Raw genomic sequence first — 57,671 nt, 5'->3', positions numbered from 1 at the left:
AGGAGGAACTTCCTGAAATTGTCAGAATGTGGAGAAATTCAAATAAGAGAATAGTTGACCTGTGGTATGCCGTAGGAAATGCGGCCGCAGAAGTGGTGCTTAACGGAACAAGACAGGCAGTAAACGGAATACTTTTTTCAAGGGAAGGAGATCTTGCAAAAGGGCTCGACTTCCTGACGGTAACCCTTCCGAGTGGCCGTAAGCTCCACTATGTAAGCCCTGGAACAAGGGAGAACAGCTGGGGTGCAACGGTAATCACCTATAAGGCACCGAATCAGGTTTCAGGCAAATGGGAAACTGCCGAAACTTATGGGGGAAAGCTTGTGGAGAACATCGTGCAGGCAATAGCCCGTGACTGTCTCGCCGCAACAATTCTTAAACTGACCGATAAAGGCTATAAGATAGTAATGCACATACACGATGAAGTTGTGCTGGAAGCCCCGATGGACGTCACTGTAGAGGAAGTGTGCGACCTGATGGGAGAAGAACTCAGATGGGCTAAAGGGCTGATACTGAGAGCAGACGGATTTGAAACGGAATATTATAAAAAAGATTAGGAAGGAGGTAAAAATGTACAACAGGGAAATAGTGATAAGTACTGCAGGTAGCAGGAAGGAGACAAGATGGAAAACAGAAAAGCTTTTATGGAGCGAGTTCGTCAAGAGGCTTGAAACACCGACAAGGACTGCCGAAAAGTTTGAAGACTTCCTGAAACTGCCAAAGGCGAAACAGGATGAGCTTAAGGACGTCGGGGGCTTTGTTGCGGGAAAGCTCAAGGACGGTATAAGAAAAAACGTGAACCTGCTGTCAAGGGACTTAATAACATTAGACCTTGACAACATAGAACCAGGCAAGACCGAAGAAGTTATTAATAAAGTTGAAAGCCTTAACATGTCCTACGCCGTGTACAGCACGCGTAAGCACATGGAGAGCAGGCCAAGGTTAAGGGTTATTATCGTGACAGACAGGAGCATGTCCCCCGATGAATATGAGCCCGTGGCAAGGAAAGTGGCTCAGATGATAGGTATGGCCATGTGCGACCCTACCACCTTTGAACCTGCAAGGCTGATGTTCTGGGCAAGCTGTTCTGTGGACAGCAGGTATGTGTACAAGTTCAACCTTGAAAAGGCTCCTCTGTCAGTTGACGGAATCCTCGCAACGTATGATGACTGGAAGAACATGACGGAGTGGCCACAGGTTCCGGGAACGGAAAAAATGGCAGAAAAGATGCTTAAAAAACAGGAAAATCCTCTTGAAAAATCAGGAATAATAGGAGCTTTCTGTAAAACTTTCACCATAGCTGAAGCTGTGGAAAAGTTTATTCCGGAAGAGTACGACATATCTGATGATGGAAAAAGAATGACCTATACCCAGGGGAGCACTTATGGAGGAGCTGTAATTTATGACGACGTCTTCGTATACTCGCACCATGCCACTGACCCCGCGGGAGGTAAGCTGTGTAATGCATTCGACATGGTAAGACTCCACAAGTTCGCAGACATGGACGCGGATGTGAAGGAAGGTACTCCTGCGAACAGGTTCCCCTCATTCGTTGAAATGTCAAAGTTCGCGAGAAGTATTGAGGAGGTAGCGTCCATCGTTAACATGGAGAGATACACCGCATCTGATGACTTCGGTGTGCTTGAAGAAGGTAAAAGTGATATTGACCTGTCATGGATGAATGAACTTGCTCAGCATGAAAACGGTGCATTCGTAAAGTCGATAAACAACATGCTGATAGTGCTGGAAAATGATGTGAGCCTTAAAGGCAAATTCGCAATAGACGAATTTACGAACAGAGGAATGGTCACAGGAGCTGTTCCATGGAACAGAAAAGATGAAATGCGTCAGTACGAAGACCTTGACGACAGCGGGGTCAGAAACTACCTTGAGAAAAGGTTCGGGCTTACAGGAGAGAATAAAATATATGATGCCCTGTTACTTGCATCATATAAGAATAGGTTCAACAGCGTGGCCGAATACCTCGGGAACCTTAAATGGGACGGGAAAGAAAGAATTGAAAAGCTTCTGCCTGATTATTTAGGTGCGGAAGATAACATTTATACAAGGGAAGTCATGAAGGTGTCGCTTACGGCCGCCGTTGCAAGGGCGGTCGAAGGGAGCATTAAATATGATTACATGCCGATCTTTACAGGACCGCAGGGGATAGGGAAAAGCACATTCCTTGCCAAACTTGGAGGGAAGTGGTACTCGGACAGCCTGCAGACTTTTGCAGGGAAAGAAGCGGCGGAAATGATACAGGGTACATGGATTAATGAACTGGGAGAACTGACAGCGTTTACTAAGAATGAAACGGATTTAATCAAACAGTTTTTAAGTAAAACTGATGATATTTACAGGAAAGCATATGGGAGAAGAACGGAGAAATATCCGAGAAGATGTGTGTTCTTCGGAACATCGAACGACTATGAGTTTTTAAGGGACAGGACTGGGAACAGGAGATTCTGGCCTGTTGAAGTAGGAATTATGGAACCTAAGAAGAGTATATGGAAAGACCTTGATGCCGAAAGGGATCAGATATGGGCGGAGGCGTATTTTTACTATATCACGGGATGTGAACTGGACTTGAGCGGTGAAGCAAAAATCATCGCAGACGAAAAACAGGAAAATCACAGGGTGAAAGATGTCAAGGAAGGGGAAATAATGGAGTTTCTTGAAAAGGAAGTACCCGAAGACTGGCATAGCTGGAATCATCAGAAAAGAAAAAATTATTATTTTGAAGGCTTTGACAAATCAGGAATAAAAACAGTACCGAGGGACAGGGTGTGCGCCCTGGAAATACTGGTCGAATGTTTCGGAATGAGAAGGGAATACATTAAGAATTCTGACAGTGCAAACGTAAATTCCATAATGGGTTCCATGAAAGGATGGGAACGTTTAAAAACACCGCGTAAATTCGGTGATTTCGGCCAACAAAGAGGGTTCAAAAGGAGAACTACAAAATAATGTAGTTTTTAGAGAAAAGTCAAAACTTTGTAGTTCCTTAGAAAAATAGGGTTTTGTAGTTTGTTGTCGGGTTGTAGTTATACTTTGTAGTAACCGAAAATCCAGTAAAATTAATAATATATTATATAAATAACTACAAACTACAATCTTTATATATAAATATATAAAATAGGTATATTAGGCATATATATATAATACCTAATATACCTAATACGCCTATATAGATATATATATAGGATTTCGGATTGTTGTAGTTTTTAAAAAAGATGAAAAGAGGAAAAAAAAAAATGTTGGAAAGTATAATCGAGAAATATCTAGTATCTGAAGTGAAAAAACTGGGAGGTACTGCGTATAAATTTGTGAGTCCCGGGCATGCGGGAGTACCGGACCGGCTATGCCTTCTGCCGAATGGAACAGCATTTTTTGTGGAACTCAAGGCAACAGGGAAAACAACGAGACCTTTACAAGATAGGCAGATTGAGAAAATAAGGGCGTACGGACAGAGGGTGTATGTTGCAGATTCAAGGGAAAAAATAAAAGAGATACTGGAAATTGAAGGAGGAAGGGAAAGTGAAGTTCAAGCCACATAATTACCAGAAGTACTGCATTGATAAAGTTGTAAATACTGAAAAAGTCGGACTTCTGCTTGACATGGGGCTGGGAAAGACGATAATAACTCTTACGGCCATAGATGAACTTAAGCTTAACATGTTCGAGGTCAGCAGGGTACTTGTCGTAGCACCGAAAAAGGTTGCAGAAAGCACATGGTTCAGGGAGGCAGAAAAATGGGACCACCTGAAGCTCCTTAAATTCTCAGCAGTACTGGGTTCGGAAAAGAAAAGGATTAATGCACTGAACACCCCTGCCGATATATACGTGATCAACAGGGAGAACATACCATGGCTTGTGGACTATTACAGGAACGATTGGCCGTTTGACATGGTGGTCATAGACGAGTTCTCAAGTTTTAAGAATCAACAGGCCAAGAGGTTCAGGGCACTTAAGCTTGTGTTGGGTAAGATTAAGAGACTCGTAGGGCTTACTGGAACTCCCGCACCGAATGGTCTTAAGGATATATGGGCACAGATTTACCTGCTGGACCAGGGTGAGAGGCTCGGAAAAAACATAACGGTATTCAGGGATAGGTACTTCAATTTTTACAGGAGCAGGAGTGATCCGTACGGCAAATACGAACTCAAGCAGGGTTCAGACAAGTCAATCATGGACAGGATAGCTGACATATGTGTGTCCATGAAAGCGGAAGATTACATTGAACTGCCTGACGTGGTGGACAATATAGTCAGCGTGGAACTTGATGCGAAAGCAAGGAAACAGTATGAGAAACTTGAAAAGCAGATGATACTGGAGCTTAACAGTCTTGAAGAAATAACAGTCGCAAATGCGGCGGCACTGTCGAATAAACTCTTACAGTTAAGTAACGGAGCCGTGTATGACGAAAAAAAAGATGTGCATGAAATCCATAAGTGCAAGATTGAGAGGTTCATGGAACTGGTGGAGGAACTTAACGGGAAATCGGCACTGGTGTTCTACAGTTTCAAGCATGACCTTGACAGGATGAAAAGTACACTGGCCAAGACAGGTCTTAGAGTGAGAGAACTTAAGACAGTGCAGGATGAAAAGGACTGGAACAGCGGAAAAATTGATATCCTACTTGCACATCCCGCAAGTGCGGCTTATGGCCTGAACTTGCAGGACGGAGGGAACCATGTGATTTGGTTCGGACTTAACTGGAGCCTTGAGCTGTACCAGCAGGCCAACAAGAGACTTCACAGGCAGGGGCAGAAGGAAAAGGTTATAATCCATCACCTTGTCTGCAGTAACACACGTGACGAGGACGTCATGAAGGCTCTGCAGAGCAAGGGAGACATTCAGGAGGAATTACTGCAGAGCCTGAAGGCAAGAATAGAAAAATATACGGGAGGAAAGAAACAATGATAACAGTTCAGGAAGTGATTGAAATTAGAAAAATTAATAAGATACTTGATAAAATTGAATTCTGTAAGAAAAATACCACTAAAGTGGAAATAAAACTTTTCCTTATGTCGATAGAACAGCAGTTCATTCTGAAAAACTCACTTACGGAAAAACAGATGAGTGCACTGGAGGGAATCTACGACGCAATTATGGATTATAAAGACGCTTTGTGGAACGACGTGGGTGAAGCTCATCTGAGCACATGGGGATAGGAGTGAAAAGATAATGGCTAGAAAACTAAAGACGAAAAAACTAGATAGGAAGGAAGTTAAAAAAGAAATACTGGAGAACGGGGAAGTACATATGTTCCTGTTCTCGGTGTACAAAGCTTCGGGATACTTGCTGGACAGGTTCAGGCTTTTCAATCAGCTTGGACTTAACAGATACTGTCCGGAACCAAACAGGGAGCTTGATATGAAGAAAGTTAAAATTAAAAGCATGGGCAACTATCCGATGCTTGAAAATTATGAAGGGCTTAAAAGTCTGATAGAACAGACAGTCAGGATGACATTTCTTTTCCATAGCCCTGAAATGAAGAAAAAATATAATTTTGATAAGAAAATCTACCGTGACAGGGGAATGCATGCACTGTACGACGGACTTAGGGAGTTATTTGACAAGCACTACAGCGAGAAATGGAAGGACGACCTTCCATGTGAAGACCCTGAAGTTGCTGAAGCCCTCACAACTTTGAAAGACATCATAGTCAACTTTAAAGTGGTTCAGATGTTTACTGACAAAGACCTGGATATAGATTCAAGACTAAGAAAATATTCAAGGACATTAATCACAAAATTTAATAAGCATTTTCTGCCGTACACGGCAGAAATACTTGAGAGTGGAAGTTAAAAATAAGGAGGATAGAAAAAGAATGAAAATAGTGCTAATAAATTTACTGAAGAAAAAGATAAACATCTGTACTAAGTCAAAAAAGAAATATGAACTAAGAGACCCAAGCTATCATATATTGAGTGGAAAAATAGAAGCGTATAACGAAATACTGGAATTGATGGAGGAGGAAAAGAATGGAAGCACTAAAGAAATTTGATATTGATGAACTGCTTAAAAGGCAGGCAGTACTTGACAAGAAATTCGATGAAAAGAAAACGTTGAGGGGAAGGTCACAGATAAGAACATACATAGCATATTTTACCGAGCTGGGGGAACTGGCACAGGAACTCAAGAGCGAATGGAACTACTGGAAAAATCACACTAAACCGGTCGACAGGAGAAAAACACTGGAGGAATTATCTGACTGCCTGCATTTTTATCTCAGCTATATTGACCAGAAGCCGTACAGGATAATCGGATGTACGGACATGTATCTGTGGTCCAGATTCTTTACGGACATAGAAAGTGCACTGTCACAGTTGACGAAAATACGGGAAGAAGCAGAAAATCTAATTTTCGGGGCAATGCTGTCCATAGTGAGATGTGTAGGTGCAACGGAAGAGGAATTTTTGAAAATACACCATGAAAAATGGCTTAAGAACATGAACGAAAGGACAAAGGGGGAATACTAATGGCAACGGCAAGAGCGATAGCGGAGGAAGTGGCAAAGATTCTGAAGGAGGACAAGGAATTTAAGATTCAGAAAAATCTGACTCCGTTCCAGCGGACAGAAAAATTACTGTATGAGCTGAAATATTTAAAAGGGGCCATAGAGGTTAAACGTGAGAGGCTCTCAGGCTTACATAATGCCCCCGTCCTGCTTTCCAAAAAGGAAACAGGTATAAATATTCAATCGACAAAAAAATATATCTCAGAAGTCGAAAAAATCGAAAATATGATAGAGAACTGCGAAAATGAGATAAAACGGCTTGAACATGTCGTAAATATGACAGAAAATGCACTAAAAAATATCGAGGACGATAGATATTATAAAATTATCGAATTAAAATATTTTGAAGAAATGACACTTGAATATGTTGCAGAGAAATTCAAGGTGGACGAAAGGACAATAAGACGTCAGAAAAACAGGCTTGTCAACAGGTTGAGGGTGTTAATTTTTTCAGATAGCGTGATACAGGATATCATGAATAATTAAAAAAAATTAATGAAAATGTCCGGTTCGTGTCCTTGTATAAAAATTTATACGTGTTATAATAGGATAGAATGGAAATTTAAGGTTTTAGGAAATCCGAGATATTTTTTTTGCTGAGGCGGGATTCATGAGCCATACGCCTGGCTAACAGAAGACAGTGTAAAAGCTGTCTTTTTTTTAAGTTTTGAGAAATGAGGTGAAACAAGTATGAAATTGACAGAAAAGCAGAAACGCTTTGCAGACCACTACATCGAAACGGGAAACGCAACAGAATCGGCAGTAAAAGCGGGATATAGCAAGAAGACAGCAGCAGTAATAGCAGCAGAAAACTTAATAAAACCTAATATAAAAACCTACATCGACGGGAAACTGAAGGCACTGGAGAGCGAAAGAACTGCATCTGCCAAGGAAGTACTTGAAATGTTGACTTCGTCGATGCGGGGAGAAATTAAAGAAGAAGTCGTCGTGGTTGAAGGCACTGGGGACGGATGCAGTGATGCAAGGATAATAGAAAAGCAGATAGGACTCAAGGACAGAATAAAGGCGGCCGAACTTCTTGGAAAACGGTACAGGCTATTTACTGACAAGGTCGAGGTCGAGGGAGTACTGCCTGTCATGATAGTGGGTGAGGACGATCTTGAAGAGTAAGAAGATCAGACTGCCTGACATAGTCGGAAAAGGGTATAAGGATTTTTGGAATTTCAAGGGCAGATATAAAGTTGTGAAAGGGTCAAGGGCAAGTAAGAAAAGCAAGACTATAGCACTTTGGATAATCTACAGCATGATGAAATACAGAGGTGCAAATACCCTTGTTGTGCGTAAGGTGTACAGGACACTTAAGGACAGCTGTTATTCAGATTTAAGATGGGCGATAAACAGGCTGAATGTACTTGAATATTGGGAATTTAAGGAAAGTCCACTTGAAATAACATATATACCCACGGGACAGAAAATTTTATTTAGAGGTTTTGACGATCCGCTTAAGATAACTTCAATATCCGTATCGGATGGAGTACTCTGCTGGTGCTGGTGTGAGGAGGCGTATGAGATAAACAGGGAACAGGATTTTAACATGCTTGACGAAAGTATCAGGGGTATTGTGGAACCGCCTCTATTCAAGCAGTTTATAATATCATTCAATCCCTGGAATGAGCGGCACTGGCTTAAGAAGAGATTTTTTGATGTCGAAGATGAAAACATAATGGCAAAGACAACGAACTACATGTGCAACGAATGGCTTGACGAAAGCGATAAGAAGCTGTTCGAGGACATGAAGAAGAACAACCCTAGACGTTATCAGGTCGCAGGGCTTGGAAACTGGGGGATAGTGGAAGGGCTGGTATACGAGAACTGGGAAGAGAAGGAATTTGATTACACAGAAGTGGCGAAAATGCACGGAGTCAAATCGGCATTTGGGCTTGACTTCGGGTATACCAACGACCCTACTGCGTTATTCTGTGGACTGATAGATGTAGCAAACAGGACAATATATGTATTTGATGAAATCTATCGGAATGCCATGAAGAACAGGGAAATAGCGGAGGAAATAATCCGCAAGGGATATGGAAAGGAAAAAATAACTGCCGACAGTCAGGAGCCGAAGTCAATAGACGAGCTTTATGACTTAGGGCTTAAGGGAATAAGGAACTCAAGGAAAGGTAAGGACAGTATCAATAACGGAATCCAGTACATTCAGGATTATAAAATCATAATACATCCGCGATGCGTTAATTTCATTACCGAGATATCAAACTATATGTGGGATAAGGACAAGTTCGATAATGCGGTCAATAAGCCCGTGGACGATTTCAACCATTTGATGGATGCAATGCGGTATGCACTGGAGGATTACACGAAAGGCCCTACATTTTCTTTTGATTAAGGAGCTGAAATGTTTGAGTTTATAAAAAGATTTTTTAGGAGAAAAGATAAAATGGAAAAGGACAATATAAGTTTATCGGAAGTTGAAAGCATTATAATGTGGCACTTTTCAAGTGACAGTTACAGAATGATGCTTGACGGTAACAGATATTATGCAGGGGAACATGATATACTGAAAAGAAACAGAACGGCGATAGGTGATGACGGAAAACTGATAACTGTTAACAACTTGCCGAATAATAAGATTGTTAACAATCAGTATAAAAAACTGGTAAAACAGAAAGTAAACTATATAGCATCTAAGACACCAAGCATAAGTACTGACAATGAAAAATACAACGAACTGCTTAATGATTTATTCGATAAAGGATTCCTCAAAACGATTAAAAGGATAGCCACTGATGTATATAATAACGGCATCGGCTGGCTATTTTTATATGTCGACGAAGAAGGAAATTTGAAATTTAAGAGGATTAATTCGGTCGAAGTTATCCCTGTGTGGACTGACAACGATCATACAGAACTTAAATATGCAATCAGAAAATATGCCAACCAGGTATACAGGAACGGAAGATATGAAAAGGAAACGCATATAGAGTTATACAAGGACTCAGGAGTTGAACATTACATACTGAACGATAATAAGCTTAACCTGGTTGAAAAAAAAGCATACCTGACAGTTGACGATACACCATATAACTGGCAAAGAATACCGCTTATAAGTTTCAGGGCTGATGAATTGGAACAGCCTCTGCTTAACAGGGTGAAATCACTGCAGGACGGACTTAACATGCTTATGAGTGACTTCATGAACAATATGCAGGAGGACAGCAGGAACACGATACTAGTTATAAAAAATTATGATGGTGAAAATTTAGGTGAGTTCAGGAGAAATCTGGCAACATACGGAGCCGTAAAGGTCAGAGAAGAAGGAGAAGTGTCAAGCTTACAGGTTGAAGTGAATGCAGGAAACTATGATGCGATAGTGAAACTTCTGAAACAGACAATAATTGAAAATGGAGCAGGATTTGACAGCAAGGCTGATACACTGGGAAACAATCCGAACCAGCTTAACATAAGATCCATGTACTCTGAAATCGATTTGGAGGCAAATGATTTTGAGACTGAATTTCAAGCAAGTTTTGAAGATCTGCTGTGGTTTGTTGCAAATCATTTAAAGAATACCGGACAAGGAGACTTTTTAAATGAAAAAGTTGAAGTAGTACTGAATAGGGATATTTTAGTTAATGAAAGTCAGGCAATATCGGACATCAAAAATTCTGTTGGAATAATATCTGAGGAAACAATACTTGCCCAGCATCCATGGGTTACAGATGTGCAGGCGGAACAGGAAAGGTTGAAAAAAGAACGTAGTGAAAACATAGAGGGCTATGGAGGATTTGGAGAACATAACCACTCTGATGATATAGATGAGTAAGAAATACTGGCAAGATAGATTTATTGAAGAGGAAGAAAGACTTAATAAAATAGCAGGAGACGAATTTCGTAGACAGCAGCTGGAATACGAGAGGGCTATATCGAGGCTGAACAAGGATATCGAAGTATGGTACAACAGAATCGCTAAAAACAATGATGTATCACTGGCCGAGGCTAAAAAGATGCTGAACGACAAAGAACTTAAGGAGTTCAAATGGACGCTTGACGAATACATCAAACATGGGGAAGAAAACGGAATCAAGAAAGACTGGAGCAGACAACTTGAGAACGCAAGTGCAAGAGTACACATTGAACGGCTTGAAGCTATGAAGTTACAGGTAAGAGGGGAAATAGAAAAGCTTTATAATGGCCGTGAAAGTGGATTTGAAAGCTATCTTAAAAATCTTTATAAAGACCAGTACAATCGTACGGCATTTCAGATAGCAAAAGGAACAGGGGTAGGAACTAACATATACAGCTTAAACGATAAGTTAGTAAATACAGTTATTAAAAAGCCATGGGCTCCTGATGGGAGAAACTTTAGCGACAGGATCTGGGAAGATAAGGACAAGCTTATAAATACTCTGCATACGGAAATGACGCAGGCATTTATCAGAGGCGACAGTTTAGAGAAACTGGCAGATAAAATAGCCGAGAAAATGAAAGTGTCGAAAGCAAATGCATCAAGGCTGGTATATACAGAAAGTGCGGCTTATTCAAGCAAGGCAAGGCTTAAGAGTTATCAGGATTTGGGTGTAGAAAAATACGAAATAGTGGCCACACTGGATAACAGAACATCTGACATATGCCAGGAAATGGACGGCAAGGTATTTGACCTGAAAGACTATGAAGTCGGAGTCACTGCGAATCCGTTTCATGTCAGATGTCGAACTACTACGGCTCCTTATTTCGATGACATGCAAGGCGAAAGAGCCGCAAGAAATGAGAAAACAGGAGAAACGGAGTATGTTCCAGCGGATATGAAATATGGTGAGTGGAAGGAAAAATATCTTGATAATAATTCAGAGCTAACAGATAAATCGAAAAAAACATCTAAAAAACAGAAGACACTTGATGACATTAATTCAATAGAGGAGATGGAGGAGTTTACAAAATCGCAGAACTGGTTTTATAAAAATGACAGTTTTAATTCAAATGAACTGCTTTCTTACGAGGGGATGGAACTCGAAGCTGCAAAATCTGTTCATAAGACTTATGAAAAAGTATTTGAAAGATACCCTCAGATGAAAGGCAGATTGGCCGCTTTTAACACGCATAAACTGAAAGATCCAAAGCATTTTGCAAACTGCAATATTGGAACAGGTCAGGGTGGAATAACTTTCAATAAAATTTACTACGGTAATTTGGAAAAATTTAAAAAACAAGTAGCTAAACTTGTAGAGAGAGGATATTTTCCAGAAGGAACAACCTGGGAAGGTATAACAATGCATGAAATAGGACATGCAGTCGATGACTTTCTCTCCTTTAATGCGAAAGTTTTTGGGGAGCCTCCTAACAAAAAAATAGCTTCGAATTTAGTATCAAGTAAAATAAGACCTAAAATATTTAGAAAATTAAAATTACAAATTGGGGATATAGCAGAAAAATTGAGTGATTACGCAACTACAGATGCTCAGGAAACATTTGCAGAAGCATTTTCGGAGTTTATGACAAGCCCTAAACCGAGGGAGCTTGCAAATGAGTATGGTAAAACAATTGATGAAATGTTCAGTAAAATAGAAGTAGAAGATAGTTTTAAAGGATTGAGTTCAGGAAATAAAACGGTTGTCCTGGAGAAAGACGTACGTTATAGGAAACTTGGCAATATAAAAAATACAGGGTATAATAATCCTGTAGAACTGTTAAGAAAATATGAGCAGAAAATAGTAAAAAATACTTATGAAAGCGCGATGGTAATAACCGAAAGTGGAGAGATTTATGTGGCAAAAGGTGATGCGAATTCGATATCTCTACATAAAATGAATATACCTTATAAAAATTCATACTTTACACATAATCATCCAGAAGGATTACATGAATGGGGGTTAAGTAATGATGATTTTACATTTTTTACTAATCACGAATTAAGATATATGGCGGCGATAGATGAAAAATACATACATGAATTATCTAGAAATTTGTTTGAAATGAAAGATATCGACTTAAATATGGATCCGCGAAAACTTGAGAATGTAAATTTTGAAAATGTTGCAGAAGTTTTACAGGTGCAAAAAGCTAAGGAAAAGAAACTGAAATATAGGAGAAAAAGACATGTTGTCAAAAAACCACAGGCTTTATAAAGCTTTCAAGGAAATGAAAAACAAAGAAAAAGAGATCCAGAAAAAGAAAAATGAGATATCCTGGAAAGGATTGGATAGTCCTTTTAGAGAAGATGAAATAAAGTTACACAGGGATTTTTTTGAATTTATGATGAAAGTTCTTGAAGAGGAGAAAGATTTAACGTTTAAAATTTCAGATTTAGAGAACTTGTACAAGAGTGATAAAGAACAGTAATAATTCAAGAGCGGTTTAATGACTGCTCTTTTTTATTTCGCCTTTTTAGAATTTGCAGGCGTAAAAGAACAAATCAGATATGATTCCGCTGACATACAGCGTAAAAAATGAAGGAGTGATTATTTTATGAACAAAGAGGATCTGTTAAAACTTGGGCTGACTGAAGAACAGGCTGAAAAAGTGCTGTCGGCAAATACTGAACAGCTGAAGGGATTTATCCCGAAAGCAAGGTTTGATGAAGTGAACAATGCTAAAAAACAGGCAGAAAAAGACTTGTCAGACAGGGATAAACAGCTTGAGACACTTAAGAACAGTACAGGAGATGTTGAAACTTTGAAACAGACAATTGAAACACTGCAGAATGAGAATAAGGCCGCAACGGATAAATATAATGCCGAACTTGCGGAAATAAAACTGGCAGGAGCAGTGGATACGGCCTTGCTTGGAGCGGATGCCTTAAATGTCAAGGCGGTAAAAGCATTATTGGACATGAGTAAAATCAAAATGGACGGTGATGTACTGCTTGGAATCAATGAACAGATTGAAAGTTTGAAAAAAGCGGAAGACAGCAAAATGCTGTTTAAAGCCGTTGAAACGGGAAAACAAAAAGGACCTAATTTCGCAGGGGTTAAACCTGGCGAAGGAAATACAGGGAATGGAGAAAGTAATGCTCCAAAATCTCTGACCGAAGCCATAATGGCAAGATTCACAACACAATCAGATTAAAAAATTAGGAGGTGGCTTATATGCCGATAACATTAGCAGAAGCTAAAAAGAATGTACAGGACGATTTGCAGATAGGAGTGATAGACGAATTTGCAAAAAGTAACTTTATTATGAACAACATACCGTTTGACAATGTGGTGTCCCCAACAGGAGGAGGAACTACAATGACTTACGGATATACAAGATTAAAAACACAACCAACCGCAGACTTTAGAGAAGTCAATCATGAATACACACCTGCTGAAGTTTCAAAAGAAAGACACAATGTTGACTTGAAAATCTTCGGGGGTTCATTCCAAATTGACAGAATTATAGCAGACATGGGCGGAATAGTATCAGAAGTGCAGTTACAGATGTCACAGAAAATAAAAGCCGCATCTGCCTTATTTAACAACACTGTGATAAATGGAGACAGTGCAGTAAACAGTAAGGCATTTGATGGACTCGAAAAAGCAATCACAGGAAGTTCAACAGAATTTATTCCGGGAGCCACAATAGATTTATCTACTTCGGCTGCAATAGACACTAATTATAAAGCTTTCCTTGACATGCTGGACGAATTCCTGATGGGACTTGACGGAACACCTTCCATGATAGCAGGGAACTTACAGCTTATTGCAAGAATAAGGGCGTGTGCAAGAAGAACTTCGATGTACACGACTTCTATGAATGACTTTGGCCAGCAGGTTGAAATGTATGCGGGAATCCCATTAATCAATCTTGGGGCCAAACCTGGAACAAATGACCCAGTTTCTGAAACAAAAACAGGAACAGGAGAAACATCACTGTATGCTGTAAGATTCGGAATGGACGGATTCCACGGAGTCGCTCCGACAGGAAACGGATTAATCAAATCATGGTTGCCTGATTACAAGACAGCAGGAGCAGTGAAAACAGGAGAAGTTGAAATGGTTGCGGCGGTTGCACTAAAAGCTACCAAAGCGGCAGGAATATTCAGAAAAATTAAAGTAAAATAGGAGGTGCTTTGAATGGCTGTAATAAAATCACCAAATCAGGAATACACAGGGGCAAGTGCCGGGGTATATTTTGTTAACGGAGTTGGAAATACTGACAACGAAAACTTAATCGAATGGTTCAGGGATCGTGGTTATGAAGTGGAGGAAGACTCGGAAGAAAAGGCTAAAAAACCAAAGAAGTAGGTGCGTGGCATGGATTATGTTGAAAATATCAAAGAAGACGTGATAAAAACATTAAAGTCGGTAGGCTATGAAGTCATAGATGCCGACTTATTTTTGTTGGAACAGAGTATTGAGAAGGTTAAGTCTTATATTAAAAACAAGACTAATCAGAACAAGGTTCCTGAAGGCTTGAAGCATATTTGGATTGACCGGAGTACAGGTGAGTTTTTATATTTTAAGAAATCACTTAACCAGCTTGAGCTGAAAGGCTTAGATTTTGACCGTGTAGCGAAAGAAATAAGCGAAGGCGATACTAAGGTAGTCTATGAGGACACAAAGAGCACAGGGGACAAATTTGAAGTTTATATAACGTATCTTATGACAAGAGGAGAGGATGAACTCTTGAGATATAGGAGGATAGTATGGTAGAAAATCAATTGAAAAAGGCAAAAAAGGCTATACAGTCACTATGGACTGGAGTTTGTAATATATTTGGTTTTAAAGATACTGAAGACAAATATGGAGCAACGATCCACACAGAAGTGACATTGTTTGAAAATCTGCCTTGCCGGTTAAGTTTTAAGAATATAAGTCAGACCAGTCAGACGGAGTCCTTTGCCGTAAGTTCGCAGGTCGTGAAACTGTTTATCGCTCCTGAAGTTTATGTTCCTCCGGGCAGTGTGATTGAAGTCACTCAGAACGGAGTTACAAGGAAATACAAGCACTCGGGAATATCGGCAGTTTACACGAACCATCAGGAAATAGTGCTTGAAGCATATAAAGGAAGTGCTTAAATGGGAACGAGTAAAGTTAAAGTGGATTTTTCGGAAATAAGAAAAGCTGCTGAAACATTAAGTCAAGCAAATACGGCACTACTACTTGAGAACATAACAAACGAACTGGGTGCAAGACTACTAGCCAAAGCAATCAAGAGAACGCCTGTCTATAAGCCTACTTTCGGGGAGGAAGTGAAATATAAAACCGGAAAAAGGAAAGGGCAGGCTAAACTGAATAAGGATGGAACTCCTGTGAGAGACGGGATTAAGAAAGTGTCATATAAGAAAAATGGTGAAACTGTGACCAAAGAATACTCGCACACAGGAGGAACACTGAGGCGTGGCTGGGACGCAAGTATAGGAGCGAAAGCGGTCAATACAGGCGGAGGATATACGGTGACAATAACGAACAGCGTTGAATACGCGTCATATGTCGAGTTCGGGCACAGGCAGACTCCAGGGAGATATGTTCCGGCAATAGGAAAATCATTGAAAAAATCATGGGTTACAGGACTGTTTTTTCTAACAAAAGCAGAACTGGAACTGGAAAAGGAATTACCGAAAATAATTGAAAAGAAACTTGAAGCATGGATAAAGGAGGTGCTTGGAGGATGATAAACGACATATTGAATGCACTGACTGGAAAACTGAAGGAAACATTCGGGGTAAAGATTTACATCAACCAGGTTCCTCAGAATTTCGAAGAGCCCTGTTTTTTCGTGCATGTCATAAGTACTGATAAAACTCAGATTGTTGATTTAAGGTATAAAGCTGTGACAGTGTTCGGGATTGATTATATAGCTGATGAAAATAAAAAGAATTCAAGGGAAATATATGATGTGATTGAAAAACTTAACAGTATCACTAACCTGATAACGCTCGAAAATGGAGACATCATGAGAGGCACTGAAAGAAAAACTGAGATACAGGACGGGAATATGCACAGCTTTATTCAATTTAGTTATTTTATCTGTGAGAAAAAGGAAAATGATAAGATGGAAAATCTTTCGATAGAAGGAGGCATTAAAAAGAATGGCTAAGAAAAATGAAACAAATACAAGCTTTACAAAGGAACAGCTGTACGGTTCTAAAAAATACGAAATGCAGAAGGATATTCTCGGAGTAATGCTTGAAGATAATAAGGAGTACACTTTTGACGAAGTGGATAACTTAATAAAAGAATTTTTAAAGAGAGAGGTGGAATAGATGGCATACGGAGGAGGTACATGGTTATTTCAGAATAAGGTTTTGCCGGGTACTTACATTAACTTTGTCAGTCTAGCAAGGGCTATCGTATCACTTGCCGACAGAGGTTATGCAGCGATGGCAATGGAGCTTGACTGGGGAGTAGACGGGGAAGTGTTCACTGTTGAAAATTCTGATTTTCAGAAAAACAGCCTGAAGATATTCGGATATAGCTATGACCATGAGAAAATGAAAGGTTTAAGGGATTTATTTTCCAATGCAAAGACAGTCTACTGCTATAAGCTGAATGAAGGGGCAAAGGCAAGTAATGACCTGGCCACTGCAAAATACGCAGGTGAAAGAGGGAACAGCATTAAAATAACGGTAGCGGCTAATGTTGACACTCCTGCAATGTTTGATGTTACTACTTTGCTTGACAATAAAAAAGTGGACGTTCAGACAGTAAAAACAGCAAAAGATTTAGTCAATAATGATTTTGTAGATTTTAAAACAGGTGCAACGTTAACGCCGACTGTGGCGAAACCGCTTGAAAACGGAACAAACGGAAGTGCAGTGACAGGAACGGAATATCAGAAGTTCCTCGACAAAATTGAAACTTATTATTTTAACACACTGGGATGTCTTGCAACTGACGAAACAATTAAAAAGCTTTACATACAGTTCACGAAAAGAATGCGGGATGAAGTTGGAGCTAAGTTCCAGACTGTAGTCTACAGAGGAGCTTATGCAGACCATGAAGGTGTCATTTCTGTTGAAAATAAGACTATTTCCAAGGATGACAAAGAATCGTCAGCAGTGTACTGGGTAACAGGAGCAGAAGCGGGATGCCCTGTCAACAAGTCAGTTTCGAACAAGGTTTACGATGGGGATTTCATGTTTGAATTTAAAGAAAATCAGACAGCACTGGAAAATGGAATAAAAGCAGGAAAATTCCTGTTCCACAAGGCTGATAACAGGCCAGTTGTTCTTACGGACATAAATACTTTTACATCAATCACAGTAGATAAGAATGATGACTTTGCATCTAATCAGGTGGTAAGAGTACTTGATCAGATTGCTGTGGACATTGCAAAACTGTTCAATAAGTCGTTTGTCGGAAAAGTGGACAATGACGAAGATGGGAGGGTATCACTTAAAGATAATATCGTTGACCATCATAAGGAACTGCAGAGAGTCAGGGCAATTGAGAATTTTGTTGCTGAGGATGTAACAGTTGAAAAAGGGAAGGATAAGAAATCGGTGCTTGTAACGGATAAGGTCACTCCTGTTGCGGCGATGGAAAAATTATACATGAGTATCATAGTGGCCTAGGCTAAATGAATAAGGAGGTAAGAAATGAGCACAACAATGAACGGTAGGGATGCCGTATCAGGAAGTATGGGAAGATGTTTTGTCACGATAGAAGGTAACAGATATCTTTTAATGCAGGTTATTTCTGTGAAAGCGGAAATGGAGAAGACAAAAACTAAAGTTCCCATCATGGGGCGTTCAGGAAAAGGGAACAAAGCTACGGGATGGGAAGGTTCAGGAAGTGCAAAGATGCATTACAACACTTCTCTTTTCAGGGAACTTTTACTTAAGTATCAGAATACTGGAGAAGATATATATTTTGATATGCAGCTTGTAAACGAAGACCCTACTTCAACAGTAGGAAGACAGACAGTCATACTGAAAGGATGTAACATAGACGGGGGAACTCTTGCAAGTATAGATGCGGATGCAGAATATTTGGAAGACGAATTCGACTTTACATTTGAATCCTTCGAAATTCCTGAAAAATTTAAGAATTTACCGGGAATGCAATAATGTTGGAAAATTTTTTCAGATGGGTATTAAATCCCGAAGAAGTGGCAGAATTTTTAGCAGATACAACCGTGTGTCTGCTTATTTTTTATATAATTCATTTAATAAGAAAGGTGTTGAAATTAATAATGGATAGTTTAAAAGGATTTTTTAAAGGGAATGCAAAACAGGTAGAAAATGAAAAAGTGGTAATTTCTGACAGATTTGTCGGAGAAGACGGAAAGCCACTGGAGTGGGAAATCAGGGCTATAGGAAATGAAACGGATGACGAACTAAGAAATCAGTGTACCTCACAGGTTAAAATTAAGAAAAACGTATACATGCCTAAGCTTGATTACACAGAGTATCTAAAAAAACTGCTTGTTACATGTGTAGTGTACCCTAACTTGAATAACAAGGAGCTACAGGACAGCTACACAGTGATGTCAGCAGAGGAGCTCCTATCTGCTATGCTTTTGCCGGGCGAATATAACGCTTTGGCGGAAAAGGTACAGGAAATATGCGGATTTGATAAAGATATTATGGAAGAAAAAATCGAAGAAGCAAAAAACTGATAGAGGAGGATGCAATGGCAGGGTACGCACATTACGCCCTCCACAAGCTTAAAATAATGCCGGGCGATTTTGCCGAGCTCGGTCTCGAAGAAAAAGCATTTATCATAGCAAGCATAAGATTGAAAATTGAAAATGAGAAGAAGGAAATGCAGAAAATGAAGTCCAAAGCAAGGAGGTGATGCTGATGGCAACAATAAGTTCATCAATACAAATGATGGACAGACTGACTGCTCCTGTTCTTAAGATGGCAAGTGCCATGAGCAGTCTTGTAACTACTATGGAAGCGGCGGACAATAAAAAGATAGACCCCAAAGGTCTTGGAACAATGAAGGATAACATAGCTAAAGCTAACGCAGAGCTTCAGAATTTACAGGCAGAACTTGCAGGAGCAGGGGTACAGACACAGCAGAACAATGCAAAACAGCAACAGTGGAACAGTTCGATACATAGTGGCGGTAAGGCAATGAACGGTTTGATAAACAAGCTGAAAGCCGCAGTCGGAATGTATGCTTTGATTAACGGTGCGAAGAAACTGGCGGGGATATCTGATGAAGTCATGACAATAGATGCGAGGCTTAATCTGATAACAGATACATCTGCCCAGAAAAGTAACTTAAAAAATGCAGCGTATCAAATGGCACAGGAGGCAAGAGTCCCGCTAAACAGTTTTACAAACGATGTGGCCAAGCTCGGAATCCTTGCCGGGAAAAGATTTTCAAATAATGCTGAGATAATACAGTTCATGGGTAACGCAACAAAAGCATTTAAAGTGGCGGGAACATCCGCAACTGAAACTGCGGGAGCGATGACGCAACTTAACCAGGCACTTGCATCAGGAGTACTGCAGGGAGACGAGTTCAGGAGTATCAGGGAAAACGCTCCGCTTATCACCCAGGCGATAGCGAAGGAAATGGGTGTGTCTCAAGACCATCTTAAAAAATTGGCGTCAGAAGGGAAAATAACCGCAGACGTAGTAAGAAGAGCAGTACTGGGGATGACGGATGACATCAACAGGGACTTTTCTAAACTACCCATGACCTGGGGTGAAGTTTGGGTAAAGGCAGGAAACTTTGCATTAAGGACATTTGACCCTCTGCTTAGAATGATTAACCAGGTAGCGAACAGTCAAAAATTTAAGTCGATGGCAACAAGCATGGCGAGTACGTTCGAAATGGTGGCCGGAGTAATGACAACAGTATTTGACAAAGCACTGGAATTGGCAGGTTGGGTATACGACAAGTGGGATTTAATCAGCCCAGTTGTCATAGGAGTTGCGGTCGCAATGGGGGTATATGCATTAGCCCAAGGCATAGCTACTCTTGCAATATGGGCTTATAACGCTGCAGCATGGCTCAAAGTCGCGGCTGATACAGCATTACAAATGGCAGCGGTATTAGCCACAATAGCACAGTATGGGTTGAATGCGGCTATATATGCTTTTCCAGGAACATGGATTGTCGCCGCAATAGTAGCGGTTATTGCAGTTGTGATAGGATTAGTTGTAGGTATGGTTTATCTTATCAAGTCTATGACAAAAACTGCCACGGTCACAGGAGTTGTCGTGGGAGCATTTGATTGGATGAAGGCTATGCTGTGGAATATATGGGCGAGTATAGTCAACGCAATAATATCTGCCATAAACGGAATTATAAGAGGGATAAACGGGCTTATAAGAAGTGCGGCGAAAGGACTGTCAAATTTTGCAAACATATTCATAGATGCATTTAACTGGATAATGCGTGAGGCAGATAAGTTCATCAACGGACTTTTAAAAACAATGAGCGGTGCGGCCCCTCTGCTGTCTGCAATTGGAATAAACCTGCCTACCTCGACTGGAGGTGCAATGCAACTTGCCAGGGCTAATTTCTCAGCACCGCAAATAGCTGAAATAAACTATAAGCTTGACAAAAAAGACGCAGGTGCGGCGTACAGGAAAGGTGCAGAGAGAGGGAATGCCAAGCAGAAAAAATGGGAAAATGACTTAAAAAATGGTTACAAAAATACAAAAGATATGCTGAAAGGTGAACTTGGCGACCTCGGAGGAGGAAAAGGACTTGATCCGGCCGGAACTGGAATGCCGGGTGGTGGAGGCGGTGGAGGAAAAGACCCTAACGGTGTAGGGAAAAATACAGGAAAAACCGCCGATAATACAGGAAAAATGGCCAACAGTCTCGAGGATACGGAAGAAGACTTGAAATATCTGAGAGAACTGGCGGAACAGGAACACATCAACCAGTTCACGACAGCTGAAATAAAAGTGGAAATGAATAACAATAATACAATAGAAAATGAAGCTGACATTGATAAAGTGATAAATAAACTGACTGAAAAGATAGAAGAGAAAATGAACATTGTAGCAGAGGGGGTGCATTAACATGTACGATATTTATATTGACAGAATGCTGATACCGGTGAATCCTGATAAAATAACATACAGCATGAAGAACAGGAATGAAACAGTGTCACTTATAAATGCGTCAGAAGTGAATCTGCTGAAGTCCGAAGGGCTTAAGGAAATATCATTCAAAATTGTCCTCCCTGCATTCAGATACCCCTACCTGAATACTTTACAGGGATTTAATAAACCAGGATACTATTTGGATAAACTTCAGCGACTGAAAAGGGACAGGAAAGTGTTCCAGTTCATTGTGTCACGTAGATATCCGAACAGGAAGGGGTATTTTAACACGAATATGAAAGTCACACTTGAAGAGTTCACATATTCTGACGATACAGATGAGTTTATGGATATCCCTGTTGAAATTAAGCTCAAGGAATATCGTGACCCGAGAGCTACTGCTCTGACTATTTTGGATGACAAGATTTCGGGGTTTATCACAAAACCTCGTGCGGTAACAGCCATACTGGACAGGATAGTCACAACCGAGGCGGGGGAAACTCTGTGGAACATATGCCGTCAGCATACAGGAGGGCTTGAGAAAATGGCGGAGGTCATGAAGCTTAATGCTTTTGATAAAATAACGGACTTTATCCCGGGGCAGAAAGTGAGGCTTAAGGAATGAGTATTATGCCGGACTTGAAAGGAATTAAGCTGATAGACCTTAACAGGGAAAGCTGGATTAATGCGGCAATAAAACAGTCAGTCGGAAAATTTGAGCTTGAAAAAGACATCGAACTGACTGTAACACTGGAAAATGGTCAGGTTTTAATTCCGCTTGTAACATCTCTTGAATGGACAACTGAAAGAAAAGGAAGTTGTGGGGTGCTTGAATTTGAAGTGCTGAAAGAGGGAATAGAATTTACCGAAGGGAACAGGGTATCCGTGAAATACAAGGACGCCCCTTTTTTTCTAGGCTATATCTTTAAGCGTAGCAGGACAAAATCAGGCAAGATAAAAGTTACCGCATATGATCAGCTGAGGTATTTAAAAAATAAGGATACATATATATTTAAAAATGTGACGGCAACGGAAATAATAAAAAGAATAGCGGAAGATTTTAAGCTTGAAATCGGGGAACTGGAAGACACGGAATTTAAAATTGAAAAGAGAATAGAAGATAACAAGACTTTATTTGACATGATACTGTATGCACTTACTGAAACCTTATATAACACGAAGAAACAGTTCATTTTTTATGACGATTACGGAAAGCTTACACTTAAGGAAGATGAAAAAATGAGGATATTCGACCTCATTCTTGACGACAAGAGTGCAACTGACTATAAATACGGTACAAGTATAGACGACAAGACATATAATCAGATAAAGCTTTTAAGGGTCAACAAGGAGGCAAAGACAAGGGAAATATACATGGTAAAAGACCCTTTTAACATAAAATCATGGGGTATTTTACAGTACTTTGAAAATGTCGACGAGAAAATGACTGAGGCAAAAATAAAGGAAAAAGTGGAAAGTCTTTTAAAATTATACAATCATAAGAGAAGAACTTTCGCGATGGAAAATGTCTTCGGCGACATAAGAGTCAGAGGTGGCTCAAGTATGCTCATAAAACTTAATGTCGGGGATATAGTTGTGCAGAACTACATGATAGTGGATAAAGTTAAGCATAAATTTGAACATCAGAAACACGTGATGTCTATTGATTTTATAGGACAGATGGGAATAAAGGAGAGTGATAAGAATGGCGGAACTGGTACAACTGTTGAAAGAACTGTCGAAAACAACGAATGATGCGGGAGAACCGTTCGAGCACAGAAAAGGTACAGTGGAATCCGTGAATCCTATCAGTGTCAGGGTAGATCAGAAACTGATACTGGAAGAGGACGATCTTATCCTCACCCATCTTGTCAGGGACTATGATGTTGACATATCCGTGAGCCACGAAACAGAAGATTTTGAACTTGTTGAAGGTGTTCTAACGGATATAAAAAGTCACAAGCACGGATATAAGGGCAGAAAACGGATAACTGTACATAACGGCTTGAAGGTCGGTGAGGACATCGTGCTTTTAAAGGTACAGGGAGGACAGACCTACATTGTACTGGACAGATATAAAGACCCCCATACGGAAGGAGAGTGGCTGTAATGATACCCCGTAATGACGGACTGACTTCGGACATTAGGATAATAGAACGCCCCACAAAAACTTATAAAATGGATTTATCGGGAAATGTCATAGAAGACTATACGGATGAGCTGAAAGCAATGGAACAGGCGATATATAAGATAATAAGGACAGAAAGATACAAACATATAATCTACTCGTGGAATTACGGAATAGAGCTTGAAGACCTGTTCGGAATGCCTGTAAGCTACTGTATTCCCGAAATCGAAAGAAGGGTAAAAGAAGCATTGGAACAGGATACTAGAATACTTGACGTGACAGATTTTGAATTTGAGACATTAAGAAGAGGGACAGTACATGTCAAATTTAAAGCAGTCACAATTTTTGGAAATCTGGAACTGGAAAAGGAGGTGCATATAGCTTAATGTTTGAAGTAATGACTTACGAAAAAATAATGGAACGGATGCTTGCGAGAGTTCCGAACAGCATGGATAAAAGGGAAGGCTCAGTCATATGGGATGCCCTTGCTCCTGCTGCAAAAGAACTGGAGGACATGTATTTTGCATTATCAATAATACTCCAGGAAACTTTCGGAGATACGGCCAGCAGACCTAATCTAATAAGAAGGGCAAGCGAAAGAGGGATAATACCTTACAGGGCAAGCAAGGCAATTCTGAAAGGTATTTTTGATATAGAAGTGCCCCTGGGTAGCAGATTTAATTTGGACGAGCTGAACTATACAGTCACAAAATTTATACAACATAATACAGGTACAAATCTGTATGAATATCAGGTTGAATGCGAAACTCCCGGAAGGGACGGAGGAAGGAAAACAGGAAATATAATCCCGATTGACTATATAAACGGGTTAGGCAGGGCTGAAATAACAGAACTTTTAATTCCTGGACAGGACGAAGAGGAGACAGAAAAGTTACGGCAACGGTACTTTGACAGTTTCAACATGAAGGCATATGGAGGGAACATATCTGACTATAAACTTAAAGTGCACGAAATTGAAGGTGTGGGAGCTGTTAAAGTAACTCCAGTATGGAATGGTGGTGGAACAGTTCTGCTGACCATACTTGACAGTGATTTTAATCAGGCAAGCCCTACTCTGATTAAAAAAGTGCAGGATACAATGGATCCGACAAAAGATGCAAGAGGTCTCGGGGTTGCACCGATAGGGCATATTGTTACAGTACAGGGTACAAGCAACGTTGCAATTAACATTAATACAAGCATTACGTTTGAGCCTAATTTTTCGTGGCCTCTTGTAAAATTAAAAGTTGAAGAAGTAGTAAAGAACTACTTACTGGAACTTAGAAAGTCATGGGCTCTTAAAAATGAAAAAGTGAGTAATAATCTAGTTGTAAGGGTATCACGTATAGAGGCGAAAATACTTGACATAAACGGAATTTTGGACATACAGAGCACAACAATTAACGGAAGTCCTAACAACTTACAATTGACGGAGTATCAGATTCCTGTATGGGGGGGTATCACAGTATGACGATTTTAGAAAATATTAATGTCAACCTGCTGTCATACCTCCCTCAGTTTATGCAGGAGTACATGGAAATAAGGAACATAATGGCGTCAGAAGAACCTGAACTGAGATTATTGTGGGAACTGCTTAGAAAGGTGTTTAATAATCAGTTTATACAGTACTGTGACGAGGATGGGATAAGCAAGTTTGAGGAAATGCTGGGACTGCACAGGTATGAAAATGATACACTGGAAATCAGAATTTTTAGGGTTTTAACTTATTGGAACGACCAGATACCATACACTTGGCGTGTACTTGTGAACAGAATGGATCAGCTATATGGTGCTGGAAACTACGAACTGAGGCCCAATTTTAACGTATATGAACTGGGAATTACAACTAAGTTTGACGATGCGAAAAAATACGACGAACTGAATAACATGCTCAAAACAATATTGCCCGCGAACTTAGGATTTAACAGTATTAATATTCTTACTCCGAAAGTAGTTAATACGCTGTATGTTTCTGTCGGAGCCGTGACAAACATAAACACATTAATTGAGATAGGAGGATAGAAATGGCGAGTATAAAAAGAACAGGAATAACTGACAAGGGAAAAGATTTAATAACTAGAGAAATCGCAGGAATAGCGGAGCTGACATTTACGAAGATATCTGCATCAAGCAATAAGCTGGCCGATACAGTAAACCTTGAAACACTTATTAATATTGATGGGGTAAAACAGACGGTGAATGTCAGTAAAGTTGAGAAAATAGGAACATCGCAGATTAAAGTGACAGCCACGTTCAACAACTCAGGACTTATGAACGGGTACAGTATGGAAACTTTGGGAATTTATGCAAAGGATACAGCAGGAACTGAAGTTCTTTTTGCAGTTACTGTCGCGGGTACTGCTGACTTCATGCCCGCAACAAACGGGATTAATTTGAGCACGGTAACTGTGGAGCTTATATTTAACTTAAGCAATACTGATAATGTTTCATTATCTGTTGATACTGAGGCACTTGTGACAGTAGGAATGCTTGATTCTTTTAAGTCTGAAGTTAATAAAGATTATGTAAAATACACAGATTTAGCAGAAGAAAATAAGGCAGGGATAATAACATATGCGAAAATTAAAGAAATAGCACCAAAAACAGATTTAACACCGTATATTCCGTTTTCAAAAGGGTACAGAAGTTCCAATAATGCTGATTGGGTTTTAAGGGCAAATAAAAGTGAGACATGGATGCCTTTGCAAGCACATATGTATGATGCTGCAGGGAATTATGTTGGATCATTTCACACGAACGGAGGACGTGCTTATTATAAAGTTCCAAATCGGAATGGAGGAAATTGGTGCGAAATTATGGATAATTTTGATATGGCATCAAGAGATAGCAACATCCAACATGCACATGGTAGAATAACTGAAACATGGAATTATGCAGTTAACGTGAATGGAAGATTTAACTGGTCGAATACTTACAACAGTAACAATTATATAGCTCCTGGCGGAAGTATTGCGGCTGTTCCCGCAAACTGGAATGAAATAGTTATCTACTACAGAGTTGGAAGTGACAGCATGAGGGGAACTGTTACTTTTGTAAAGGGCGGACATGCTTTTGTCCATAACAATGGCGGACTACATATTGAACTGCGTGGGACAGTTATCTATTCTGTAGGTGCAAATACAGGAACAGTAATGCAAGTATGGGTCAGAGTATAGGAGGTAGTATGAAAATTATATTGTGGATAGATAAGTTAACAGGGCAATTTTTTAAAATGGATGGAAAGCCCTCTTTAAAAGACGATGTCGAAAATTTTGATTGTATTGAAGTGAATGAAGAAGCTTTTAAGAAATATGAGGAAATGAAAGCTGAAGGGCATATATTAGTTTGTAAAGCAGGAAAAATTGAAATTCAGAAGGAGATCTTTGACAGAAAGCTGAAAATAGAAGAAATAAAAAAAGAACTATATGAGCTAAGACTGGAATATGATGCAGCTCCGTTTGAGTTTGAAGTAGGAGGGATTAAATATCTGCAGAACAACAGGAGTATAGACCAGTCAAATTTAACTAGAATAGTAGTAATGTGTCAGGCCATGAAAAAAACAGAATTCGAAAACTGGAAGTTCTACACGAAAGATAACAGTGAAAAATATGTTAATTTAACGTTACAGGACATGCTGAGAATGGCAAATATAATGCAGGCACATACAACCAAGGCGATGGCAACTGAGACACTACTGTCGCATAACTTAGAAAATTTAACAGATAAAGAGCTTAAAGAGTATGACGCTAAAGACAGATACGAAAAAGCTTATAAAAATATGTAGATTATTCGTGAGATTTTAACACGATTAATCTCACGATTGAAAAGGAGGTAGTATGCAACTCGAAAAAGATAAATTATATATAAGCTTTCACAGACCCCGCGGTGTAGTGGGGTTTTTGATTTCTGCTTGGACTTTCGGACAATACTCGCACTGTGAGTTTATCTATAATAATCAAGTTTTTCTTTCGAATCCGGGCGGAGTTAGGACTAAAAAATTTAACAATCAGAAAAACTTTGAAATTTTCGAAATGGACAGCAGTGTCAGAGCTGAGGACATAGTAGAGTTTTATAACACAGCACAGGGTAAAGGATACGACTATTTGGGCATATTAGGGCAGTTTTTTTATGCGAGTAAAGTACAAAATGACGACAGATATTTTTGTTCTGAATTCTGCCTGAATGCAATAGATTATGCGTTACAGTTCACGTTGACATATAAGCTTAAGTCATTAAAAGACAGGGTCGGGTATCAATTCAATCCAACTAAACTTTATAAATATTTAAAAAATATGGAATTAATAAAGGAAAAGGTGATGTAGATGAACATAGGAAATCTCGTAGGGACAGAGTTTCTGCATGAAGGAAGGGAGTTAAAAGTCACAGGATTCAGGGTAGAAGGAGGTGAAATCATATTGACTACCGAAACGATAGGAGGTGATAATGCTACAAAGAAAAAATACGTGCTCTCAGAAGCAAGTATTGAGAAAATGAAAGGGGTACATCCGAAGTTAATTGAGCTTATGAAAAAGGCAATAAGTAACAGCCCTTACGATTTTAAGATAGTGCAAGGCTTAAGAACAGCGGAGTATCAAAATGAACTATATCAGCAGGGGCGTACAAGGCCCGGTAAAATCGTTACAAAACTTGACGGTTACAACAGAAAATCGAACCATCAGGCAAAGGCCGATGGTTATGGCCATGCAGTAGACATAGCAGTTTGTGGGTATTATGACGGGAACGGTAGCTATGTAAAAAGCACTACTGATGCAGAAATGTTTGACAACAAAAAACTTGTTGAAATATCAAAGCATATCAAAGCAGTAGCAAAAGACATGGGACTGGAAATAGTATGGGGCGGAGACTGGAAAACTCTCTATGACACACCACATTATGAACTTGTTTAAAAAAAAAATAATTTTAAGGAGTGATCTAAAATGACTGAAACAATGGTAAAAATGTACGTTATCAACAAAGTGGGAGAGTTAGCAAAAACTGCAATATACAGAAGTGAGATAGTAAATGCAGGAAAAGCAGGATTTGAAAAATTTGAGGCTGTTGTAAACAATTTCTGGGATAGGGCAGAGGAATATGTTCTGAAAGAAAAAGAAATTGACAGAAAATGGATTCCTGATGTGGTTGAAAATTTAGGAGAAGAAGCAATACATAAAGCTATCAAAGTTCTAAGAGTGGAACTTGATCCGAAAAAATTAGTGCAGGATATTTTTAATATTGAAAAAAAGGAAAATCCTGCCGCACTTTAAAACGGAAGAAAGGAGTTATTTATGTTTTTTGGTTTGGATACTGAAACGGCGAAGGAGGTAGTTATGATCTCATACGGCGTACTGCTCGGATTCCTGGGAAACATCACATTCCGGGCAAATAATAAAATCGATATTAAGCCGTTCTGGGTACGGCTTTTGAACGGGGCATTGGCAGATGCCCTTTATATTTTCCTCATGGTCATGTTTCCAAAAATACTTAAGCTTGACGTCGCCATAATGTTCATAATATTTGGGATAGGGTTTCTGATTGAGCCTTTGTCCGAGTTAGCTATTGTCAAGATGCCTACCATATTAGATAGGCTGATAGACAGATATTTCCCTCCTCGAAATGATGGTGATAAAGATGGTGACTAAAAAAACACTTTGGGAAAAACTGTTCCCCGGAAGGGAGCACAAACATGCACAGAAAAGCACTAAAATCAATTATGCGAACAAATATATAATCAGGATTATTTTATTTTTCCTGGTCGAAAATATAGCCCTCATGAAAATAAGGGAATACCAGTTCATGCGGAACATGCTGGAAATAGCGAATAAAGGAGGAGGACCGTCGGCAGAAGTAGTCAAAACACTGAAGGACACGATGCTGACAGAAAATCTCGCAATAGTAATTATTACAACAGCAATCTCTATTGGACTGCTGTATTATTGCGACAGTAAAATGACTAAGGGTGGCCAGTAACGGTCACCCTCTTTTTTTTTATTGCAAAAATTTATATTCATTTTATAAAAAAGGTATTGACTTTTTTATAAATATATAGTATAATAGTATCAAGATGGAAGTAACAGAAAGGTGGAGATATGGAAAAGGTAAAGCCGAGAGGAGTGAAGAGAGGAGAAACACCTGCCTGGAAGGTGGGCAGAAAAGCAACAGGAAGAGAAAGGGATAAAAATATAAGCTTCAGAGTGACTCAAGAAGAAAAGGAGCTTATATACAGAGTGCTGGACGAAGTAGGAGGTAACAGGACCGACGCTCTAATAAAAAAACTAAAAAAATAATACATTTTTATAAAAAAGGTATTGACATTTATATAAAAATGTAGTATAATATTATCAAGATGAAGGACAAGATGAAATAAAAAAGCTCTAACGGTACTGGCAATACCATCAGAGCAAAGGTAAAATTAAAAACTCACGACCAAATGAATTATTTAAAATACCTGTTTTATTTTATCACGTTCTTGAAAAAAATTCAAGGAGTGATTTAAAATGACTAAAAACGAAATAGCAAACATGACAAACGGAAAATTGAAAGGGATAGCAAGACAAATAAGTACAAATTACGAATTAGGTTTAAGAGAAGATGATATAATCATCTTAGAAAAAGCTGAAAGTTGGACAGATGGTGGAGAGTTTACAGTTGAAAATGAAAGAGAATACGAATATATGTTCTACTGTGTCAATGAATGTCCAGTTCACATCGTTGACTACGAAAACGAAGAAGAAACTGAAATACTCGGAGCAACAGACTGCGAAGCAGAAAAAGAAGTTCTTGTTGCGGCAGGAACAAAATTCAGAATCATCAGTGTGAGCACTGATGAGGATTACGAAGAAATGGGATATTACAGTATAGATGTTGAATATATGAATTAATAACAAACAGGGCCTTTAAAAGCCCTGTTTTTTTTTGTAAGTATATCACACACATCTGTCATATAAAATCAAATCCACACAAATCTATAATGTACGATTAACACGCAAGAGGTAAACGTAAACACAGTATTTTCAGTACTTTAAGTACTCCCTATTTCCTGTAATGTAAAAGATTCTTATGTGAGTGCTGAATAGCCTGCCTTAAAAAATTAAAATTAATGTTAATATGAAAAACTATATTTCTTCATTTGCTAAAATTTTACTCATACAGAACATTTATTCATTAAGGAAAAATCAAAATTCGCCTAAAGGCTATTGATTTTTCCTAAATTCATATTCTGTTTTGCATTGTAAAATTTCAAATAATTTGAAATATAGTTTTTTATTACTTACTAATTTTTTGAGACAGACTTTCTTGCTATACGGAATATATGAAATAAAAAGATAATAAATATCCAAAAACACATAAATAAAAGTAAGAAAAAAATTTTCCACAAATTGAAAAAACATAGAAATTGTGATATACTTATCTGTAAAAGACTAATTAGAAACAGAGGTATAAATAAATGGCGGAGACACCGTTAATGAAGCAATATAAGGAAATAAAGTCAGAACATGAAGACTCCATATTGTTTTTCAGGTTAGGAGATTTCTATGAAATGTTTTTTGATGATGCAGTAAAAGCTTCAAAAGAACTTGGATTGACGCTTACTTCCAGAAATAAGGAAAAGGATATGGATGTGCCTCTTGCAGGAGTTCCGTATCACTCTGCAAATTCGTATATATCAAAATTAGTTTCAAAGGGATATAAAATAGCAATATGTGAACAGGTGGAAGATCCTAAGACTGCAAAAGGAATTGTTAAAAGGGAAGTTACAAAGATAATAACTCCTGGAACAGTTATTGATGTGGATACGCTTGATGCAAAGAGTAATAATTATCTGATGAGTATAAGAATTGCAGAAGAAAAAACAGGAATTGCATACATAGATATTACAACAGGGGAATTTAAAGTAACAGAAATAGAAAGTGATAAAGAATGTTCGGGAGTGATAAACGAACTTAATAAAATAGAACCTAAGGAAATACTTGTGACATCTTCCTTTTATGAAACAGCAAAAGGAATACTGGAGGATTATGCAAGAAAAAATAATGCAACAGTTACATGTGTAAATAAAGTCAGAGATTCGGAAAAATTTCTGACAGACTATTTTGGAGTAGTTTCGCTTGAAAGCTATGGAATAAAAAACAGGAAGGCAGTAATTGAAGCTGGTGCAATGGCACTTGACTACATACTGACAATGCAGATTGAAAATGAGCTTACAGTGGAAAAGATAGAGTATCTGAATGTGTCAAATTATGCTGAAATTAATTCCATTACAGCAAGAAATCTGGAGCTTATTAAAAACCAGCGTGAAAAAACTGTATTTGGATCGCTTTTATGGGTTCTTGACAGATGTAAGTCTTCAATGGGGACAAGACTTCTTAAAAAATATATAAACAATCCTCTACTGGATGTAGAGAAAATTTTAAAAAGACAGCAGGATGTGCAGTATTTTATTGACAATATACTTATACGGGAAGACATAAAGGAAAAACTTGAAAATGTCTATGACCTGGAAAGGCTTTCAGGGAAAATAGTTTTTGGGAATGAAAATGGGAAAGACTTGACAGCACTTAAAAATACTGTGAAGTCAGCAATTGAAATAATGGAAATACTTAGAAATACTGAATTTTTCAAGGATATAGAAATTCAGGTTTTGATTGATATATATAAACTTATTGATACAGGAATAGTTGAGGACGCACCTTTTTCAGTAAGGGAAGGTGGAATGATAAAAAGAGGATACAGCAGTGAACTGGATGAAATCTATCATATTATGAATTCAGGTAAGGATTTTCTTTTGGAAATAGAAGGAAGGGAAAGGGAAGCTACTGGAATTAAAAATATGAAGATAAAGTACAATAAGGTATTTGGTTACTTTATTGAAATTACTAAATCCAATCTGGATATGGTGCCTGAAACATACATAAGAAAGCAGACTCTATCAAATGCTGAGAGATTTGTAACTCCTGAGCTGAAGAAATATGAAGATACAATTATAAATTCCAAGGCTAAAATAGAGGACATGGAATACTATCTGTTCAAGGAAATAAGCGGGAAAATAAAGGAACATAAGTCCCTTCTGATAAGACTTGCTGAAAAGCTTGCTTATCTTGATGTGATGATTTCCTTTGCTACTGCAGCGATAGAAAATGGATATGTGAGACCTGAAATAAGTAATGGATTTGATATGAAAATAATTGAAGGAAGACATCCGGTGGTAGAAAAACTCATTGGAAGAGGAGATTTTGTATCAAATGACACTGTACTTTCAGAAAAAGAAAAATTTGTAGTCCTGACGGGACCAAATATGTCTGGAAAATCCACTTATATGAAACAGGTTGCACTTATTTCAATAATGGCTCAGATTGGCTCATATGTTCCTGCAAAGGAAGCAAAACTTTCGGTTGTGGATAAATATCTCACAAGGATAGGAGCATCAGATGACATACTTTCAGGGCAGAGTACATTTATGGTGGAAATGAGTGAAGTTTCTAACATTATAAACAATGCCACTGAAAAAAGCTTGATTATACTGGATGAAGTAGGAAGAGGAACTTCTACGTTTGACGGAGTTTCAATCGCAACGGCCATTTCAGAATATCTACATGAAAAAATAAAGGCAAAGACAATATTTGCAACCCATTATCATGAACTGACTGATCTGGAAAATAAGTTTGAAAATATTGTGAATTATCGGATTGAAGTAAAGGAAAAAAATGGAAAAGTAATGTTCCTGAGAAATATTATAAAAGGTGGAGCTGACAGGTCTTACGGTATAGAAGTGGCGAAACTGGCGGGACTGCCTAAGGAAATATTGAAGGAAAGCAGGGAAATACTGCATAGATTAGAACAGCGTAAGGAACTGATTGAAAAGACTATAAATGTAAAACAGCTTTCTCTTTTTGGTCAGATTGCTGAAATTGACAGGGAATATGAAGAAAAAACGATAGATGTGGTTGAAAATGAAAGAGATGAGAAAATAGATGAAGTAATATTTGATATTGAAAATAAAGATATAAATAATATTACTCCTATGGAAGCATTAAAATTTTTATCTGAAATAAAAGCTAAATTAGAGGAGAAAAAATAATGTGGAAAAAAATAGCCTATGGAGGTCTGCTGGCTGTCCTGATATATTTTCTTTATGCTGTATTTTTTAAGAAAATAGATTCGCCTGCAGATCAGATGAAAAAAGAGATGAAGGCAAAAAAAGTAGTGTACAAACTGAAGGATGATGCGATTATTTACGCAGATGAACAGATAGGTTCCGATGGCGATAAAATAATAAAATTTAAAAATGTTATTGTTGATCTGACCAAGAAGGAAATGCTAATATCTGGAAAAGAAGGGGAAATAAACACTGAAACTTCAGATATAACATTAACTGGAAAAGTTGTAGGAAGTACAAAGGATAACAAATGGAATTTGTATACTGAAAAGGTGGATTACAAAAAAGAGGGAGATAAGATAATCTCAGAAACAAGGACGAAGATACTGAACAATGTTGATAAGACTGAAATGGAATCTGATAAGCTGGAAACAACAACGGCATTTCAGGAGCTGACTGCGACAGGAAATGTAATTTACAAGGAAACTGAAAAGAAAAGGGAACTTAAATCAGACAAGGTAACTTATAACGATGTAAATAAAGTTGCCACAGGTGAAGGAAATGTAAGCTACAAAGATGATAAGGTAACCATTACGGCAAATAAGGCAACGTATTATATGCAGCCTGAAGTAATAAATGCCGAAGGAAATGTAAAGTATAATGATGCTGAAAGTAACATAAGTGCAGATAAGGCAACATATTATATGCAATCTGAAGAAATACATGCTGACGGGAATGTACATTATGTAGGTAAGAACGCAACAATTACTGGAAACAGTGCAAAATACTTTGTAAAGCAGAAACAGGTTGATGCAACAGGAAATGTAAATTATTCAGGAAAAGATCTTAAAGTTTCTGCAAATCATGTATTTTATGATGAAGTTAAAAAAATAGTAAATGCCGATGGAAATGGTAGGTTCAATTATCTTCCAAGATCGACTACAGGTACATTTAGAAGCGGTGTCTATGATTTGGCGAATGAAACATTGACTACAAATGAATTCTATACAATGAATTATGAAGACTATCATATGGAAGGTACAAGCCTTGTGTATCTGTTTAAAACAGGAGATGCAACTTTTAACAGCAAGTTTGCTGTAACAAAGCAGAACTTCACAGTTGCAGGGGATAATGGTCATATGAATACCATAGCTAAAAATATATTTTCAAATAAAATGGTCATGACAAGTGTACAGGGGGATAAAATAACATCTGATACTGGAGAAGGAAGTTTTGAAAAGAAGGAATTCAGATTTGATGGAAATGTAAATGGTAAAATAAGAGGAAATGTAAAGAATTTTGCAACGAATCCTACAAAGCTTGTTGAATCTGAAGCTGTTCACTTTAGAGGAAATACTGCAAAAATATATTTCATTTCCCACAACAATAAGGATATGAGTGTTACAAGAAGTGAAATTAAGGAAAATGTACATATGAGATACAAGGAAGTAAACCTGACTTCCCAATATAATGAAATTGATACCGGAAAAAATCTGGTTCTTGCAAGGGACGGAGTTAAACTTGACTTCAGAAATGATACACAAATGACTTCGAATTTTCTGTATCTGGATTTAAATAAAGAAGAAGGGCATGCTGAGAAAAATGTAAAAATTGTAAGTAAGCTCCCACAATTTGCAAATTTGAATACAAGTGCAGATAAAGCAACAGTTTACATGAAGGAAAAAAAGATAAACTTAAATGGTAAAGTTATTACTTATCAGGGAAAAACAAAGATTTCTTCTAATAATGCAATGTATGATATTGATAAAAGAGTGCTTGAAAATAGCGGAAATATAAAAATGCAATATCATGTACAAGATGGAAATGCCGCTTCTTCCCAAGGAAAATCAGATCCTAAAAATGTAGCAGCTGTAGAAGAAGTTATAAATAAGCTTTCTGTTTCACAAAATGAAGTAAATAACAATGGCAAAATACATCTTCCTAAGACAATGACTGCGTCAAACGGAGTTCCTGTTACAGTAAGATGGACAACTTCAAATCCATCATTCCTGGCAGTAACCGGGAAAATAAATAAACAGTTTTTAGGTGGAGGTAATAAGTCAGTTGTATTGAAGGCTGTGGCTAAAGCAGGAAATGATTCCAGGGAGAAAAGTTTCAATGTGACTATTCCTGTGGAAACAACTAGGGAAATGCTGGAAAGAGCTGCCAGAAATATTTATGTACCTGAAACAGGTAAAAATCTTCCTTCTTCCGTAAGGGTGGATATAGGAAAAGGAACAATTGATGTGCCAATAGTATGGATGTCAGGTGGAAACAGGGTACAAAATGCAACGGGAGCAAAAGGATTGACTGCTATCCTGAATTATAAGGGTACAGAATACAGAAAACAGTATTAATTAGCTGTGGGTAATTAAAAATAAATAATTAGGAGCTGTTATATTACAATGAGTAGAAAAATTAATATAGAGGCTGACAGTTTGAAAAAAATATATAAAAACAGGGAAGTTGTTAAAAGTGTCAGCTTAAGCATGGAAAAAGGTGAGGTTGTAGGACTTCTTGGACCAAACGGTGCAGGAAAAACAACGACATTTTACATGATAACTGGAATTGTAAAGCCAAACAACGGAAGAGTACTATACAATGGAGAAGATATTACGAATTTTCCAATGTACAAGAGGGCTAGGCTTGGACTGGGATATCTTCCTCAGGAAGCTTCAGTGTTCAGAAATCTTACTGTTGAGGAAAATATAGTTTCAGTTTTGGAAATGCGTGGAATTCCTAAAAAGGAAAGAATAGAAACAATGAATAATCTTATAGAAGAATTTAAACTTTCCCATGTAGCAAAAAGTTTAGGATATGCCCTTTCAGGAGGGGAAAGAAGAAGGGTGGAAATTGCCAGAACGATTTCCACTAATCCTGATTTTATCCTTCTGGATGAGCCTTTTGCAGGGGTTGACCCTATTGCAGTTGAGGATATTCAGAATATAATCATGCAGTTAAAGGAAAGAGGCCTTGGAATACTGATAACAGACCATAACGTAAGAGAAACTCTGAGAATAACTGAAAGAGCCTACATCATGGCTGAAGGTACTATACTGATTGCAGGTACAGGCCAGGAAATTGCAAATAATGAAACTGCAAGAAAAGTTTATTTAGGGGATAATTTTAAACTGGATTAGAAATTGATTAATAATAAGGAAATAATATTAGTTGAAAATGATGATTTTAAAATAATAAAATAAATTATAGAAAATTATAATTAAAAGAGAGGAAATGAAATGACAGGAAATGAATTAAGAAAAAGTTTTGTAGATTTCTTTAAATCTAAAGAACATAAACATTTTGAAAGTGCATCACTTATACCTGATGATAAAAGTTTATTGCTTACAGTTGCAGGAATGGTTCCTTTTAAACCGTTTTTTCTAGGTGAAAAGGAAGCACCTTTTAAGAGGATTACAACTTATCAGAAGTGTATAAGAACAAATGATCTTGAGAATGTAGGGAGAACACCTAGACACCATACATTTTTTGAAATGCTGGGAAATTTCTCGTTTGGAGATTACTTTAAAAAAGAAGCGATAGAATGGTCGTGGGAATATATAACAGAAGTACTTAAACTGGATAAGGAAAGATTATGGGTTTCTGTTTTTGAAACAGATGATGAAGCGTACAGAATATGGAATGAAGAAATAGGAGTACCTAAGGAAAGACTTGTAAGACTTGGTGAAGATGATAACTGGTGGGCGGCAGGGCCTGTCGGATCATGCGGTCCATGTAGTGAAATATATTATGATACTCAGAATATGGGTAAAAATAATGAAGAAATAAACTCAAAGCCTGGAGATGAAGGGGACAGATTCCTTGAAATATGGAACCTTGTGTTTACAGAATGGAATAGACTTGAAGACGGTACGCTTGTACCACTTCCTGAAAAAAATATAGATACAGGTGCAGGAATTGAAAGAATAGCTTCAGTTATTCAAAATAAGAAAACAAATTTTGAGACAGATTTGTTTATGCCGATAATACAGGGAATTGAAAAAATACTTGAAATAAAAAAAGAAGATTTTGATGAAACAGTAAAAATAATAGCAGATCATATAAGAGCATCAGTATTCCTTATAAGTGACGGAGTTCTGCCTTCAAATGAAGGAAGAGGATATATACTGAGAAAAATAATAAGAAGAGCTTTTGGTGCAGGAAGTGCGGCTAAAGGAAAGGTTTTTGAAAAGGAAGATATATTCCTTCATAAGCTGGTTTCATATGTTGTGGAAACAATGAAGGAAGGTTATCCTGAACTTGTTGAAAAGGCAGAATACATAGAAAAAGTAGTAAAAATAGAAGAAGAAAGATTCTCAAATACATTGAAAAATGGAACAGAACTGCTTGAAAGCGAAATTGTTAAACTTAAAGATGAGAATAAAAGGGAGCTTTCATCAGATGTTTCATTTAAATTGTATGATACGTTTGGATTCCCATTTGAATTGACAAAACTGATTGTTGAAACGCAGGGGATGGAAGTATCAGAAGAAGAATTTGAGAAAAAGCTTGCCGGACAGGTTCAGAGATCAAAAGACAGCAGAACTACAATTTCTGATATGATAAAGGATGAATTTATTGATGAATTCTTTGAAAAACATGGTAAGACAGAGTTTGTAGGTTATGAAAAATTTGAAGATACAGGAAAAGTCCTATATGTTTCAAAAAGTGACGGAATTAGCGGATATGAAATGATATTTGACAGAACTCCATTTTATGCTGAGTCTGGAGGACAAGTTTCTGATACAGGAACAGTAATATCTGGAGAATTTACTGGAAAAGTAGTTGGAGTTGCAAAGAAAAAAGATGTATTTGTTCACCAGGTTGAAGTGGAAAAAGGCATTGTACCTGAAGTTGGAAGAGAAGTGAAATTGGAAATAGATGTTTTAAGAAGAAAAGATATCCAGAGAAATCACACTGCAACACATATATTACATAAAGTTTTAAGGGAAAAACTTGGAACACATGTAGAACAGTCAGGATCGCTAGTTGACAATGAAAGATTGAGATTTGACTTTTCACATTATGAACCTATTTCAAAGGAAGTACTGGAAGAAATTGAAAAAGAAGCAAATAATATAATTCTTGCAAATATTCCAGTAAAAATAGGTTATGAAAATATTCAGGATGCAAAAAACAGAGGAGCAATGGCACTGTTCTCAGATAAGTATGGAGATGTTGTAAGAGTAGTTGAAATTCCTGAGTTTTCAATAGAACTATGTGGAGGAGCCCACGTAAAATCAACTGGAGAAATTGGACTTTTCAATATTGAATCAGAAAGTGGAATAGCTTCAGGAACACGTAGAATAACTGCAACTACAGGACATAAAAGCTTAGAATATGTAAATAAGCTGGAAGGAAAACTGGACAGAATAGCAGGTATGCTTAAAACTGATGAAAAAAATGTAGTGGATATTGTAGAAAAATATATTTCAGATGCGAAGGCTATTATTAAGTCATATGAGCAGCTGCAGACAAAACTTGTAAAATATGAAATAAATGAACTGTTTGAAAATATTGATACTGTAAATGGAATCAAAGTATTAAAGGTTTCATTTAAAGATAAGAGTATTGATGAACTTAAGGAAATAGTGGACAGAGGAAAAGAAAAACTTCAAAGTGGAATAATTGTACTTGGTTCAAACAATGAAAAAGCCATATTTGTAGCTGGAGTTACTAAAGACCTTGTTTCTAAAGTAAAAGCAGGAGAGATTGTAAAGGTTGCCGCACAAGTTACAGGAGGAAACGGTGGAGGAAGACCTGATTTTGCTCAGGCGGGTGGAAAAGACGGAAATGCTGTAGAACAGGCAGTCGAAAAAGCCTTTGAATACATAACTTCACAGTTATCTTAATTTATTTATGTCATTAGAGGAAAATGAGAGGATATTTATAATGAAAAAATTTATAGGGCTTGATGTCGGAGATGTCAGAATAGGAGTTGCAAAATGCGATCCTCTGGGAATTCTTGCGACTGCCCTTGAAGTAATTGACAGGAATGTTACAGATCCTATAGAAAGAATAAAGGAAATACTTTCTGATGAAGGAACTAGGAAAATTGTAGTAGGAATGCCGAAAAGTCTGGATGGTACTAAAAATATCCAAGCTGAAAAGGTGGAAAAATTCATTTCTGAAATGAAGGAAAAAATAGAAAGAATTGAAGTAATTACTGTAGATGAAAGATATACAACAACAGAAGCTGAGCATTATCTGAAAAACTATTCGAAAAAAAATGGTAAGGAAAGAAGAAAAGTAGTGGATATGGTTGCAGCTTCAATAATACTTCAGAAATATCTTGATACATTGAAATAATTTAATAAATTATTATAGAAAACAAATATAAATTTGGGAAAGGAAGAGAATGAAGAACAAAAAGACACAGTACTTATGGCTTTTAGTCATACTCGTAGTTCCAGCTATAATACTTTATTTTAATAAAATAAAGTTAGGGTTGGACTTAAGAGGTGGAACATCAGTAGTGCTTCAGGCACAAGGAAAAATAGAATCAGATACAATGGACAAAGTAAGGGACATAATTGAAAGAAGGGTAGATGGTCTTGGAGTAACAGAACCTGTAATTCAGATAAGCGGAAATGACAGATTAATAGTGGAACTTGCTGGAATAAAGGATTCACAGAAGGCTGTAGAACTTATAGGAACAACAGCAAAACTTGAATTCAAGATAAAAAATCAGGACGGAACATATGGGCCTACTTTACTTGGAGGTTCAGCTATAAAAACAGCAGTACTTTCTCAGGGAGAATTTGGACGTCCTGCAGTTGACTTTACACTTGATGGTAAAGGAGCAGAAATTTTTGCGAAAATTACAAGGGAAAATATAGGAAAGCCTCTTGCAATAATGCTTGACGGTAAGGAACAATCTGCACCGGTAATAAACTCTGAAATATCTGGAGGAAGAGGTCAGATTACAACAAATAGCCGTGAAGATGCACAAAAAATTACAAATCTTCTGAAATCAGGGGCATTACCTGTAAGTATAAAAATACTTGAAGTTAGAACAGTAGGAGCAACTCTTGGAGTTGAATCCATAAAGCAGACACAGTTTGCAGGAGTTCTGGCAATGATAGCAATATCATTATTCATGTTTGCAATATATAAAATTCCTGGACTTATTGCAGATGTTGTACTTGTAATATATGGATTTTTAGTATTGGCATCACTAAGCCTTGTAGGATCCACTCTGACATTGCCTGGAATAGCAGGATTCATACTGACATTAGGAATGGCTGTTGATGCGAATGTTATTACGTTTGAAAGAATTAAGGAAGAAATGAGTAAAGGATACAGCATTGAAGATTCAGTGGCAAAAGGATTTGAAAATGGGCTTCCTGCAATAATTGACGGGAACCTTACTACATTATTAATAGCTGCCGTTCTGTTCTCATTTGGAACAGGTCCTGTAAGGGGATTTGCAGTGACATTATCTTTAGGGGTAATGATAACAATGCTTACAGCAATATTTATAACAAAACTGTTTATGCATTTTGTAATAAGCACTTTTCATATTAAAAAAGAAAAACTATTTTGGGGAGGGATAAAAGATGGTAAATTTGAAAGTGATACATTATAAAAACTTTTACATAGGATTTTCAGCTTTGATGGTAACTCTGTCACTGATATTCTTCCTTACAATAGGATTGAATCTTGGAATTGATTTTAAAGGTGGAGATCTGTTACAGGTAAAATATGAAAAACCTGTAAATAAAGATGTGATAAATAAATCATTAGATGAATTAACAAAGGATATACCGGAACTTGGAGCAAAAAAAGTACAGATTTCAAGTGATGATAATACAATGATTCTTAGAACAGGGCAGCTTTCTGAAGTACAGAAAAACAATCTGTTAGGTAAATTAACAGAAAAAACAGGAAAATACGAAATTATAAGATATGATACTGTAGGAGCTACAATAGGAAAAGAGCTTACAAGAAATGCTGTCTGGGCTCTAGTAATCGGAAGTATACTTATTGTCATTTATGTAACAATAAGATTTGAGTTTGTCTATGCAATAGCAGGAATAATTGCATTGTTACATGATGTATTAATATGTATTGGGCTTATTGCTTTACTAAGATATGAAGTTGATACTCCTTTCATAGCGGCAATACTGACTATACTAGGTTATTCAATAAACGACACAATTGTAATATTTGACAGAATAAGGGAAAATGACAAGAGAAACGAAAAAGAAAAACACAATAAGAAAACTTTTGAAGAAATCATAGAGATAAGTGTAAACCAGGTTTGCATGAGATCACTATATACATCAATTACAACATTATTCTCAGTTGTAATATTGCTGATATTTGGAGGAGAATCCCTGAGAACATTTAATATGACTCTGTTCATTGGAATGATTTTTGGAACATATTCTTCGATATTTTTAGCAAGTCCATTAGTTTATCTGATGAGAAGATTCAGAAAAATTAAAAAGAAAAATAATAAAAATGATGAAAAGAAAAAATCAGTTAAAACTGTAAATGGTTATGATGCAGAGGAAAAAGTATTAGTGTAGCATAATTGATACTGTCTCAAAAAATAAATAAAGGGTTTATCGCAAAATGGGAAAACTGTAAATACAATATATAAAAACTATATTTTTTCATTTACTAAAATTTTACTCATATAAAACAGTCATTCATTAAGAAAAAGTCAAAACTCGCCTTTCGGCTCAAACAGTTGACTTTTTCTAAATTCATTTCCTGTTTTACATTGTAAAATTTTAAATAATTCAAAAATATAGTTTCCACATTTTTTAAAATTTTCCTTTTGAGACAACCCATACTTCAAAATTTTTTGAGGCAGTTTCATACTAAATTAAAGTTTTTGAGACAGTTCAGTTATTGACTTGGGAATTGTTGGATTCTTTAGTTTAAAAAATTGAAATTATAAATTCAGAAGGTGAAAAAAAATGCGTTGCTGGGCAGAAATAAATATTGAAAATTTATATGATAATATAAGGGAACTTGAAAAAATAACATTGAAAGAGAAAATAATGGCAGTTATAAAAGCTGATGCATATGGTCATGGGATGATGAATATATGTGAAGCTCTTATAAAAACAGGAATAAAGAAATTTGCAGTGGCTACAGTTGAGGAGGCATTGGAAATAAGGGAAACAAATAATGAAGTTGGAATACTTATTTTAGGTCCTGTTGAAAACGAGTGTATGAGTAAAGTTTCTGATAATAATATTTATTTCATGATAACGGATTTTGAGGAAATAGAGTATATTGAAAAAAATAGAATTAATGTAAATGTTTTTCTGAAACTTGATACTGGAATGGGAAGGGTAGGTTTTCAGGAAGATGAAATTTCAGAATTAACAGAAAAACTAAAAAACTGTAAATATGTAAATGCAGTAGGAATATTTTCCCATTTTTCTTCTTCAGATTCTGATGAAGAATATACAAAATTACAGGAAAAAAGATTCAAGGAAATGAGTGAGAATATAATGAAGGAAGTACATTCTGTCAAGTACAGACATTTGCTTAACAGTTTTGGAAGCCTGAAGTATCATGATAGTGAGTATGATTTTGTAAGAATGGGAATAATTCTATATGGAGGAGTTACAGATGAAGAAACAGCTCCGTATAAATTTAAGCCAGTAATGTCATTGTATGCGAAAATAAGTCATATAAAGAAAATGCACAAAGATAGTTTTATCAGCTATGGAAATACTTATATGGCGAAAAAGGGAGATGTAGTTGCAACTGTATCAATAGGCTATGCAGATGGAGTAAGAAGGGATTTATCAAATAAAGGTTATGTATATTATAAAGGTCATAGATGCAGCATAATAGGAAGAGTGTGCATGGATCAGCTTATGATTCTGATTCCGGAAGAATTGGCAGATAGTGCAAAAAAAGGAGATATTGTAGAATTTTTTGGAAAAAATATTAATGTGGTGGAAGTTGCAAATCTATGTAATACAATATCCTATGAAATTTTATGTGGAATAAGTAACAGAGTTCCAAGAATTTACAAATAGATATTCAGACAGAAATTTTTATATAAGGAGGTGGACAGTATGTTTTTTGAAATTCTATCAATGTCACTGATAATTATATTTTTCATATTAGGAACAAAAAGAGGATTTATGTATGAGTTTTTCTGCTGTTTCAAGTATATTTTATTAATGTTTCTTATGAAGTATTTATACGGTGCTATAAAAGTTATGTTAAAGCTGGATGACAATATTTCAAAGAATGAAACAAATACTTTTTTCATAGTATTTATTATATTATATTTGTTGTTATCTATTATACTGCTGTTTGCCAGAAAATTTTTGAAAAGTATAAAATTAAGCAATTATAATGAATTTCTTGGAGGAGTGCTGGGGATACTGAAGACAACTTTTATAATTTTTATTATATACATAGTAGTATTAGTGGGTTCATCATACAGTAAGAAACTTAAGGAAATAAGGGATGAAAGTATTCTTGTTTCAAAAATAACAGAATATATTTATGGTTATTCGCAAGGATTTCCAGAATTTATTCAGCAGGATGTAAATTCCTATAGAAAAAAAGTTAAAGAAAAAGAAATAGAGAAAAATGTTTTAAAAGAATTGAAAGAAGGTAAAAAAAAATAATATTAAATAAAAATCTTAAATAATAAAAGGAATATGAGAATGAAAATAAAAATAATTGACAGATACATTTATAGTTCGCTAATATTACCGTCTATATTTGGAATAAGCATATTTACATTTATATTGATGCTAAATGTAGTTATGGAAGTAATGGAAAGGTTGTTTGCAAGTGACTTGCCATTTATATCCATAATAGATTATTTCCTGTATGCGGTTCCTGGAATACTTGTCCAGACAATACCGATGGGGGCATTTCTTGGAGTAATGCTTGTTTATGGGGGATTATCAGAAACAAATGAACTTATAGCAATGGAAGGGTCAGGAATAAGTCTTTTCAGAATAATAAGACCTGCCTTCATATTTGGGGTTATACTTACATTGATAGGATTAGGGCTGGAAATATATGTAAATCCAAGGGCACTGGAAAATATAAATGCCCAGACGAAAGCTATGCTGGCTACAAAGCCAAGTTCACTGACTGAGGAAAAAATATTTCTTACAAATGCTGAAAGTGGATTTGGATTTTATATAGATGAAGTTGACAATGAAAAGGCAAATGCAAAAAACTTTCTAATATTGAATAAACAGGGAGAAAATCCTTATCCTGTAATCTTTCTTGCAGAAAGTGCAACATTTGATCCTGGAGTGATAGTTTTAAAAAATGTAAAGGGATATTCATTTGACAAGGAAGGTAACAGTCAGGTTGCCGCAGAATATAAGGAGCAGGAAATTCCTATTTCGACATTCTTCAAGGATAAGAATAAGGAATATAAGAAAAGCCGTAGTGAAATGAACATAAAGGAGCTGAAACAGTTTCATGATCAGAATATAAAAATACCTGAAATGAGGGAAGCTGCATTGAAAGCCCTTATAGAGATATATCAGAGGCTTATAGGACCGCTTGCAAGTACTCTTCTATGCTGGCTTGGAGTATTGCTTTCAGTAGGCCATAGGAGAAGTGGAAGAGGAATAAGTTTTGGAATAAGTCTTATTGTAATATTTGCATATATTGCTGTTGTAAACTATGCTAAGATAATGGTACTGAAAAATAACATACCTGCCAATATTGCAATGTGGGTACCAAATACAATACTTCTTATTTTATGTGTTTATTTTTCAATAAAAAAATACAGGAGAAATTAATTAAATGAATAAATTAGATAGATATATAATCATAAATTATGTAAAAAGTTTCTTTCTAGGAATGATGATGTTTTTTCTTATTTTCTTACTTGCAGAAAGTATAAATCTTACAGGTTGGATAATGGATGGGAAATTTACACCGGGAGAAGCATTAAAATATCTGGGTTATGGAATTCCGGAAATTGTTACAAATACTGCTCCTCTTGGGGTACTGCTGGGAAGTCTGCTGTGCATAAGCAAAATGGCAAAACAGCTTGAAATTACAGCCATGAAAACAAGTGGTATAAGTTTCTTAAGAGTGGCAATGTATCCAATAATTTTTTCTTTTTTAGTCAGTACGGCTGTACTTTGGATAAATTATGATACATTAGGTAAGTCCAACACCAAGAAAAACAATATGAAAATATTGAAAATAGAAAATTCTGAGCCGGTAAAGGTTGAAAAAGAATTTATAATGGTAAGGGAAAAAAGGGATACAATCCTATATGCAGGGTATGCAAATAAAAAAGAAGGAATAATGAAACAAATAGAAATAATAAAAATGAAAGACGGATTTAAAGGGATAAGCAAAATATATACCGCTACTTCAGGTAAAATAAATCCAAAAACAAATGAGTGGACATTTGAAAATCTTAAGGAACATGACGGAGAAACAAATTCTACACAACCAATAAATACAAATAATTTCAAGTTTAAGCTGTCTATGGATGATATACTTGCTGAGGCTGTAGCCGCAAAAAATCTTACAATGCCTGAACTGAGGGAAAAAATAGTTTATTTTACAAGGGTTGGAGCAGATTCAACTGCAATGAGAATAGATTTTTATTACAGAATATCCTTTGCACTGTCTTCTTTTATAATGTGCTTTATAGGATTATCCCTTGGAAGTAGATATGTAAGAGGAGGAGCTGCTGTAAATATTGGACTTTCAGTAATAATAGGATATTCTTATTATGGATTTAGTACGATATTGAAGTCTTTGGCTTCTTCAGGAACAATGCCCATATATCTGGCATGTTTCTTACCATTACTAATCTATATGGTTGTAGGAATAAAGCTGTTTATGAATGCAGAATATTAAAGTTGTAACTTTTTACTGAGAATAATTTATAAATTTTTAAGATATAAAAATCAGGAAGGAATAAAAATGACAGAAGTAGTTAAGACGAAATCAGGAATAAACATAATATTTGATGAATTAGACAATATTTCTACTTGTTCAGTGGGGGTATTTGTAAAAACAGGATCGAAAGATGAAGCTGATAATGAAGCGGGAATATCGCATGTGCTGGAACACATGATATTTAAGGGAACACCTTCAAGAAACTATTTTCAGATATCTGAGGAAACAGATTATCTTGGATCAAGCATTAATGCACATACTACAAAAGAACAGACAGTTTTTTTCATTAATGCATTAAGTGAATATTTAAATGAAACACTGGATATTCTTTTTGATATTGTGGTTAATTCCACGATAGATAAAGATGAGCTTGAAAAGGAGAAGGATGTAATAATTGAAGAAATAAGAATGTACAAGGATAGTCCGGATGACCTTGTATCTGAACTGAATGTTTCTGATGCTGTTTCAGGTCAGTATGGTAAACCAATAATAGGAACTGAGGAAAGTGTCAGAAGCTTTACTCCTGAAATGATAAAAAAATATTATAAGGAAAGATATACAAAAGATAATATTGCTATTTCAGTTTCAGGAAAATTTAATAAGGAACAGATAATAGCAAAAGTTGAAGAGTATTTTGGAAAACTTGATGAAGTAAAGACAGATAGAAGAAAAAGTGCAGATTTTGATTTTAATGCAGGAAGAAACTCATATACAAAAGATATAAATCAGGTAAATATATGTATAAGTCATAAGGGATTGTCGATTTTTGATGAGGATAAGATATATGTGAATATCGCCTCAGGAGTAATAGGTGGTTCAATGAGTTCCAGATTATTTCAGGAAATAAGGGAGAAAAAGGGACTTGCCTATTCAGTCTATACATATAATCAGAATTTTTCTGAAGGTGGAGTACTTTCAACTTATATAGGAACAAATAAGGAAAGTTATGAAGAAGCAATAGAAATAACTTTAAAGGAGTTTAAGAAACTTAGGGAAGAAGGAATTACAGAAAATGAGCTTCAGAAGGCGAAAAATAAACAGTTGAGCAGAATGGCATTCTCAATGGAAAATCCAAATTCCCGTATGTATATTTTTGGACATCATTTTATAAAAAAAGGTAAACTTTTTGATGTGAAAGAATTTGAAAATGACGTAAAAAGAGTAGAAGTGGAAAAAATAAATAAATTTCTAAAAAATATGTTTACAGTAGAAAATATAACGATTTTAGGTAATGTATAGGGGGTAGAAATGTTTCAAAATCAGAGATTGATGGAAAAAATAAAAACAAATCTGGTATTAATGGATAAGATGATATTATTTTTTGTTTATTCACTTGTAACAATAAGTACAATTTTTGTATACAGTGCGACAAGATCTCAGAAATTTGTCATGCAGAATTTAATCTGGATAGGATTGGGAACATTTCTGATGTTTCTTATATCATTTATGGATTATAAGGAATACAAGGATCATATATGGAAAATATATGGTCTTTCTGCTGTATTGCTTATATTGGTAAGAATTGCAGGAAAGAAAACGCTTGGAGCACAGAGATGGTTAAAAATAGGACCTTTCCAGCTTCAGCCGTCAGAATTTGTAAAAATAGCAATAATAGTGATAATTGCATTCTGGATTGTTGAAAAGTACAAAAATGGTATAAATAATCTTAAGGATATAATAGGAGCAATTCTTCCTGTAGTACCATTAATTATACTGATACTGACACAGCCTGATCTTGGAACTACACTTATAACATTAACTTCCTTTGTATTCATGATATTTCTGTATGGTGCAAATATGAAACCTATATGGATTATAGGATTTGTAATTTTACTGTCAGTTTATCCTGTGTATAAATATGTCCTGAAGGATTATCAGAGAACGAGGGTGGAAAACTTCCTGAATCCTGAAAAAGATGTAAAGGGAAGTGGATGGCACGTAACTCAGTCAAAAATCTCGATAGGATCGGGAGGTACTTTTGGAAAAGGAGTATTACAGGGAAGTCAGAGCAGACTAGAATTTTTGCCTGAAGCACAGACAGATTTTATTTTTTCTGTAATATCAGAAGAAATGGGATTTGTAGGATCAGCATTAGTTCTGTTTCTATATTTTTTCCTGATATTTGATATTATGCGGATAAGCAGGATGGTTCACGACAACTTTGGAAAGCTTATTCTTTATGGAATATGTGGGATATTTTTTATGCATGTAATAGTAAATGTTGGAATGACAATTGGTCTTGTTCCTGTAACTGGGAAACCTCTTCTTTTCCTTAGTTACGGTGGAAGTTCCTTTCTTTCTTCGTTTATTATGATAGGAATAGTGGAAAGTATAAAAATCCACATAGAATAAATTTAAAAATGAGGAATCATAATGGAAATTTTTGAATATGTCGTAGACAGTGAAACAGAAGGAATGAGAATAGACAGATATTTAAAGAAAACATTTAAGCATGAACCACTGAGTAAAATTTTCCAGGCTTTAAGAAAAGGTGATGTGAAAGTTGGAGGAAAAAAGGTAAAGGAAAATTATAGACTTTCCCTAAATGAAAGAATATCTGTAAAATATTTGAAAGCTGAAACAGCTTCCAATGAGAATAAAAATTTTAAAAAAAATAAAATAGAAAAAAAAGTACTTGATAAATATAAAAAATGTGTAATATTTGAAAATGAAGATTTTTTCATTGTGAATAAAGAAGGAAATATTCCGATGCATAAAGGAACAGGACACGAGTATGGACTTTCAGAAATATTTAAGGAAATCTATAACAGTGAAAATATAAATTTTGCAAATAGGCTGGATTATGAAACTTCCGGTCTGGTAATCGGATGCAAGACATTGAAGTTTTTACGTTATATTTCAGAAAAAATAAGAAATAATGAAGTCCGTAAAAAGTATATTGCTGTTGTCCATGGAATTATAGAGGAAGAAAAATTTACAATAGAAAATTATCTTCTAGTGGAAGAAAATGGAGTTTCTGTAACTAAAAATAAAACTGAAGGAAAGAAAAGTATAACAGAATTTAGATGTATCGGTAGAAAAACATCCAGGAAAACAAATGTTAAAAATCCTGGAAAAATTGGAAAAACAGCACTTGATATTAATCTTGTGACAGGGAGAAAGCATCAGATAAGGGCACAAATTTCAGATTATGGATATCCAATAGTCGGTGATAGAAAATATGGGAAAAATGATAAAAGTGATATCCTGTATTTATGCTGTTATTATGTTGCTTTTGATGAATATGAATATGAAATTGAAAAAAAGTTTTTAAATAATCAATTTATGTGGTAAAATTAGTACTGGAAAATGATATATTTTTATATTAAAGTATATGTTTAATTTTTAAGATAACATAAGTTATTTTAAGTAATTCAAAGCAAATTTACATAGAGAGGTGAAGAGAATGGGATTATTTTCGAGTAAAAAATCGAAAAATAAATATGTTACACTCACATCAAAATCAAAATTGAGCATGGACATAGTTGATGACAATAAATGGAAAAAATGCAGCAGATGTAATGAAATTATATATAATGAGGATTTAAAGAATAACCTGAATATCTGTCCAAAATGTGGACATTATTTCAGGCTTACAGCATTTGAAAGAATAGAACTGTTAACAGATGAAGGAAGTTTCATTGAAGAGGATATAACACTTACTTCAAAAGATTTCCTTAACTTTCCGGGATATCAGGAAAAGCTGGAAAGCTCTCAGGAAAAGAGCAGAATGCTTGATGGAGTAATAAGTGGAATAGGGAAAATAAATGGAATAGACGTAAGTATAGCAGTGATGGAATTTAGTTTTATGGGTGGAAGTATGGGTTCTGTTGTTGGAGAAAAAATAACTAGAACTCTTGAAAGAGGACTGGAAAAAAATATTCCTGTTGTTATTGTTTCGAGTTCAGGTGGAGCAAGAATGCAGGAAGGAATTTTATCACTGATGCAGATGGCTAAAACTTCAGGAGCAGTAAAAAGATTGAATGAAGCAGGAATACCTTTTATATCAGTGCCGGTAGATCCTACAACTGGAGGAGTTACAGCTTCTTTTGCCATGCTGGGAGATATAATAGTTACTGAGCCTGGTGCATTGATAGGTTTTGCAGGACCGAGAGTTATTGAACAGACAGTAAACCAGAAATTACCGAAAGGATTTCAGAAGGCAGAATTTTTACTTGAACATGGAATGGTTGATGTAATTGCTGAAAGAAAAGAATTGAAAACAACGATTTATCGTATACTGGAAAAACTTATATAAATTGGAGGAAATATGAGCCTGAAAGATGAGATTAAGGAACTGGAAGAAAAAATTGAAGAATTAAAAGAATTTTCCAAAGAAAAAAATATAGATTTTTCAAAGCAGATAGGGGAACTTGAAAAGGAACTTGAAAAAAAATATAAGGATTTCACTGAAAATGAACTGGATTCATGGGAAAGAATACAAATTTCCAGAAATCCTAAAAGACCTTATACGCTTGATTATATAAATACATTGACAGAGGATTTTATTGAGCTGCATGGAGACAGACTTTCAAAAGATGACCATGCAATAATAGGTGGATTGGCTTCTATTGACGGTTATAAAATAATGATAATAGGTCATCAGAAGGGAAGAGATCTTGATTCAAATATGTTCAGAAATTTTGGAATGGCAAGTCCTGAAGGATATAGAAAAGCGTTGAGGCTGATGAGGATGGCAGAAAGATTTGAATTGCCTATATTAACTTTAATAGACACTGCAGGAGCATATCCTGGAATAGAAGCTGAAGAAAAAGGACAAGGGGAAGCCATTGCTAAAAACCTGGCTGAAATGTTTGGCCTAAAAGTACCGATTGTTTCTGTAATAATAGGAGAAGGTGGAAGTGGAGGAGCATTAGGAATAGGAGTTGCTGACTCAGTTCTTATGCTTGAAAACAGTGTATATTCAGTAATTTCACCAGAAGGATGTGCATCAATACTTTTTAATGACTCAACTAAGGCGGCAGAAGCGGCAAAAAGTTTGAAAATGGATGCAATAAATCTTAAATCGCTTGGAGTTATTGATGATATAATAGAAGAACCTCTTGGAGGAGCTCATAGAAATTTAGAAAAAACTGCTAAAAATCTTAAAGCTGCTGTTTTAAAAGAATTTAAAAGAATTGATAAATTTTCAATAGAAGAGTTACTGGAAAAAAGATATGAAAAATTTAGAAATATGGGAGAATTTTTTGAAAATTCGGCAGACATAGTAAGTGAATAAAAAAATGAGATAAAATTATTTAATGGGAATAAAAACTAAATCCATTTATCAAAATTTTACTCATATAAAACAGCAATTCATTAAGGAAAAGTCAAAAACTTGCCTGAAAGCTCGAATAAATGACTTTTTCTTAATTTGTTTCCTGTTTCATAATATAAAATTTAAAAAAATTCAAAAATATAGTTCTGTAATTTAGTATAGAAAAAAAGAAAATAGTTAGAACCTTGAAAATAGAGTCTTAAAAGCTATATAAATAAAAAAAAATCTATAAAAATAAAAAAAGTGTTGACAAGATATGTAAAAGTATGATATATTAATTGAGTAAGTGTGGGTGAATGTCCGAACGGCTAAGGGACCGGTCTTGAAAACCGGCAAGGCGAAAGCTCTCAGGGTTCGAATCCCTGTTCACCCGCCATTTATTTTTTATATACGTGGAGAAGTGGCAGAGAGGCCGAATGCGCTCCCCTGCTAAGGGAGTATCCGGGCTAAAACTTGGATCGAGGGTTCAAATCCCTCCTTCTCCGCCATTTTTTTTTAAAATATATACTTAAATGTGCATCCATAGCTCAATTGGATAGAGCGTCTGACTACGGATCAGAAGGTTGTGGGTTCAACTCCTGCTGGGTGCGCCATTTTATTTGTTAAAATTTTTTTGTAGATTTGCAGTTAGGAGTAGAAGTATGGGAAGTATTATAATACCGGAAGGATACACTTCCAGACAGAATATAATGGAAACAGAAATTGCTATAAAACTGATTAAGGATTTTTTTGAAAAGGAACTTTCTAAAGAATTAAACTTAACAAGAATATCGGCACCTCTGTTTGTAAAAAAGACTACAGGGTTAAATGATAACCTTAATGGTGTTGAAAGACCTGTTGCATTTGAAATGAAAGAAGCGGAAGGGGAAGTTATCGAGATAGTTCATTCATTGGCAAAGTGGAAGAGGCTTGCATTAAAAAGATATGGTGTAAATTCAGGTGAAGGAATTTATACTGACATGAATGCCATAAGAAGAGATGAAGATTTGGATAATACGCATTCGATTTATGTAGATCAGTGGGATTGGGAAAGAGTTATAGACAGAGAAGATAGAAATATAGATTTCTTAAAGGAAATTGTAAACAAAATATATTCAGTATTTAAAAAGACAGAAGAAATGCTGGCTCAAAAGTATGAAAACTATACTAAGTTTTTACCTGAAAAAGTTACTTTCATAACTTCACAGGAGCTGGAAAACTTGTATCCTGGGATTTCTTCCGGAGAAAGAGAAAATAGATTTGCAAAGGAACATGGGGCAATATTTATAATGCAGATAGGAAAAATGCTGGAATCTAAGGAAAGACATGACGGAAGAGCTCCGGATTATGACGACTGGGAATTAAATGGAGACCTTATAATGTGGAATCCTGTGCTTGACAGTGCTCTGGAACTTTCATCAATGGGAATAAGAGTAGACAGTGAATCACTGGCAAGACAGCTTAAGGAACTTGATCTGGAAGAAAGAAAAGAACTTGAATACCATAAAATGCTTTTAAATAATGAACTGCCGCTTACAATAGGTGGAGGAATTGGACAGTCAAGAATATGTATGTTCCTGCTTCAAAGGGCACATATTGGGGAAGTTCAGGCATCAATATGGTCTGATGAAATAATAGCTGAATGTGAAAAAAATGGAATAAATTTATTATAGGAATATAAATTTTTTGGAATGAGGGTATTTAAAAAATTGAAAATAATGTAGAAAAACTATATTTTTGGATTATCTAGAATTTTACAATGTAAAACAGGAAATGAATTTAGGAAAAGTCATCTGTCTGAGCCTTTAGGCAAGTTTTTGACTTTTCCTTAATGAATGACTGTTTTATATGAGTAAAATTTTAGTAAATGAAAAAATATAGTTTTTTTATATATTATACTTATGGTTTTATTGTTTTAAGGCAACTTCTTTCATATTTTTTATTTTTTGAGATATCCTCATTTTTATTTTATTATTTATGAAAGTATGGTATACTTAATTAAATTTATATTTTTAACATTTGAAATGGAGGAATTATGTTCTTAAATAGAGGCGACAGGCTTGCAATAGTTGATTTTGAAGACAGGAAAATAAATTATACTGAGTTAGTTAATAATGTAAAATATTTTTCAGAAAATGTAATACCTGCTGAAAAGGAAGATTTTGGACTGATTCTGATGGAAAACAGACCGGAATGGATTTATACTTACTTTGCTTTATGGGACAGAAAGGCAATTCCAATTGCACTGGACTCTACAAGCAGCAGCAAGGAAATTTTATATGTTCTTGGAGATTCAGATCCTAAGTTTATAATATGTTCAAATGAGAGCGAGAAAAATGTCAGGGAAGCAGTTTCAATGTATGAAAAGGGTGAAATAACAGTAATTAATGTGGACAATCATCCAATTGATGAAAATAAACTGGAAGTGATAAGAAACAGTAATTTTGAGCTTGAAAATCCTGAAGGGGACAGTATAGCCACAATGCTGTATACTTCTGGAACAACCGGTTCTCCAAAGGGAGTTATGCTGACTTTCAATAACTTGAGCTCAGAACTGGAAGGACTAGAAAAAAAAGATCTTCTTGAGCCGACTGACCAGATACTTGCCTTGCTTCCTTTCCACCATGTTTTACCGCTTACGGCAACAGTGCTGATAATATTGCAGCATCAGGCATCAATGGTATTTGTAAAGAAAATAGCAAGTAAGGAAATTCTGGAAGCACTTGATAAAAATAATGTTACTGCACTGGTTGGAGTTCCAAGGGTATTTAAATTATTCTATGACGGAATAAAACAGCAGATTGATTCAAAGTTCATTACAAGAACAATATATAAACTTATGACAAAAGTAAAATCCTTTAAGATAAGAAGAAAGGTTTTTGCAAAAGTTCATGAAAAATTTGGTGGAAAACTGACATTTATAGTTTCAGGAGGAGCAAAACTTGATCCTGAAATAGGAGAATTTTATGAAACATTGGGAATATATGTTCAGGAAGGATATGGACTTACTGAAACATCACCTGTAATAGCAGTTAATACAAAAAAAGACCGTAGAATAGGAACAGTTGGTAAAAAACTTGATAATATAGAAGCAAAGATAGTAGATGAAGAACTATGGGTAAGAGGTCCTATTGTCATGAAAGGATATTATAATAAGCCTGAAAAGACCGCTGAAGTAATAACTGAAGATGGATGGTTCAAGACAGGTGATCTGGCTTCCATTGATGAAGAAGGATATGTAACTATACGTGGAAGAAGAAGCAGCATGATAGTACTTTCAAATGGGAAAAATATTGATCCTGAAAAACTTGAAAATAAAGTAATTGAAAAAAGTAAAAAACTTATAAAGGAACTGGGAGTGTTTGGACATAATGACAAACTTGTGGCAATAATTGTTCCGGATTTACTGGAATGTAGAAAACAGGGAATAACTAATATAAAAGCTTATGTAAAAAATATTGTGGAAGATTATAACCTTACAGTTCATAATTATGAAAAAATATTGGATTATAAATTGTATGAAGAAGAACTTCCTAAAACAAGGGTAGGAAAAGTGAGAAGATTTATGCTGCCTGAACTTTATCTGAAAACAAATGTCAAGAAAAAACAGGTGGAAGAACCTGACGATGAAGTTTACAGAATGCTGAAGGATTACATAAAGAAATTAAAGGGAATAGAAGCTCAGCCTGAAGAAAACCTTGAGTTGGAAATAGGAATGGATTCTCTGGATATTGTTGAATTTTTTGCATATGTTGAAAATAGTTTTGGAATTCATCTTGATGAAGAAAAATTTTCAGAAATATCAAATTTGAAGGCGTTATCTGAATATATTAATGAAAAAGCTACAAAAATAGAAAGTGGAGAAGTTGACTGGAAAAAAATAATAGAAGCGGCACCACCTGTTGAAGAAAAAAACAGATGGGCAACAAGAGTGTTGAGACCATTACTTGATTTAATAATAAAAGTATATTTTAGATTGAAAAGGGTAAATAGGGATAAATTGAGTGATAAACCGCAACAGATATTTGTAGCGAATCATCAAAGTTTTATAGATCCGTTGGTACTTGGAAGTCTTTTACCTGCAGGAATACTTTATAATACAATTTTTCTTGCAATAGACTGGTATTTCAAGAAAGGATTGATGAAACTGCTTGTCAGTCATGGAAATGTTGTATTGATAGATATAAATAAAAATATTAAGAAAAGTGTCGAAGAAATAGCGGCAAATGTTAAAGCCGGGAAAAATGTGCTTATTTTCCCTGAAGGAGCAAGAACTAAAGATGGAAAAGTGGCAGAATTTAAGAAAGTGTTTGCTATAATTGCTAAGGAACTGAATGTAGATGTCCAGTGTCTGGGAATAAAAGGTGCCTTTGAAGCATATTCAAGATATATGAAATTTCCAAAACCTAAAAAAATAGAAGTTGCCGTTCTAGAAAAATTTAAGCCGGAAGGTACATATGATGAAATAGTAGAGAAGGCCAGAAATATAATAAAAGACTATGTGGAAGGTAAGTAAAATAAGGGTTTCAAAAAAAGTTTTAAAATTAATTGAATTTTAATTTGACATTTTATGTAAAATTTTGTATACTGATTAAGTACTTGAGAGGAAGAGTAAAATAAAAAAAAGTACTTAATCAGTAAAAAAAAGTGTTGACAAACGAATAAGTTTATGTTATACTGACTAAGTTGTCAGAGATAAACGAAATAGGATTTTAGATATGCCTTGGTGGCGAAATCGGTAGACGCACAGGACTTAAAATCCTGTGGGAATTTATCCCGTGCCGGTTCAAGTCCGGCCCGAGGCACCAGAAATTATGCGGGAGTAGCTCAGTTGGTAGAGCGTCAGCCTTCCAAGCTGAATGTCGCGAGTTCGACCCTCGTCTCCCGCTCCACTATATGAGCCATTAGCTCAGTCGGTAGAGCACATGACTTTTAATCATGGTGTCACTGGTTCGATTCCAGTATGGCTCACCACTAGTCAACATAACAAAACCATATGTGCCTGTAGCTCAGTTGGATAGAGCAACGGCCTTCTAAGCCGTGGGCCAGGAGTTCGAATCTCTTCAGGCACGCCATATGGATCTATAGCTCAGTTGGTTAGAGCCCCCGGCTCATAACCGGGTGGTCGCTGGTTCAAGTCCAGCTAGATCCACCATGTGCACCCTTCGTCTAGTGGTTAGGACATCGGGTTTTCATCCCGGCAACAGGGGTTCGATCCCCCTAGGGTGTACCACTTATTTAAACCATAATGTTGATTGTGGTTATTTTTTTTATAAAATTAATTTGAATATATTTTGTTGTTTTTAAAGGATAAAGCTTAATTTAATAAGAATTCTGAATAAAAATATATAAATAAGATAATGTATTAAAAAAATGTATGATTAGATTTAAAAGATTAATTATATATTTTTTTATTTTGAGAAGAAAAGAAATTTTTAAATTTGAATATTAAAATAAAGTAGTGAATATTATATGGCTTATTGGTATAAATACATTGAAAAAATCACATTTATTTAAATATTATTTCATAAAAGTCCCTTTTTAAATTAGATAAACAGTAATTAATCATTTTATATCATATATAAAACATATCTTTTCATGTATAAAAAAAATATATAGCTAAAATGTTAACAAATTAACAATAAATCAGTAAAATGTGCTATAATGTAAATGCAAATAAAAATCAAAGAGATATATAATGAATATTATATGGTGTACATGATTTTATGTATCTTTTAGAAATCACAAATTAATTAAAGTAGAAAGAATTCTACTCACATTAAAAACTTATAGGAGGAAAAATATGAAAAGGAAAATGCTTTTACTATCTGTTTTATTAGTAATGGCAACAGTAAGTTATTCAGCAGAAAAACA

The 57,671-nt window shown here is 36.0% G+C and carries 60 protein-coding genes and 9 tRNA genes (1 of these 69 running past the window's edge); all 69 read left to right on the top strand.

The features are described from left to right. A protein-coding gene (locus HMPREF1984_RS03940; protein WP_021766604.1) for a DNA polymerase crosses the window boundary here: on the top strand, positions 1 to 557 show its 3' end. 1,411 nt of this gene lie to the left of the window's left edge; 557 of the gene's 1,968 nt are visible here — the last part of the coding sequence; its start codon lies off the left edge, out of view; it ends in the stop codon at positions 555 to 557. A gap of 13 nt (positions 558 to 570) precedes the next feature. Further along, the gene (locus HMPREF1984_RS03935) at positions 571 to 2,967 is read left to right on the top strand and encodes a virulence-associated E family protein (protein ID WP_036099664.1); all 2,397 of its coding nucleotides are present in this window, start codon (positions 571 to 573) and stop codon (positions 2,965 to 2,967) included. Between the two features lie 287 nt (positions 2,968 to 3,254). Continuing rightward, entirely contained in the window at positions 3,255 to 3,557 is a 303-nt protein-coding gene (locus tag HMPREF1984_RS03930) for a VRR-NUC domain-containing protein (RefSeq protein WP_036099717.1), read from the top strand. After that, positions 3,538 to 4,923: a DEAD/DEAH box helicase gene (locus tag HMPREF1984_RS03925; RefSeq protein ID WP_021766601.1), complete on the top strand. Its 1,386-nt coding sequence runs from the start codon at positions 3,538 to 3,540 to the stop codon at positions 4,921 to 4,923. Before HMPREF1984_RS03930 ends, HMPREF1984_RS03925 begins: the two co-directional genes overlap by 20 nt. Further along, positions 4,920 to 5,174 (top strand): hypothetical protein, encoded by a 255-nt coding sequence (locus tag HMPREF1984_RS03920; RefSeq protein ID WP_021766600.1) that lies wholly within the window; start codon positions 4,920 to 4,922, stop codon positions 5,172 to 5,174. Before HMPREF1984_RS03925 ends, HMPREF1984_RS03920 begins: the two co-directional genes overlap by 4 nt. 13 nt (positions 5,175 to 5,187) lie before the next feature. Then, positions 5,188 to 5,811 carry a hypothetical protein gene (locus tag HMPREF1984_RS03915; RefSeq protein WP_021766599.1) on the top strand — a complete coding sequence of 208 codons (624 nt, stop codon included), beginning with the start codon at positions 5,188 to 5,190 and terminating at the stop codon, positions 5,809 to 5,811. A 22-nt stretch (positions 5,812 to 5,833) separates the two neighbouring features. Further along, positions 5,834 to 6,010, top strand: coding sequence for a hypothetical protein (locus tag HMPREF1984_RS11290; RefSeq protein ID WP_156894239.1), 177 nt, complete (start codon positions 5,834 to 5,836; stop codon positions 6,008 to 6,010). Continuing rightward, positions 5,988 to 6,485 carry a dUTPase gene (locus HMPREF1984_RS03910; RefSeq protein WP_021766597.1) on the top strand — a complete coding sequence of 166 codons (498 nt, stop codon included), beginning with the start codon at positions 5,988 to 5,990 and terminating at the stop codon, positions 6,483 to 6,485. Before HMPREF1984_RS11290 ends, HMPREF1984_RS03910 begins: the two co-directional genes overlap by 23 nt. Further along, positions 6,485 to 7,009: a sigma factor-like helix-turn-helix DNA-binding protein gene (locus HMPREF1984_RS10885; protein ID WP_021766596.1), complete on the top strand. Its 525-nt coding sequence runs from the start codon at positions 6,485 to 6,487 to the stop codon at positions 7,007 to 7,009. Before HMPREF1984_RS03910 ends, HMPREF1984_RS10885 begins: the two co-directional genes overlap by 1 nt. Before the next feature lie 204 nt (positions 7,010 to 7,213). Then, a complete protein-coding gene (locus HMPREF1984_RS03900) occupies positions 7,214 to 7,654 on the top strand; it encodes a terminase small subunit (protein WP_021766595.1) in 441 nt (146 codons plus the stop codon). Next, entirely contained in the window at positions 7,644 to 8,888 is a 1,245-nt protein-coding gene (locus HMPREF1984_RS03895; protein WP_021766594.1) for a PBSX family phage terminase large subunit, read from the top strand. The genes HMPREF1984_RS03900 and HMPREF1984_RS03895 overlap by 11 nt, the downstream gene beginning before the upstream one ends. Positions 8,889 to 8,939: 51 nt before the next feature. Further along, entirely contained in the window at positions 8,940 to 10,325 is a 1,386-nt protein-coding gene (locus HMPREF1984_RS03890; RefSeq protein ID WP_036099713.1) for a phage portal protein, read from the top strand. After that, positions 10,318 to 12,624: a minor capsid protein gene (locus tag HMPREF1984_RS11140; RefSeq protein ID WP_021766592.1), complete on the top strand. Its 2,307-nt coding sequence runs from the start codon at positions 10,318 to 10,320 to the stop codon at positions 12,622 to 12,624. The genes HMPREF1984_RS03890 and HMPREF1984_RS11140 overlap by 8 nt, the downstream gene beginning before the upstream one ends. Next, the gene (locus tag HMPREF1984_RS03880; protein WP_021766591.1) at positions 12,596 to 12,838 is read left to right on the top strand and encodes a hypothetical protein; all 243 of its coding nucleotides are present in this window, start codon (positions 12,596 to 12,598) and stop codon (positions 12,836 to 12,838) included. The genes HMPREF1984_RS11140 and HMPREF1984_RS03880 overlap by 29 nt, the downstream gene beginning before the upstream one ends. Positions 12,839 to 12,964: 126 nt before the next feature. Next, the gene (locus tag HMPREF1984_RS03875; RefSeq protein ID WP_021766590.1) at positions 12,965 to 13,564 is read left to right on the top strand and encodes a phage scaffolding protein; all 600 of its coding nucleotides are present in this window, start codon (positions 12,965 to 12,967) and stop codon (positions 13,562 to 13,564) included. Between the two features lie 20 nt (positions 13,565 to 13,584). Continuing rightward, on the top strand, positions 13,585 to 14,541 hold the full coding sequence (locus HMPREF1984_RS03870; protein WP_021766589.1) for a major capsid protein: 957 nt from the start codon (positions 13,585 to 13,587) through the stop codon (positions 14,539 to 14,541). Positions 14,542 to 14,553: 12 nt separating this feature from the next. Beyond that, a complete protein-coding gene (locus HMPREF1984_RS11285; protein WP_021766588.1) occupies positions 14,554 to 14,724 on the top strand; it encodes a hypothetical protein in 171 nt (56 codons plus the stop codon). Between the two features lie 9 nt (positions 14,725 to 14,733). Continuing rightward, a complete protein-coding gene (locus tag HMPREF1984_RS03865) occupies positions 14,734 to 15,132 on the top strand; it encodes a hypothetical protein (RefSeq protein WP_036099660.1) in 399 nt (132 codons plus the stop codon). Then, positions 15,126 to 15,497, top strand: coding sequence for a hypothetical protein (locus tag HMPREF1984_RS03860; protein ID WP_021766586.1), 372 nt, complete (start codon positions 15,126 to 15,128; stop codon positions 15,495 to 15,497). Before HMPREF1984_RS03865 ends, HMPREF1984_RS03860 begins: the two co-directional genes overlap by 7 nt. Beyond that, on the top strand, positions 15,498 to 16,094 hold the full coding sequence (locus HMPREF1984_RS03855; RefSeq protein WP_021766585.1) for an HK97 gp10 family phage protein: 597 nt from the start codon (positions 15,498 to 15,500) through the stop codon (positions 16,092 to 16,094). Continuing rightward, positions 16,091 to 16,519 carry a DUF6838 family protein gene (locus HMPREF1984_RS03850; RefSeq protein WP_021766584.1) on the top strand — a complete coding sequence of 143 codons (429 nt, stop codon included), beginning with the start codon at positions 16,091 to 16,093 and terminating at the stop codon, positions 16,517 to 16,519. Before HMPREF1984_RS03855 ends, HMPREF1984_RS03850 begins: the two co-directional genes overlap by 4 nt. Continuing rightward, complete coding sequence (locus HMPREF1984_RS11505) at positions 16,512 to 16,685, top strand: hypothetical protein (RefSeq protein WP_021766583.1); 174 nt, start codon at positions 16,512 to 16,514, stop codon at positions 16,683 to 16,685. The genes HMPREF1984_RS03850 and HMPREF1984_RS11505 overlap by 8 nt, the downstream gene beginning before the upstream one ends. Beyond that, positions 16,686 to 17,996: a phage tail sheath family protein gene (locus HMPREF1984_RS03845; protein WP_021766582.1), complete on the top strand. Its 1,311-nt coding sequence runs from the start codon at positions 16,686 to 16,688 to the stop codon at positions 17,994 to 17,996. It begins immediately after the preceding gene. Between the two features lie 24 nt (positions 17,997 to 18,020). Then, the gene (locus tag HMPREF1984_RS03840; RefSeq protein WP_021766581.1) at positions 18,021 to 18,491 is read left to right on the top strand and encodes a phage tail tube protein; all 471 of its coding nucleotides are present in this window, start codon (positions 18,021 to 18,023) and stop codon (positions 18,489 to 18,491) included. Continuing rightward, entirely contained in the window at positions 18,491 to 19,042 is a 552-nt protein-coding gene (locus HMPREF1984_RS03835) for a phage XkdN-like protein (protein ID WP_021766580.1), read from the top strand. Before HMPREF1984_RS03840 ends, HMPREF1984_RS03835 begins: the two co-directional genes overlap by 1 nt. Before the next feature lie 14 nt (positions 19,043 to 19,056). After that, positions 19,057 to 19,221, top strand: coding sequence for a hypothetical protein (locus tag HMPREF1984_RS11500; protein ID WP_021766579.1), 165 nt, complete (start codon positions 19,057 to 19,059; stop codon positions 19,219 to 19,221). Then, positions 19,221 to 21,416 carry a tape measure protein gene (locus HMPREF1984_RS03830; RefSeq protein ID WP_021766578.1) on the top strand — a complete coding sequence of 732 codons (2,196 nt, stop codon included), beginning with the start codon at positions 19,221 to 19,223 and terminating at the stop codon, positions 21,414 to 21,416. The genes HMPREF1984_RS11500 and HMPREF1984_RS03830 overlap by 1 nt, the downstream gene beginning before the upstream one ends. Position 21,417: 1 nt before the next feature. Then, the gene (locus tag HMPREF1984_RS03825; protein WP_021766577.1) at positions 21,418 to 22,065 is read left to right on the top strand and encodes a hypothetical protein; all 648 of its coding nucleotides are present in this window, start codon (positions 21,418 to 21,420) and stop codon (positions 22,063 to 22,065) included. Beyond that, positions 22,062 to 23,195 carry a hypothetical protein gene (locus tag HMPREF1984_RS03820; protein ID WP_021766576.1) on the top strand — a complete coding sequence of 378 codons (1,134 nt, stop codon included), beginning with the start codon at positions 22,062 to 22,064 and terminating at the stop codon, positions 23,193 to 23,195. The genes HMPREF1984_RS03825 and HMPREF1984_RS03820 overlap by 4 nt, the downstream gene beginning before the upstream one ends. Next, complete coding sequence (locus tag HMPREF1984_RS03815) at positions 23,146 to 23,550, top strand: DUF2577 domain-containing protein (RefSeq protein WP_051314451.1); 405 nt, start codon at positions 23,146 to 23,148, stop codon at positions 23,548 to 23,550. Before HMPREF1984_RS03820 ends, HMPREF1984_RS03815 begins: the two co-directional genes overlap by 50 nt. Further along, entirely contained in the window at positions 23,550 to 23,954 is a 405-nt protein-coding gene (locus HMPREF1984_RS03810) for a DUF2634 domain-containing protein (RefSeq protein WP_021766574.1), read from the top strand. The genes HMPREF1984_RS03815 and HMPREF1984_RS03810 overlap by 1 nt, the downstream gene beginning before the upstream one ends. After that, positions 23,954 to 25,039, top strand: coding sequence for a baseplate J/gp47 family protein (locus HMPREF1984_RS03805; protein ID WP_021766573.1), 1,086 nt, complete (start codon positions 23,954 to 23,956; stop codon positions 25,037 to 25,039). Before HMPREF1984_RS03810 ends, HMPREF1984_RS03805 begins: the two co-directional genes overlap by 1 nt. Then, a complete protein-coding gene (locus HMPREF1984_RS03800) occupies positions 25,036 to 25,590 on the top strand; it encodes a putative phage tail protein (RefSeq protein WP_021766572.1) in 555 nt (184 codons plus the stop codon). The genes HMPREF1984_RS03805 and HMPREF1984_RS03800 overlap by 4 nt, the downstream gene beginning before the upstream one ends. Before the next feature lie 2 nt (positions 25,591 to 25,592). Beyond that, positions 25,593 to 26,744, top strand: a complete 1,152-nt coding sequence (locus tag HMPREF1984_RS03795; RefSeq protein WP_021766571.1) for a hypothetical protein — start codon at positions 25,593 to 25,595, stop codon at positions 26,742 to 26,744. 8 nt (positions 26,745 to 26,752) lie between these two features. Beyond that, a complete protein-coding gene (locus HMPREF1984_RS03790) occupies positions 26,753 to 27,352 on the top strand; it encodes a hypothetical protein (protein ID WP_036099658.1) in 600 nt (199 codons plus the stop codon). A gap of 52 nt (positions 27,353 to 27,404) precedes the next feature. Beyond that, the gene (locus HMPREF1984_RS03785; protein ID WP_021766569.1) at positions 27,405 to 27,890 is read left to right on the top strand and encodes a hypothetical protein; all 486 of its coding nucleotides are present in this window, start codon (positions 27,405 to 27,407) and stop codon (positions 27,888 to 27,890) included. Positions 27,891 to 27,983: 93 nt separating this feature from the next. Beyond that, positions 27,984 to 28,475: a M15 family metallopeptidase gene (locus HMPREF1984_RS03780; protein ID WP_232219682.1), complete on the top strand. Its 492-nt coding sequence runs from the start codon at positions 27,984 to 27,986 to the stop codon at positions 28,473 to 28,475. Positions 28,476 to 28,505: 30 nt separating this feature from the next. After that, positions 28,506 to 28,832, top strand: a complete 327-nt coding sequence (locus tag HMPREF1984_RS03775) for a hypothetical protein (RefSeq protein WP_021766567.1) — start codon at positions 28,506 to 28,508, stop codon at positions 28,830 to 28,832. A gap of 21 nt (positions 28,833 to 28,853) precedes the next feature. Further along, a complete protein-coding gene (locus tag HMPREF1984_RS03770) occupies positions 28,854 to 29,207 on the top strand; it encodes a hypothetical protein (RefSeq protein WP_021766566.1) in 354 nt (117 codons plus the stop codon). Next, on the top strand, positions 29,197 to 29,535 hold the full coding sequence (locus HMPREF1984_RS03765; RefSeq protein WP_021766565.1) for a hypothetical protein: 339 nt from the start codon (positions 29,197 to 29,199) through the stop codon (positions 29,533 to 29,535). Before HMPREF1984_RS03770 ends, HMPREF1984_RS03765 begins: the two co-directional genes overlap by 11 nt. A 119-nt stretch (positions 29,536 to 29,654) precedes the next feature. Beyond that, complete coding sequence (locus tag HMPREF1984_RS03760) at positions 29,655 to 29,852, top strand: hypothetical protein (RefSeq protein ID WP_021766564.1); 198 nt, start codon at positions 29,655 to 29,657, stop codon at positions 29,850 to 29,852. A 210-nt stretch (positions 29,853 to 30,062) separates the two neighbouring features. Continuing rightward, the gene (locus tag HMPREF1984_RS03755) at positions 30,063 to 30,446 is read left to right on the top strand and encodes a hypothetical protein (protein WP_021766563.1); all 384 of its coding nucleotides are present in this window, start codon (positions 30,063 to 30,065) and stop codon (positions 30,444 to 30,446) included. A 566-nt stretch (positions 30,447 to 31,012) separates the two neighbouring features. Then, entirely contained in the window at positions 31,013 to 33,643 is a 2,631-nt protein-coding gene (gene mutS, locus HMPREF1984_RS03750) for a DNA mismatch repair protein MutS (protein ID WP_021766561.1), read from the top strand. After that, entirely contained in the window at positions 33,643 to 36,018 is a 2,376-nt protein-coding gene (locus HMPREF1984_RS03745; RefSeq protein WP_021766560.1) for an LptA/OstA family protein, read from the top strand. The genes mutS and HMPREF1984_RS03745 overlap by 1 nt, the downstream gene beginning before the upstream one ends. Before the next feature lie 48 nt (positions 36,019 to 36,066). Then, entirely contained in the window at positions 36,067 to 36,801 is a 735-nt protein-coding gene (gene lptB, locus HMPREF1984_RS03740; protein ID WP_021766559.1) for an LPS export ABC transporter ATP-binding protein, read from the top strand. 99 nt (positions 36,802 to 36,900) lie between these two features. After that, the gene (alaS, locus tag HMPREF1984_RS03735; protein WP_021766558.1) at positions 36,901 to 39,513 is read left to right on the top strand and encodes an alanine--tRNA ligase; all 2,613 of its coding nucleotides are present in this window, start codon (positions 36,901 to 36,903) and stop codon (positions 39,511 to 39,513) included. A gap of 40 nt (positions 39,514 to 39,553) precedes the next feature. Beyond that, entirely contained in the window at positions 39,554 to 39,970 is a 417-nt protein-coding gene (ruvX, locus tag HMPREF1984_RS03730) for a Holliday junction resolvase RuvX (RefSeq protein ID WP_084408407.1), read from the top strand. 49 nt (positions 39,971 to 40,019) lie between these two features. Next, a complete protein-coding gene (gene secD / locus HMPREF1984_RS03725) occupies positions 40,020 to 41,249 on the top strand; it encodes a protein translocase subunit SecD (RefSeq protein WP_021766556.1) in 1,230 nt (409 codons plus the stop codon). After that, a complete protein-coding gene (secF, locus tag HMPREF1984_RS03720; RefSeq protein ID WP_021766555.1) occupies positions 41,221 to 42,195 on the top strand; it encodes a protein translocase subunit SecF in 975 nt (324 codons plus the stop codon). The genes secD and secF overlap by 29 nt, the downstream gene beginning before the upstream one ends. Before the next feature lie 396 nt (positions 42,196 to 42,591). Continuing rightward, positions 42,592 to 43,671 carry an alanine racemase gene (gene alr / locus HMPREF1984_RS03715; RefSeq protein ID WP_021766553.1) on the top strand — a complete coding sequence of 360 codons (1,080 nt, stop codon included), beginning with the start codon at positions 42,592 to 42,594 and terminating at the stop codon, positions 43,669 to 43,671. A gap of 39 nt (positions 43,672 to 43,710) precedes the next feature. Beyond that, positions 43,711 to 44,274: a CvpA family protein gene (locus HMPREF1984_RS03710; RefSeq protein ID WP_036099654.1), complete on the top strand. Its 564-nt coding sequence runs from the start codon at positions 43,711 to 43,713 to the stop codon at positions 44,272 to 44,274. Positions 44,275 to 44,313: 39 nt separating this feature from the next. Then, a complete protein-coding gene (locus tag HMPREF1984_RS03705) occupies positions 44,314 to 45,417 on the top strand; it encodes an LptF/LptG family permease (protein WP_232219681.1) in 1,104 nt (367 codons plus the stop codon). Between the two features lie 4 nt (positions 45,418 to 45,421). Then, on the top strand, positions 45,422 to 46,498 hold the full coding sequence (locus HMPREF1984_RS03700) for an LptF/LptG family permease (RefSeq protein ID WP_021766550.1): 1,077 nt from the start codon (positions 45,422 to 45,424) through the stop codon (positions 46,496 to 46,498). Positions 46,499 to 46,564: 66 nt separating this feature from the next. Next, positions 46,565 to 47,779, top strand: coding sequence for a pitrilysin family protein (locus tag HMPREF1984_RS03695; RefSeq protein WP_021766549.1), 1,215 nt, complete (start codon positions 46,565 to 46,567; stop codon positions 47,777 to 47,779). Positions 47,780 to 47,788: 9 nt separating this feature from the next. After that, on the top strand, positions 47,789 to 48,892 hold the full coding sequence (gene rodA / locus HMPREF1984_RS03690) for a rod shape-determining protein RodA (protein WP_021766548.1): 1,104 nt from the start codon (positions 47,789 to 47,791) through the stop codon (positions 48,890 to 48,892). 21 nt (positions 48,893 to 48,913) lie between these two features. Continuing rightward, positions 48,914 to 49,834 (top strand): RluA family pseudouridine synthase, encoded by a 921-nt coding sequence (locus tag HMPREF1984_RS03685; protein WP_021766547.1) that lies wholly within the window; start codon positions 48,914 to 48,916, stop codon positions 49,832 to 49,834. A gap of 112 nt (positions 49,835 to 49,946) precedes the next feature. Then, on the top strand, positions 49,947 to 50,798 hold the full coding sequence (gene accD / locus HMPREF1984_RS03680) for an acetyl-CoA carboxylase, carboxyltransferase subunit beta (protein ID WP_021766546.1): 852 nt from the start codon (positions 49,947 to 49,949) through the stop codon (positions 50,796 to 50,798). A 12-nt stretch (positions 50,799 to 50,810) separates the two neighbouring features. Beyond that, positions 50,811 to 51,779 carry an acetyl-CoA carboxylase carboxyltransferase subunit alpha gene (locus HMPREF1984_RS03675; protein WP_021766545.1) on the top strand — a complete coding sequence of 323 codons (969 nt, stop codon included), beginning with the start codon at positions 50,811 to 50,813 and terminating at the stop codon, positions 51,777 to 51,779. A gap of 329 nt (positions 51,780 to 52,108) precedes the next feature. Then, positions 52,109 to 52,194, top strand: a tRNA-Ser gene (locus tag HMPREF1984_RS03670). Between the two features lie 18 nt (positions 52,195 to 52,212). Further along, a tRNA-Ser gene (locus HMPREF1984_RS03665) sits at positions 52,213 to 52,306 on the top strand. Between the two features lie 28 nt (positions 52,307 to 52,334). After that, positions 52,335 to 52,411 (top strand) — tRNA-Arg (locus tag HMPREF1984_RS03660). 48 nt (positions 52,412 to 52,459) lie between these two features. Further along, positions 52,460 to 53,470 (top strand): aspartate--ammonia ligase, encoded by a 1,011-nt coding sequence (asnA, locus tag HMPREF1984_RS03655; protein WP_021766543.1) that lies wholly within the window; start codon positions 52,460 to 52,462, stop codon positions 53,468 to 53,470. Between the two features lie 362 nt (positions 53,471 to 53,832). Continuing rightward, a complete protein-coding gene (locus HMPREF1984_RS03650; protein ID WP_021766542.1) occupies positions 53,833 to 56,313 on the top strand; it encodes an AMP-binding protein in 2,481 nt (826 codons plus the stop codon). 204 nt (positions 56,314 to 56,517) lie between these two features. Further along, positions 56,518 to 56,605, top strand: a tRNA-Leu gene (locus HMPREF1984_RS03645). Positions 56,606 to 56,613: 8 nt separating this feature from the next. Beyond that, positions 56,614 to 56,689 (top strand) — tRNA-Gly (locus tag HMPREF1984_RS03640). A gap of 6 nt (positions 56,690 to 56,695) precedes the next feature. Beyond that, a tRNA-Lys gene (locus tag HMPREF1984_RS03635) sits at positions 56,696 to 56,771 on the top strand. A gap of 24 nt (positions 56,772 to 56,795) precedes the next feature. After that, a tRNA-Arg gene (locus tag HMPREF1984_RS03630) sits at positions 56,796 to 56,872 on the top strand. A 3-nt stretch (positions 56,873 to 56,875) separates the two neighbouring features. Beyond that, positions 56,876 to 56,952 (top strand) — tRNA-Ile (locus tag HMPREF1984_RS03625). A 3-nt stretch (positions 56,953 to 56,955) separates the two neighbouring features. Further along, positions 56,956 to 57,030: transfer RNA gene (locus HMPREF1984_RS03620), tRNA-Glu, on the top strand. Positions 57,031 to 57,671 lie beyond the last annotated feature (641 nt).

Origin of the sequence: Leptotrichia sp. oral taxon 215 str. W9775, assembly GCF_000469505.1 — a bacterium.
In the GTDB taxonomy this organism is placed as follows: domain Bacteria; phylum Fusobacteriota; class Fusobacteriia; order Fusobacteriales; family Leptotrichiaceae; genus Leptotrichia_A.
This window is presented reverse-complemented; position numbering and strand designations above follow the sequence as displayed.

What these genes read in the sequence shown, in the direction of transcription:
- HMPREF1984_RS03935 (WP_036099664.1), top strand. Translation starts at nt 571, where the DNA reads ATGTACAACAGGGAAATAGTGATAAGTACTGCAGGTAGCAGGAAGGAG.
- HMPREF1984_RS03930 (WP_036099717.1), top strand. Translation starts at nt 3,255, where the DNA reads ATGTTGGAAAGTATAATCGAGAAATATCTAGTATCTGAAGTGAAAAAA.
- HMPREF1984_RS03920 (WP_021766600.1), top strand. Translation starts at nt 4,920, where the DNA reads ATGATAACAGTTCAGGAAGTGATTGAAATTAGAAAAATTAATAAGATA.
- HMPREF1984_RS03915 (WP_021766599.1), top strand. Translation starts at nt 5,188, where the DNA reads ATGGCTAGAAAACTAAAGACGAAAAAACTAGATAGGAAGGAAGTTAAA.
- HMPREF1984_RS11290 (WP_156894239.1), top strand. Translation starts at nt 5,834, where the DNA reads ATGAAAATAGTGCTAATAAATTTACTGAAGAAAAAGATAAACATCTGT.
- HMPREF1984_RS03910 (WP_021766597.1), top strand. Translation starts at nt 5,988, where the DNA reads ATGGAAGCACTAAAGAAATTTGATATTGATGAACTGCTTAAAAGGCAG.
- HMPREF1984_RS10885 (WP_021766596.1), top strand. Translation starts at nt 6,485, where the DNA reads ATGGCAACGGCAAGAGCGATAGCGGAGGAAGTGGCAAAGATTCTGAAG.
- HMPREF1984_RS03900 (WP_021766595.1), top strand. Translation starts at nt 7,214, where the DNA reads ATGAAATTGACAGAAAAGCAGAAACGCTTTGCAGACCACTACATCGAA.
- HMPREF1984_RS03890 (WP_036099713.1), top strand. Translation starts at nt 8,940, where the DNA reads ATGGAAAAGGACAATATAAGTTTATCGGAAGTTGAAAGCATTATAATG.
- HMPREF1984_RS11140 (WP_021766592.1), top strand. Translation starts at nt 10,318, where the DNA reads ATGAGTAAGAAATACTGGCAAGATAGATTTATTGAAGAGGAAGAAAGA.
- HMPREF1984_RS03880 (WP_021766591.1), top strand. Translation starts at nt 12,596, where the DNA reads ATGTTGTCAAAAAACCACAGGCTTTATAAAGCTTTCAAGGAAATGAAA.
- HMPREF1984_RS03875 (WP_021766590.1), top strand. Translation starts at nt 12,965, where the DNA reads ATGAACAAAGAGGATCTGTTAAAACTTGGGCTGACTGAAGAACAGGCT.
- HMPREF1984_RS03870 (WP_021766589.1), top strand. Translation starts at nt 13,585, where the DNA reads ATGCCGATAACATTAGCAGAAGCTAAAAAGAATGTACAGGACGATTTG.
- HMPREF1984_RS11285 (WP_021766588.1), top strand. Translation starts at nt 14,554, where the DNA reads ATGGCTGTAATAAAATCACCAAATCAGGAATACACAGGGGCAAGTGCC.
- HMPREF1984_RS03865 (WP_036099660.1), top strand. Translation starts at nt 14,734, where the DNA reads ATGGATTATGTTGAAAATATCAAAGAAGACGTGATAAAAACATTAAAG.
- HMPREF1984_RS03860 (WP_021766586.1), top strand. Translation starts at nt 15,126, where the DNA reads ATGGTAGAAAATCAATTGAAAAAGGCAAAAAAGGCTATACAGTCACTA.
- HMPREF1984_RS03855 (WP_021766585.1), top strand. Translation starts at nt 15,498, where the DNA reads ATGGGAACGAGTAAAGTTAAAGTGGATTTTTCGGAAATAAGAAAAGCT.
- HMPREF1984_RS03850 (WP_021766584.1), top strand. Translation starts at nt 16,091, where the DNA reads ATGATAAACGACATATTGAATGCACTGACTGGAAAACTGAAGGAAACA.
- HMPREF1984_RS11505 (WP_021766583.1), top strand. Translation starts at nt 16,512, where the DNA reads ATGGCTAAGAAAAATGAAACAAATACAAGCTTTACAAAGGAACAGCTG.
- HMPREF1984_RS03845 (WP_021766582.1), top strand. Translation starts at nt 16,686, where the DNA reads ATGGCATACGGAGGAGGTACATGGTTATTTCAGAATAAGGTTTTGCCG.
- HMPREF1984_RS03840 (WP_021766581.1), top strand. Translation starts at nt 18,021, where the DNA reads ATGAGCACAACAATGAACGGTAGGGATGCCGTATCAGGAAGTATGGGA.
- HMPREF1984_RS03835 (WP_021766580.1), top strand. Translation starts at nt 18,491, where the DNA reads ATGTTGGAAAATTTTTTCAGATGGGTATTAAATCCCGAAGAAGTGGCA.
- HMPREF1984_RS11500 (WP_021766579.1), top strand. Translation starts at nt 19,057, where the DNA reads ATGGCAGGGTACGCACATTACGCCCTCCACAAGCTTAAAATAATGCCG.
- HMPREF1984_RS03830 (WP_021766578.1), top strand. Translation starts at nt 19,221, where the DNA reads ATGCTGATGGCAACAATAAGTTCATCAATACAAATGATGGACAGACTG.
- HMPREF1984_RS03825 (WP_021766577.1), top strand. Translation starts at nt 21,418, where the DNA reads ATGTACGATATTTATATTGACAGAATGCTGATACCGGTGAATCCTGAT.
- HMPREF1984_RS03820 (WP_021766576.1), top strand. Translation starts at nt 22,062, where the DNA reads ATGAGTATTATGCCGGACTTGAAAGGAATTAAGCTGATAGACCTTAAC.
- HMPREF1984_RS03815 (WP_051314451.1), top strand. Translation starts at nt 23,146, where the DNA reads ATGGCGGAACTGGTACAACTGTTGAAAGAACTGTCGAAAACAACGAAT.
- HMPREF1984_RS03810 (WP_021766574.1), top strand. Translation starts at nt 23,550, where the DNA reads ATGATACCCCGTAATGACGGACTGACTTCGGACATTAGGATAATAGAA.
- HMPREF1984_RS03805 (WP_021766573.1), top strand. Translation starts at nt 23,954, where the DNA reads ATGTTTGAAGTAATGACTTACGAAAAAATAATGGAACGGATGCTTGCG.
- HMPREF1984_RS03800 (WP_021766572.1), top strand. Translation starts at nt 25,036, where the DNA reads ATGACGATTTTAGAAAATATTAATGTCAACCTGCTGTCATACCTCCCT.
- HMPREF1984_RS03795 (WP_021766571.1), top strand. Translation starts at nt 25,593, where the DNA reads ATGGCGAGTATAAAAAGAACAGGAATAACTGACAAGGGAAAAGATTTA.
- HMPREF1984_RS03790 (WP_036099658.1), top strand. Translation starts at nt 26,753, where the DNA reads ATGAAAATTATATTGTGGATAGATAAGTTAACAGGGCAATTTTTTAAA.
- HMPREF1984_RS03785 (WP_021766569.1), top strand. Translation starts at nt 27,405, where the DNA reads ATGCAACTCGAAAAAGATAAATTATATATAAGCTTTCACAGACCCCGC.
- HMPREF1984_RS03775 (WP_021766567.1), top strand. Translation starts at nt 28,506, where the DNA reads ATGACTGAAACAATGGTAAAAATGTACGTTATCAACAAAGTGGGAGAG.
- HMPREF1984_RS03770 (WP_021766566.1), top strand. Translation starts at nt 28,854, where the DNA reads ATGTTTTTTGGTTTGGATACTGAAACGGCGAAGGAGGTAGTTATGATC.
- HMPREF1984_RS03765 (WP_021766565.1), top strand. Translation starts at nt 29,197, where the DNA reads ATGGTGACTAAAAAAACACTTTGGGAAAAACTGTTCCCCGGAAGGGAG.
- HMPREF1984_RS03760 (WP_021766564.1), top strand. Translation starts at nt 29,655, where the DNA reads ATGGAAAAGGTAAAGCCGAGAGGAGTGAAGAGAGGAGAAACACCTGCC.
- HMPREF1984_RS03755 (WP_021766563.1), top strand. Translation starts at nt 30,063, where the DNA reads ATGACTAAAAACGAAATAGCAAACATGACAAACGGAAAATTGAAAGGG.
- mutS (WP_021766561.1), top strand. Translation starts at nt 31,013, where the DNA reads ATGGCGGAGACACCGTTAATGAAGCAATATAAGGAAATAAAGTCAGAA.
- HMPREF1984_RS03745 (WP_021766560.1), top strand. Translation starts at nt 33,643, where the DNA reads ATGTGGAAAAAAATAGCCTATGGAGGTCTGCTGGCTGTCCTGATATAT.
- lptB (WP_021766559.1), top strand. Translation starts at nt 36,067, where the DNA reads ATGAGTAGAAAAATTAATATAGAGGCTGACAGTTTGAAAAAAATATAT.
- alaS (WP_021766558.1), top strand. Translation starts at nt 36,901, where the DNA reads ATGACAGGAAATGAATTAAGAAAAAGTTTTGTAGATTTCTTTAAATCT.
- ruvX (WP_084408407.1), top strand. Translation starts at nt 39,554, where the DNA reads ATGAAAAAATTTATAGGGCTTGATGTCGGAGATGTCAGAATAGGAGTT.
- secD (WP_021766556.1), top strand. Translation starts at nt 40,020, where the DNA reads ATGAAGAACAAAAAGACACAGTACTTATGGCTTTTAGTCATACTCGTA.
- secF (WP_021766555.1), top strand. Translation starts at nt 41,221, where the DNA reads ATGGTAAATTTGAAAGTGATACATTATAAAAACTTTTACATAGGATTT.
- alr (WP_021766553.1), top strand. Translation starts at nt 42,592, where the DNA reads ATGCGTTGCTGGGCAGAAATAAATATTGAAAATTTATATGATAATATA.
- HMPREF1984_RS03710 (WP_036099654.1), top strand. Translation starts at nt 43,711, where the DNA reads ATGTTTTTTGAAATTCTATCAATGTCACTGATAATTATATTTTTCATA.
- HMPREF1984_RS03705 (WP_232219681.1), top strand. Translation starts at nt 44,314, where the DNA reads ATGAAAATAAAAATAATTGACAGATACATTTATAGTTCGCTAATATTA.
- HMPREF1984_RS03700 (WP_021766550.1), top strand. Translation starts at nt 45,422, where the DNA reads ATGAATAAATTAGATAGATATATAATCATAAATTATGTAAAAAGTTTC.
- HMPREF1984_RS03695 (WP_021766549.1), top strand. Translation starts at nt 46,565, where the DNA reads ATGACAGAAGTAGTTAAGACGAAATCAGGAATAAACATAATATTTGAT.
- rodA (WP_021766548.1), top strand. Translation starts at nt 47,789, where the DNA reads ATGTTTCAAAATCAGAGATTGATGGAAAAAATAAAAACAAATCTGGTA.
- HMPREF1984_RS03685 (WP_021766547.1), top strand. Translation starts at nt 48,914, where the DNA reads ATGGAAATTTTTGAATATGTCGTAGACAGTGAAACAGAAGGAATGAGA.
- accD (WP_021766546.1), top strand. Translation starts at nt 49,947, where the DNA reads ATGGGATTATTTTCGAGTAAAAAATCGAAAAATAAATATGTTACACTC.
- HMPREF1984_RS03675 (WP_021766545.1), top strand. Translation starts at nt 50,811, where the DNA reads ATGAGCCTGAAAGATGAGATTAAGGAACTGGAAGAAAAAATTGAAGAA.
- asnA (WP_021766543.1), top strand. Translation starts at nt 52,460, where the DNA reads ATGGGAAGTATTATAATACCGGAAGGATACACTTCCAGACAGAATATA.
- HMPREF1984_RS03650 (WP_021766542.1), top strand. Translation starts at nt 53,833, where the DNA reads ATGTTCTTAAATAGAGGCGACAGGCTTGCAATAGTTGATTTTGAAGAC.